Raw genomic sequence first — 57,671 nt, forward strand, 5'->3', positions numbered from 1 at the left:
CGGCCTTAACAAGGACTCCGAGTCGGGTGTGTACGCATGGGTTAAGACCTCGATGGGCGGCCGCTGGGCGTTTCTGACGGCATTTAGCTACTGGTTCGTTAACCTGTTCTACTTTGCGTCCGTCCTGCCCAACGTCATCATCTACGCGAGCTACGTGTTCTTTGGTGCCAATGCCGAGCTTTCGCAGCTGTGGATCACCATTATCGAGATCGTCGTCTTTGCTATCGCCACGTGGGTTTCGACCAAGGGCGCTAAGTGGATCGGCTCTATTTCCTCCTTCGGTTCGACCGCGGCTCTCGGCCTGACTGCCGTGTTCATCCTGCTGTCCCTGGCTGCTGCCTTTGGCGGCGTTGAGTTCGCTACGGCTCCCACGCCCGCCAACATGGCTCCCGACATGAGCAACTTCGCCACTATGTGGGGCTTCTTCGGTACGCTTGCCTGGATCATCCAGGGCGTTGGCGGCGCTGAGTCTGTCGGCGTGTTCCTTAACGACCTTAAGGGTGGCGTCAAGGCCTTCGTGCGCACCGTCGTTATCGCCGGCCTGACCATCGGCCTTCTGTATGCAGGCGCTTCGCTGCTGGTTAACCTGTTCATCCCCGAGGGCGGCGTTGCCATCTCCACCGGCATCTTCGACGTGTTCGGCGCTGTCTTTGCCCACTTTGGCATTCCCATGGAAGTGTCTACGCGCGTCATCGGCCTGATCCTTCTCGCCGCTACGCTGGGCTCCCTCATGATGTGGACCTCCGCTCCCATCAAGGTGTTCTTCACCGAGATCCCCAAGGGCGTCTTTGGTAGCGAGATCGTCGAGCTCAACGAGCATGGCATTCCTGCCCGCGCCGCTTGGCTGCAGTTCGCCATCGTCGTCCCCATCCTGATCATCCCGGCCCTGGGCTCTGGTAACCTCGACGACCTGCTCATGATTGTCACCAACATGACGGCTGCCACCGCTCTGCTCCCGCCGCTGCTGATCCTGCTTGCCTACTTTATGCTGCGTAAGAACTTCGACGCTGCTCCCCGTGGCTTCCGCATGGGTTCGCGTACCTTTGGCCTGGTCATTGCTGCATTCCTGCTTGTGGTCTTCTGCTTCGTGCTTATCTGCGGCACCATTCCGCTCGATCAGCCTCTGTGGCTGACGCTGGTCTACAACGTTGGCGGCGTGGTTGTCTTCCTGGGCCTTGCCGTGATGTGGTACAACCGCTACATTAACCGCCTGCGCGAGACCGATCCCGAGGCCGCCGAGAACGAGCTTCGCCCCTCCGTCCTCGACATGATGGAGTAGCGGCTAGGATTAATCTACGGCTGTGGAATAAATCGATTCCCTTTCCTAAGGAGGGGCCTTACGAGGCCCCTTCTTTTGTGTTTTGGGGCATGGTTTTGGACCCCGTGTTCAAAAAATGCCAAATATGAGTACTGTTGCAAAAGAGGTGTCATATTTTTTGGCCTGTTCTGAGCGAAAATGGGCTCATAATCAATTTATCTAACCCCCTTTAAAGGGCGTTTGACGGCATTTAACCTCTTCAAATCGCTCAAAGTAGGCAAATGGCTCTCGATTTTGCTGCTACTAAATTGGTGACAGTACTCATATTTGCCACTTTTTGCCCACGAGGTGTTCAGAGGAGCTCTCGACAAGCATCTAACGCTACAATAACTACCACGTGGCTGTGTTTGCCGGCCGAATGTGCGATGTCGTGGGAGGGGACATGGTCGAGTTTACAAAGACGATTAAAGATCCGTTGGGACTGCATGCCCGCCCGGTTGCGTTGCTCTATGACATTATTGCCAAGCATCGTAGCGGCGTGTCGGTCAGCATCGGCGACCGCCATACCGACGGTCGCGACGTTATAGGGCTCATGGCACTCTGTGGCGAATGTGGCGAGGACATCGTGTTCCGCGTTTCGGGTGTGGATGAGGCTTCCTGCGTTACATCGATCAGAAATCTCTCGCTCTAAGCATGATAGGGCGCGGTAAAGGATGGTCCTTTGCCGCGCCTTTTTGTTTCGTATAGGAAACTTTTTCGAAATCTGAATGGGGACCCTTTCCAAAAAGTTAACCACGTGCTAGTTTACTATAGCGAACATAGACGTGGTTAACTTTTTACGCGTCGATGTTGAGGACGAACTGACGTTAGGAGCAACTCATGTCTTGCGGACCGCAGATGCCGGCCATGCCGCTTTCGATGGTAAAAGCGGGCGAAACCGTGCGCGTGTCTCGTGTAAAGGGCAATGAGGACATGAAGCACCACCTCAAGGACCTCGGCTTTGTCGAGGGCAACGAAATCCACGTGGTGAGCTCGAGTGGCGCCAATATCATCGTCACGGTGCTGGGCGCACGCTTTGGCATCGATTCCAAGGTTGCCATGCACATCATGACTGTCGGTTAGTCGACGGCATTTCTGTACGCACTGAAAGGGGGACAAGTAAATGAAGACGTTGGGTGACGTTAAGGTGGGCGAGAGCTCCACCATCGTCAAGCTTCACGGTGAGGGTGCGCTTCGCCGCCACCTTATGGACCTGGGGCTCATCAAGGGCACTTCGTTCAAGGTCGTGAAGGTCGCGCCGCTCGGTGATCCGGTCGAGATCAACGTGCGCGGCTACGAGCTTTCCATCCGCAAGGAGGAGGCGGCCGTCGTCGAGGTCCAGTAAGGGCTTGCGACGTATATTTCTGCAGATAAAGTTAGGTTTTTCTAACTTAATGCAGCATCTTTGAAGCACATTATCCAGCCTGCGCGGAGAAAGCAGTGCAGGCACACAAGGAAGAAGGATTGAATGGCGGATTCTCAGATCCATGTCGCGCTGGCGGGTAACCCCAACTGCGGCAAGACCACGCTTTTCAACCTGATCACCGGCGCCAACGGCTACGTTGGCAACTGGCCCGGCGTCACGGTTGAGAAAAAGGAAGCCAAGCTCCTAAGCGACAAGAACGTTACCATCACGGACCTCCCTGGCATCTACTCGCTTTCCCCCTACAGCCCCGAGGAGCAATGCTCGCGCGATTACCTCATGAGCGGCGAGCCCGATGTTGTCGTCCAGGTGGTCGACGCCACCAACCTCGAGCGCAACCTGTACCTGGCGCTTCAGGTTATCGAGACCGGCCTGCCCGTGGTCGTTGCCCTCAACATGGCCGACCTGGTCGAGAAGAACGGCGATAAGATCGACACAGACAAGCTCTCCAAGAAGCTCGGTTGTCCGGTCATGATGATCTCGGCTCTTAAGAACAAGGGCATCAAGGAGCTCTTCGAGCAGGTCAAGAAGTCCGCTGCTTCTAAGGGCCAGGTGCCGGAGCACAAGTTCGATTCCTCCATCGAGGACGTTCTGGACCACATCGAGAACAACCTGCCGGCGAGCGTTCCCGCCAACAAGCGTCGCTACTACGCGGTCAAACTGTTTGAGCGCGACGCGGACGCCTGCAAGCTCATCAACCTCACTAAGGAGAAGGCCGCTCGCGTGGAGCAGCTGGTCGCCCAGTGCGAGCAGGACTGCGACGACGATGCCGAGTCCATCATCACCGGCGAGCGTTACGGCGTGATTGCCCACATCATTGACGAGTGCCTCGCCAAGGCTCCGGCAAAGATGAGCACCTCCGAGAAGATCGACCGCGTGGTTACCAACCGTATCCTGGGCCTGCCGATCTTTGTGGTCATCATGTTCTGCGTGTACTACATCGCCGTTTCTACCTTGGGCGGCACGGTGACCGACTTCACCAACGACCAGCTCTTCGGCACCGACGGTTGGTACGTGCTCGGTCAGGGCCGCGACGCCTACGACGCGGCCGTCGAGGCTGCGGGCGACAATGCCGACTCGGTCGACCCGGCACAGTACGGCCCCTATGTCCCGGGTATCACCACCGTGGTGCACGACGCCCTTGTGGCGGGCGGCACCGAGGACGGTGGCCTGGTCGATTCGCTGGTCTGCGACGGTATCGTTGGCGGCCTGGGTGCCATCTTTGGCTTTGTGCCGCAGATGTTCCTGCTGTTCGTGATGCTGTCTTTCTTGGAGGACTGCGGCTACATGGCCCGCGTCGCCTTCATCATGGACCGCGTGTTCCGCCGCTTTGGCCTGTCCGGTAAGTCCTTCATCCCCATGCTCGTGTCCTCGGGCTGCGGCGTCCCCGGCGTCATGGCCACCAAGACCATCGAGAACGAGAAGGACCGCCGTATGACGGTCATGACCACCACGTTCATTCCCTGTGGCGCTAAGCTGCCGATCATCGCCCTGCTCATGGGTTCCATCATCGGCGATTCTTCCACCACCGCGGCGTGGATCAGCCCGCTCTTCTACTTCCTGGGCGTCTTTGCCGTCATCGCCTCGGGCCTCATGCTCAAGAAGACGAAGCTCTTCGCCGGCCGCCCGACGCCGTTCGTTATGGAGCTTCCTGCCTACCACTTCCCGGCGATCCGCTCTTGGGCGCTGCACGTGTGGGAGCGCTGCTGGGCCTTTATCAAGAAGGCCGGCACGGTCATCTTCGCGTCCACCGTCGTGGTTTGGTTCCTCTCCAACTTTGGTAGCTACAACGGCTCCTTTGGCTTCCTGCCTGCGATGGACGGCATCCCCGAGGAGTTCATGGACTACTCCGTGCTCGCCATGCTGGGCAACCTGGTCGCTTGGATCTTCGCCCCGCTCGGCTTTAGCACCTGGCAGGCAACCGCACTGACCGTCTCTGGCCTCGTCGCCAAGGAGAACGTCGTCGCCACCGCCGGCTCGCTGCTGTCCGTCGCCGACGCGGGCGAGACCGACCCGAGCCTGTGGACCGCGTTTGCCGGCATGTTCCCCACCATGGGCGCTTGCGTTGCCTTTGGCGCGTTCAACCTGCTGTGCGCTCCGTGCTTTGCCGCCATTGGCACCATCCGCAACCAGATGGACTCCGGCAAGTGGACCGCTATTGCCATCGGCTACGAGTGCGCTTTCGCTTGGGTCATCGGCCTGTTCATCAACCAGTTCTATAACCTGCTTGTCCTTGGGCAGTTTGGTATCTGGACGGTTGTGGCCATCGTGCTGCTGGTTGCGATGCTCTTCCAGATCTTCCGTCCCATGCCCAAGCACGCTTGGACCGACGAGGACGAGACCAACACCGCTTCTGCTGCAGTTTCCGCTTAAGTCCGAATAAGGATTAACCCCTTTCCACGAGCCCGGGTGTCCCAGCGACACTCGGGCTTTTTGGTGGGGGAGATGTGGCGTTTCCGCAGATAAAACTGATCAAAATAAGCCCGTCCCTTTTTTGTGGGTGGAGAATGGGGTAAAGTAAGTGGTGGTTAACTAGAGGAGGCTTGCTATGGCACCTATCGATATTGTTGTACTGGCTGTTATCGGTATTACGTTTGTTGCCGTGTGCGTGCGCATCTACCGCAAGGGCACCTGCGCCGACTGCGCTCAGGGTGGCGTTTGCACGGGGCATTGCTCCAACAAAAAGACGTGCGCCGCACTTAAGGGCGTGGACAAAATCGCCGAAGACCTGGGCCGCGGTATTAAATAAGGTCTAGGCATCCAAGCGCCTCGCGAGCATCCGTTCGCGGGGCGCTTTGCACATTTGGGGGCGAGCGCGGCGAGTTGTAGAGTGATTTTGGGGTATCGTTACCTGTACTGTTAATTGGCAACTTATCTATAACGGAGTATCCCCATGAGCGCTCGCGTAACCATGAAGGACATAGCCGCCGAGCTTGGCGTTTCCATCAATACCGTGCACAAGGCCCTGACGGGTAAGGCCGGCGTGAGCGAATCCGTGCGCTCCAAGGTGAATGCTAAGGCCGAGGCCATGGGTTACCATCGCAATACGAGTGCCTCGAGCCTGCGCCGCAAGGATATCAACCTGGTGTTTTGCCTGCCCCGCGCATCGCGCGAGGGAGCGTACTTTTTCCGTTACCTGTGGGAAGGCTGCAACCGCTTTGAGCAGGAGGTCATCGACCGGGGCATTACGGTTGAGCGTGTTGAATTTGGCGTGGGTGGCTACGCTGATGCGCTCGAGCAAATCGACGAGCGTTTGCAGGTGGGCGAGAAGATCGATGGCTTGCTCGCCTATGCGCCGGGCGACGATCGTGCAACTGAGCTTTTGGGGCAGATTGCCGAGGCGGGCGTGACGATCGAGCTCGTCGACGGCGACCGTCCGCACCTCGACCGTCTGGGCGCCAGTCTGGCTGATTATTCAACGGCGGGCAGCCTGATGGCCGAGCAGGCGGTCAACTTGGTTCACGCCGCTGGTGTCGATGCCCGCGTGCTCCTGCTAGCGGGCGACCCCTATACCGATTCACACTATCTAACCGCCCGTGCCTTCCACAATTACCTGCGCGAACGAGATATTCCATGGCAGGTCGAGGACCTTGCCGGTGCCCATGCGCAAGTCAAACAGCTCAAGCATGAGCTCGAAAAGCGCTTGAGTGCGCCGGACGCCCCTGAGCTCATTTGTAGCGTTTTTGCCGTTGGTTCCGAAGTGGTTGCCGATGCGCTTGTCTCGAGCGGCAAGGCCGGTCAGGTTATGGTGATCGGCAACGACCTGTTTCCCGAAAGCGCCCTGGCCTTGCGCCGCGGTATCTTTACCAATATTGTCTATAAGGACCCGACGAGCCTGGCGTATCGCGGCGCTAAGACGCTGGGCGATTATCTGCTGTGGGGAAGGACCCCGACGGTGCCCGTCCAGAAGGGCGCCGTCGAGATGGTATTTGCCAGCAATGTCGATCGCTACTGCGAACTTGCGGGAATTTAGTCGATCGGGCAGGTGCCCCCTCTTGCGACGTGCATTTTTGGGAGTATTCAGCATTGGCATGCCCTGAATGAGGCGCAGAACGACTGTTTTAAGTGCCGCCGGTGGCGTATTTCGCCGTCGGCGGCACTTTTTATGCCGATCGGACGCAATATGCGCACCAAACGGGGCGCCGAGGACGGCGCGCGGCGCGCTTCGATGCTGAATACTCCCAAAAATGCACGTCGGAACATGACCCACCTGAGCAAAAGCGCTCAAGTTCGGTGTTCGGGGACGCCAACCGGTCCGCAATACATGCAAGTCACAGCTCCGGCAACCGTTGAACGGGCAAAACCTACCGTTCACCCCATGGTGGTTAGGTGAACGTTCACCTTTTGAGTTGCAATGGATTAGTATAGTGAACGTTCACCTAAAGGATAACGAGCGCGCCGTGCGCCCGCCTTGCCAGCAAAGGGGCTGTTTGATGAAAAACTTTATGGACGATCAGGATTTCCTGCTGAGCACCAAGACCGGCGAGGAGCTGTTCCACAACTTTGCCAAGGGCATGCCCATCGTCGACTACCACTGCCACATTTCGCCCAAGGAGATCTGGGAGGACAAGCGTTTCGAGAACATCACCGAGGTTTGGCTGGGCGGCGACCACTACAAGTGGCGCCTGATGCGCGCCAACGGCGTCGACGAGCGTTTTATCACTGGCGATGCCCCTGCTCGCGAGAAGTTCCAAAAGTGGGCCGAGACCCTGGGTCGCTGCGTTGGCAACCCCGTCTTTGAGTGGAGCCACCTGGAGCTTAAGCGCTACTTTGGCTACGAGGGCGTCCTCAACGGCAAGACCGCCCAGGAGGTCTGGGACCTTGCCAACGCCAAGCTCGCCGAGGCCAGCTTTACCTGCCGCAACCTAATCAAGCAGTCCAACGTCCGCATGATCTGCACTACCGACGACCCCGCCGACAGCTTTGAGTGGCACAAGAAGATTGCTGCCGATGACAGTTTTGACGTTCAGGTCGTTCCCGCCATGCGTCCCGACGCCGCTCTGCGTATCGAGCGCGGTCAGGAGTTTGCCGACTACTGCAAGCACCTCTCCGAGGTTGCCGGCGTTGAGGTCAGCGACTTCGAGGGCATGAAGTCTGCCATCTCCAAGCGCTACGACGTTGCTCACGAGCTGGGCTGCCGCGCCTCCGACCACGCACTCGATTACGTTATGTACGTCCCGGCTACCGCCGATGAGATCGAGGCCATCTTTGCCAAGGGTCTGGCTGCTGAGCCGCTTACCGAGGAAGAGATCCTCAAGTACAAGACTGCCTTTATGCAGTTCGTTGCCGGCGAGTATGTCCGTCTGGGCTGGGCCATGCAGCTGCACTTTGGCTGCAAGCGCGACAACAACCGCGCCATGTTTGCCAAGCTCGGCCCCGATACCGGTTACGACTGCATCTCCAACTACACGCCGTCTGACCAGCTCGCCGATTTCCTCAACTCCATCCAGGAGACCTGCGGCCTGCCCAAGACCATCCTGTACAGCCTGAACCCCATCGATAACACCATGATTGACACCGTCATGGGCTGCTTCCAGGAGGCCCCGACTGCCGGCAAGATCCAGAACGGTTCCGCTTGGTGGTTCAACGACAACGAGGTCGGCATGCGCGAGCAGCTCACGGCCCTGGCAAACGAGGGCGTGCTGGGCAACTTTGTGGGCATGCTTACCGACTCCCGCTCCTTCCTGTCCTACCCGCGTCACGAGTACTTCCGTCGCGTGCTGTGCAGCGTGATCGGCGAGTGGGTTGAGCAGGGCAAGTATCCGGCCGACATGGAGCTGCTGGGCACCATCGTGCGCGACATCAGCTACAACAACGCGGTCCGCTACTTTGGCTTTGACCTGGATACCGTCGAGGCTTAAACCCGCATCGAATCACACCGAACTCGGGAGCGCCGTTGCCACACGCGGCGCCCCCGTTTTGCCTGCACGCTAACAGCAATCTAAGGAGAGACATCGATGGAGAACATCAGCTACGAGACGCTCGAGAAGATCGGCTACAAGGGCTACCTGCTGCCCAAGGACGCGCCCGAGAAGGTTCTGCAGTTTGGCGAGGGCAATTTCCTGCGCGCCTTTGTCGACCGCTTCTTTGACATGGGCAACGAGGCAACCGGCTGGAACGGCAAGGTTGTCATGGTGCAGCCCATCAGCGGCGCTTTTGGCTTTGCCGACGGCATCAATGCCCAGGATGACCTGTACACCGTGCTGGTGCGCGGCAAGGAGAACGGCAACACGGTCGACGAGTCCCGTGTGATCAGCGCCTGCAGCCGCTGCCTCAATCCGTATCGTGAGGACGACTACCGCGCCATGATGGAGGTCGCCGTCTCCGACGATTTGGAGATTATCGTCTCCAACACCACCGAGGCTGGCATTGCCTACGATCCGTCCTGCAAGGCCGACGACATGCCGCCCGCGAGCTTCCCCGCTAAGCTTGCCCAGGTGCTCCACACCCGCTGGGCCGCCGGCAAGCCGGGCGTCATCGTGCTCGCCTGCGAACTCATCGATCACAACGGCGAGGAGCTGCTGCGCATCATGAACCAGTACGTGAGCGACTGGGGCTGGGAGGACGAGTTTGCGCAGTGGATGGCCAACGACTGCACTGTCTGCACCACGCTCGTCGACACTATCGTCCCCGGCCGCATCCGCGACCCCAAGGAGGCCGCTGCCGTGGCCGAGCGCCTGGGCTACGAGGATCCTTTCCTGGCCGTGCGCGAGCCCTTCCAGATGTGGGGCATCCAGGGCGATGAGTCGCTCAAGGAGCGTCTGCCCTTCGTGAAGGCCGGCCTGCCGGGCGTCTTTGTGACCCCCGATGTCACCCCGTACAAGAAGCGCAAGGTCCGCATCCTCAACGGCGCCCACACTGCCTTTGTTCCGGGCTCCTGGGTTGCCGGCTTTGACATCGTGCGCGATTGCATGCATGACGAGACCGTTCGCGGCTTCATGAACACCATGCTCTACGACGAGGTCATCCCGACGCTTGCCGCCGATCTTGATGTCGAGGACTGCAAGGCCTTTGCCGCCGCCGTCGAGAACCGCTTCGACAACCCGTTTATCGACCACGCGCTGCTCTCCATTTGCCTCAACTCAACCGCCAAATGGCGCGCTCGCGACCTGCCCACGCTCAAGGACTATGTTGCCGAGACCGGCAGCCTGCCCAAGTGCCTGGCGACGAGCCTCGCTACGCTCATTGCCTTCTATACGCAGGAGCTCGTTGCTCGCGAGGGCGATGGCCTGCACCTGCGCCGCGCCGACGGCACCGAGTACACCGCTCAGGACGATGCCTTCGTGCTCGACTTCTACGCCGCCCACGCCGGTGCAGACGATGCCGAGCTGGTGCACGACGTGCTCAGCAACGAGCAGATGTGGGGCGAGGACCTTACGCAGATCGCCGGCCTTGAGGAGTTTGTTGTCAACGCGCTTGCCGTTGTGCGCGCCGAGGGCGCCAAGCAGGCATTTGCCAACGCCCAGGCCTAAATCCTTCTGTGCGTCCGCCGGGCAACTGGCGGGCGCCCGCTGACTTCTGCTCAACCTGTAGGGTTAGGACCATTTGTAATGAACACTATCCAGATCAATCCGGCCGACAACGTGATCGTCGCGCTGTCGCCGCTTGCCAAGGGCACCGCCGTCGCGGTTCCCGGGGTGGGCGAGGTCGTTGCCGCGGAGGATATTCCGCAGGGCCACAAGATGGCCGTGCGTGCCATTGCGGCGGGGGAGGACGTCGTCAAGTACGGTCTTCCTATCGGTCACGTGACGGGCGACATCCAGCCCGGTCAGTGGCTTCATACGCATAACGTCAAGACCAACCTTTCGGGCGAGGTCGAGTACGCTTACAACCCGACGCATCCGGTCGTTGAGCCGGTTGAGCCCGAGACCTTTATGGGCTTCCGCCGCGCTGACGGTCGCGCCGCCACGCGCAACGAGCTGTGGATCATCCCCACGGTCGGCTGCGTCAACGAGGTCGCACGTGCCATGTGCGAGCAGGCTCAGGATCTGGTCGAGGGCTCGCTGGAGGGCGTTTACTACTTCCCGCATCCCTTTGGCTGCTCGCAGACCGGTGCCGACCATGCCCAGACGCGCCGTCTGCTGGTGGCGCTCTCGCGTCACGCAAACGCTGCGGGTGTGCTGTTCCTGTCCCTCGGTTGCGAAAACTGCACGCACCAGCAGGTACTCGACGAGCTCGGTGACTTCGATCGCGAGCGCGTTCGATTCCTCGCCTGCCAGGATGTAGCCGACGAGCAGGTCGAGGGTCACAAGATCCTGTCCGAGCTTGCCGACCTGGCCAAGCAGGCCAAGCGTGAGCCCATTCCTGCCTCCGAGCTGGTCATTGGCCTTAAGTGCGGCGGCTCTGACGGTCTTTCGGGCATTACCGCCAACCCCACGATCGGTCGCGTGAGCGATATGGTTGTCGCCCGCGGCGGCACGTCGGTGCTCACCGAGGTGCCCGAGATGTTTGGCGCGGAGAGCATTCTGCTCGATCGCTGTGAGAGCCAGGACGTCTTTAACGCAGCTGCCGACATGCTCAACGGCTTTAAGGACTACTTTATCAGCCACGGCGAGGTCGTCTACGAGAACCCGAGCCCCGGCAACAAGGACGGCGGCATTACCACGCTCGAGGACAAGAGCTGCGGCTGCGTGCAAAAGGGCGGATCTGCCCCCATCGTCGACGTGCTGCCGTACGCCGGTCAGGCTACCAAGCATGGTCTGAACATGCTGTGCGGTCCGGGCAACGACATGGTATCCACCACGGCCCTGACGGCTGCCGGCTGCCACGTGATCCTGTTCTCGACCGGCCGCGGCACGCCGTTTGGTGCGCCGGCGCCTACGCTCAAGGTGTTCACCAACCAGCGCCTGTGCGACCACAAGGCCAACTGGATGGACTTTAACGCCGGTGTGGTGGCTACGGGCGAGCGTACGCTCGATGAGGCTGCCGGCGATCTGTATCAGCTGGTGCTGGACACGGCGAGCGGCAAGCTTACCAGCGCCGAGCGTCGCGGCTGTCACGAGATCAGCATCTGGAAGGACGGCGTCTGCCTGTAGCGATGACACGTTGAGCGCGTGATTGAATAAGCTGCTGCAAAGACTGGGCGACCCCGCCGAGGACAATCTCGGCGGGGTCGTTTTTCGTTTCTCGTTGCGTTGTCGTGCACGGCTTTTTTGGGGAAGGGTGCCCGGCACCTCCCTCATCTCCAGAGAACAATGAACGTTCACCTAGTTGTTGCGTGGTGCTGAATCGACTTGATAATCAAAAATGCAGGGATTTTTTCATTTTCAGGCCCGTTCAACGGCAAAAAACGACCGTTCAAGGATAATATACAAGTGAACGTTCACCTATTATAAGCAATCGCGCATAATCTAGCTAAACGTTCACCCTGAACGGCATGCAGACAGACGTCGGTATGGACTCCAATGTCTTGTTCCAAGACAATCGAGAAAAGAGAGGGAGCTCGATGACTAACAAGATCGGTAAAAAGCGCAAGATCACATTCTGGACGCGCTTGGGCTTTGGTATGGGCGGCATGCTCAACTCTGGTGCCCTGACCTTTACGCACAGCTACATGGTGCTGTTCCTGTCCACGGAGTGCGGTCTGTCCGCAGGCGAGGCTGCGTTGATCAGCTCGTTCGCCATCTATCTCAACGCCATTCTGTGCCCGCTCATGGGCTTTGTGGCCGATAACTTTTACGCTACCAAGATCGGCCGTATCTTTGGCCGCCGCCGTTTCTGGATCTTGCTGGCAATCCCGATGATGGTCGCCGAGCCGCTCATCTTTGTGGCTACGCCGTTTGGTTTCCCGTACTACTTTGTGCTGTACCTGATCTACAACGTCGCGTATACGTTCTGCACCGCCAACCTGTCGCCGCTTACCATCGAGATGACCGACGACTTCAAGGAGCGTACGTACCTCACCGGCTACAAGCACCTCTTTGGTAACGCCGCCGGCTTCCTGATGGCAGCACTCGTCGGCTTTGGCTTTGGCACCTTCGGCGAGACCAACCCGTTCAGCTACTTCATCATCGCTACGGTCAACGCTTCGGTCATGGCAATCTCGCTGCTGTGCGTGTACCTGTCCACGTGGGAGCACACCCCCGAGGAGGTGGCTCAGGAGAAGATCGAGAGCGTCGGCGAGGGTATCAAGAAGTTCTTCATCGACGTTGTCTCTACCTTCCGCAATAAGTCCTTCCGCAAGGTCCTGTATGCACAGGTCTCCACGAAGCTCGCTGCTGCCTGCTGGTCTGCGTGCCTGTCCTTCTTCATCGTCTACTGCCTGCAGATTCCTAAGTCCTATGAGTCCGTGATGGAGATGCCCGGCAAGGTCGTCGCTATCGTCTGCACCGCCATCTGGGTTGCCCTCATGGCCAAGAAGGGCTTCCACAAGTCTTGGTACCTGGCCAACGTCGGTTGCGCTGCGTGCATCATCGCCTACAACTACTTCGCCTTTGGTCAGATTAACGGCACCTCCACGGTCGCCATCGCCATGATTGCCTACCCCATCATCTTCGCCATCTGGAAGTTCTTCTACGTTGGTTTCCAGTACCTGCCCGATGTTCTGCTCAACTACATCCCCGATGTCGATGAGCTCATCACCCTGCGTCGTCGCGAGGGCATCTACAGCTCCGCTCAGCAGCTCTGCCAGCAGATCGCCCAGGCTATCGCCGTCAACGCATGGGCTATCGTCCTTGCTGCCTCCGGCTTCATTCAGACCGCCGGCAACAGCGACGCCGTGACCCAGCCCGCCACCGTGCCTCTGTACATCTGCGGCTACATGCTTATCGGCTGCGCCGGCTTCTTCCTGCTCGCGGCTATCCTTGCCCGCGGCATCAAGATCGACAAGGAGCAGTGCGACATCCTCTGCGACGAGATCAAGCGCGTCAAGGAGGGCGGCAAGATGGCCGACGTCCAGCCCGAGGTCAAGGCTCTTTGCGAGGAACTCTCCGGCTTCAAGTACGAGGACTGCTTCGCTCACAACAACGTTGGCTTCCAGGACGGCAGCGTAATCCCCGCCGAGTAAGGCAAGCGCATCGTCCACATCACAGGGCCGTGCCACCGGAGATCAACCGGCGGGTGCGGCCCTTTTTTAAAAACGAGTAGTATGAACTTCTGATTACATTTGAGGGAGAGACCCATGGAGACGAACGTTATCTGGCGCAATGCCCGCGCGGCCGTTATCGAGCTCGACGACGGTGGCTACTTTACCTGTGCCGATACGTGGGAGATCTTTGTCAACGATGAGCCCGTCGGTACCACGAATACGGTCGAGACCTATGTTGACGGCCTGGTTCCCGGCAAGCGCAACCTCGTCCGCTTTGTCTGCGGCGAGCGCGAGCTGAGCGTGGGCGTCACCACGCCCGCGGAGCCCTTTACCATCAACGTTCGCGACTGCGGCGCCAAAGGCGATGCCGAGCACGATGACACCACCAATATCCAGGCTGCCATCATGGCTTGTCCCAAGGGCGGGCGCGTGCTGATTCCCGCTGGCAACTACCGCATCAAGTCCCTCTTCCTTAAGAGCAATATCAACATCGAGCTCGCCGAGGGCGCGGTGCTGCTGGCCCGTCACGACCGCGCGGCGCTTGCCTACATTCCGGGCACGGTCACGGGTGACAAGGGCACCGGGTATGCCGGCACCGATATGCTGCCCCTGGGCCGCTGGGAGGGCGAGAGCTTTTCGACCTACTGTTCGACCTTTACGGGTCTGAGCGTGCACGACGTGTGCATCTATGGCCGCGGCGCCATCGACGGCCAGACCGATTTTGCCGAGGATAACTGGTGGAACAAGGACTTTAAGAATATCTTCCGCCCCGAGGAGGGCCGCGAGATCGCCCGCCCGCGCATGATCTTCCTGTCCGAGTGCCAAAACGTGAGCCTTGCCGGCTTTACCGTCCGCAACAGCCCGGCATGGAACATCCATCCCGTTCTGTGTGAGCACGTTGATGCGCTTTGCCTGTCCATCGAGGGTCCCAAGAACTCCCACAACACCGACGGCTTCGATCCCGAGAGCTGTGGCTTTGTCCGCGTCCTTGGCTGCCAGTTCTCGGTGGGCGACGACTGCATCGCCATCAAGAGCGGCAAGCTGGGCATCGAGCCCGAGCTTCGTCCCGCTACGCACGATATGCTCGTCTCGCACTGCTACATGCACGATGGCCACGGCGCCGTGGTGCTGGGATCCGAGGCTGCCGGCGGCATCAAGGACCTCACCGTGAGCAAGTGCCTCTTTGAGCGCACCGACCGAGGCCTGCGCGTCAAGACCCGCCGCGGTCGCGGCAAGGACGCCGTCAACGAGGGCATCACATTTGAGCACATTCGCATGGACGAGGTGCTCACGCCTTTCGTGGTCAATTCGTTCTACTTCTGCGACAAGGACGGCAAGACCGATTATGTCCAGAACCGCGAGGCGCTGCCCGTCGACGACCGCACGCCCGGCTTTGGTGCCACGACGTTCCGCGATATCGAGGCCACCAACTGCCATGCCGCCGCGGCCTACATCACGGGCCTGCCCGAGAGCAAAGTGACGCGCCTGACGTTCCAGGATGTCCATGTGACCTTCGCGGAGGATGCCGAGCCCTTTGTCCCGGCCATGGCCTGCGGCGTTGAGCCCATGGTGCGCCAGGGCATCATCGCTCAAAACGTCAAGGTACTTGACCTGCAAAACGTGGTTGTTGAGGGCCAGGACGGCGAGGAGCTGCAACTCCAAAACGTTGACAAGATCGTCCGTTCCTAACCCGGATTGATGACCAGGGCTGCATTGTCGGATAGACCGGCAATGCAGCCCTTATGCGATGCGGCCGTGTGCGCTGCGCAACGCATTATGGCGAAAGGGAATTCATGCTCAATAAAACGATTCCTGTCGGGGTCGATGGCTCGTCTGCCACGATTACGTCTTATGTTTTTGCCCCGACCGAAGATGCTTATGCTTTAAAACCGCTGCCTGCAGTTGTGATCGTGCCTGGAGGCGGCTATGATCACGTTTCGCCGCGAGAGGGCGAGCCGGTGGCACTCCGTTTGTTGGCGATGGGCTACCAGGCATTTGTGCTGAACTATTCGGTTGCTCCGGCTGTCTATCCGCTGGCGTTGCAGGAGCTTGCGCGAGCGGTCGATACCGTCCGAGGCCATGCGGCGGAGTTCTGTGTCGACCCCGACCGGATTACGGTCATGGGTTTTTCGGCCGGCGGGCATTTGGTTGGCCTGCTTGGGGCGCTTTGGAACCAGCCCTGGCTCGCAGAGTCGATCGCGGCATCGCCTGAGTCGATTCGGCCTGATGCACTTTGCCTGGGTTATCCGGTCGTGAGTTCGGGGTCCTATGCCCATCGCGGTTCGTTTGTACACCTAACGGGGGGCGACGGCGCCTTGGCTCAAAAGTTGTCGGTCGAGAACATGGTGAGCGAGGGCTTTCCCCGAACGTTTTTATGGCATACCGCCGAGGACAAATCGGTGCCGGTCCAAAACAGTCTTTTGCTTGCGCAGGCGCTTGCCGACCACGGGATTGGCCTTAGTTTGCATGTCTTTCCCCATGGAAAGCATGGGGCAGCGCTTGCCACGGCCCAAACGGCTTTTAAGGGCTGTGCCGAGCATATTCAGCCGCAGGCTCAGGGCTGGCCTGAGCAGTTCGCTGCCTGGGAGCGTGATGGTCGATGAGTGAAAACATCTATACGCTGCGCGTTTCGAGGGTCGCAGCAGGAGCGTATCCAACGATTTCTGATGCCTTGGCGGCAGCCGATCAGCTCCGTCCGGATGCCGAGCAGCCGGTGAGGATCCATATCGATCCGGGCGAGTATCGCGAGCGGGTCGAGATTCGTCGGCCGCATGTGACGCTGGTGGGCGAGACGGCTGACAGCGTGCGCATCGTGGGCAGCCTGGGTGCCAAGATGCCCTCGAAGGATGGTTCGAGTGTCGACGGTACGCTCGGCACGTTTAGGACCTATACCGTTTTGGTCGATGCCGACGACGTGCGGCTCGAGAACCTCACGATCGTCAACGATGCCGGCGACGGTCGCGAGGTGGGGCAGGCGATTGCCCTGTACGCCGACGGCGACCGTTTAGTGGTCGACGCCTGTTGCATTACGGGACGCCAAGACACCCTGTTTTTGGGCCCGTTGCCCCCGCGCGAAGTCAAACCGGGCGGGTTCATTGGGCCCAAGCAGTTCGCACCGCGCCGGGTGGGTCGTCAGTATTTCCGACGTTGCCGGATCGAGGGCGACGTCGACTTTATCTTTGGCGGCGCGCGTGCCTATTTTGAGGGGTGCGAGATCCGCTCGCTCAACCGCAATATGGACGTGAACGGCTACGTGACGGCGGCATCGACACCCGAGGGTGAGCCGTACGGTTTTGTGTTCCACGGCTGCTCGTTTACGGCCGCGCAAGATGTGACGCCTGGTTCGGTTTACCTGGGACGTCCTTGGCGTGAGTGGGGCCAGACCGTGCTGATCGATTGCTGGCTGGGGCAGCATATCAAGTGCGAAGGCTGGTGGGATTGGAATAAGCCGGAGGCACACGAGAGGGCATGCTACGCCGGCGCAATCCTGCATGGCCCAGCAGGCGATGTTGCTGGCTGGGTGCCATGGGCCCGCGAGCTTGATGCTGCAGCCACTGCCCGGTATGCCCGCGAGCAGGTGCTTGCCGGTGCGGACGGTTGGGACCCCGAGGGCGGCTCGGGTGGCGCCGTGGAGACCGCCAGTCTTTCCGATAACGGTCGCACGGTGCATATCGACACCTATTACGAAGACGAGCCGGCGTTTCGCGACCGTCTTAAGCGAGAAGGCCGCTCCGCCGCGTTTAAGGGCGCGACGCCCGGTGACTTTGAGACATGGCAGATTGCGACGAGGGCTCGGCTGTTTGACCTGTTGGGCTTATCACTGATGGACCGCGTGCCGATTGAGGTACGCGAGCTCGATCGGGTGCAGATTGCCGGCGGTATCGTGCGCACCCATGCGATGCTGCAGGTGGAGCGCGACGTTTGGATGCCGTTCTACCTGCTCGAGCCGCAGGCGCCCAAGCTCGATGCGCACGGCCGCAAGCGCTGCTATATCTGCCCGCATGGTCACCAGGGCGCCGGCGCCGCAAGTGTTGCGGGCGTGACAGGTGTGCCGGCAGTCGACGACGCCGTACGCAAGTTCAACTACGACTACGGTCTGCGTCTGGCGCGCATGGGCTATGTGACCGTCTGCCCCGATGCCCGCGGCTGGGGATACCGTCGCGACTGGAAGGGCCAGGGCGACGACGAGAACAGCTTCCTGCGCGGGACCTGCCTAAACCAGGCGCGCATGGCCGAGCCGCTGGGCCTTACGGTTGCAGGCCTCAACGCCTGGGACAACATGCGTCTGATCGACTACCTGGAGGCGCGCGGCGACATTGCCATGGATGACCTGGGCTGCTTTGGCTTTTCGGGCGGCGGATACATGACGTTGTACCTGGCGGCGCTCGACCCGCGCGTGCGCAAGGCGTTTGTCTCGGGCTATCTGTACGGTGTCGACGATTCGCTGCTGCACCTCAACGGCAACTGCAGCTGCAACTATGTGCCGGGGCTGTGGCGCCTGCTCGATATGGGCGATATTGCCTCGCTCATCGCGCCGCGCCCGCTGTTGGTGCAGAGCTGCGAGGGCGATCATCTTAACGGTGCCCGTGGGCTTGCGAACGTGGACGAGCAGCTCGATATCGTTCGGGACGCCTATGAGCTTGTGGGACATGCCGGCGACTTGTCACACGAGGTCTGCCCGGGCGGGCACCATTTGGGCGTTGCTTACCTTGCCGAGGATATCGAGTGGCTTGACGAGCGTGCTGCCGGGGTTTGCTCGTAGGCCATGGGCAAAGCGCGAGCAAGCGGTAATGACTGACAAGACCAAAGACCGCCGTTTGGGCGGGGAGGAGTATAACCATGAAACCGATGAAGACATTGAGTGAATCGACCATCTGCTGCTTTGGCGATTCGACCACATGGGGTGACAACGGATGCGGCGCAGGCGGCAACGACATCTCCTGGACCACGCACCTGGGCGCGCTGCTGGGCGGTGCGACCGTTGAGAACTTTGGCATCAAGGGTTCGCGCATCGCCATTAAGGCTGACCGTACCGATTCGTTTGTCGAGCGTCTGGACGGCATCGATGACGCGGCCGATGTCTATGTCGTCTTTGGCGGCGTCAACGACTTTAGCCGCAACGTGCCGCTCGGCGAGCTGGGCAGCACCGATGTGCATGAGTTCTATGGTGCGGTCGATTATCTGATCCGTACCATCACGGCGCGCTCACCCCAGGCAAAGCTCGTGTTTATGACGCCGTGCAAGACGAGTGGCAAGCACGAGAAGGATATTCCGGCGAGCAATGAGCTCAACCATCTGGGCCTGACGCAGATCGCGTACGTGCGGGCGATGCTCGAGGTTTGCGACCGCTACTCGGTGCCGGTAATCGATCTGTACGCGCAGAGCGGCATCAGCCCGTTTTTGCCGGAGCATCGCGAGCTCTATATGCCGGATGGTTTGCATTACAGCCCGGCTGGTTATGAGCGTCTGGCGCATCGCATTGCCGCGGGCTTAGCTGCCGTTTGCCGCTAAAAGTCTGCCGTTCGCGGGGAATGTAGGGTTAACGTTCACCCTACATTCCCCGTTCGCGTTACACTAGGGTTAACGTTCACCCATCATTAACGTCAGAGGGGACAGCAATGGGTTGCAATCAGATTCTGGACCGTTACATCGAGCAGTTGATCGAGACCTCGACGCCGCAGGCGCCGGCCTGGAACATCGAAAAGCTCCGTGCCGGTAAGGAGAACACTTGGAACTACATCGATGGCTGCATGATCAAGGCGCTCATCGAGCTGTACGAGATCACGGATGAGCAGCGCTACCTGACCTTCGCCGACGACTATATCGACTTCTTTGTCCAGGACGACGGCACCATCAAGCATTACAACCCCGACGAGTACAACCTCGACAACGTCAATGCCGGCAAGACCCTCTATAAGCTCTACGATCTGGTGGGCAAGCCCAAATACCGTGCCGCCATGGACACCATTTACCGTCAGCTCGAGACCCAGCCGCGCACCAAAGAGGGCGTCTTCTGGCACAAGGCCGTCTACCCCAACCAGATTTGGCTCGATGGCATGTACATGGCGCAGCCGTTCTACATGCAGTACGAGCTGAGCTTCCACAACCGCCGTGCCTGCTCGGACAGCTTCCATATGTTCCAGGTCGTGCACGATCTGATGCGCAATCCGCTCAACGGCCTGTACTATCACGCCTACGACGCAAGCCGCAAGCAGTTCTGGTGCGATCCGGTCACCGGCCTTTCGGCCAATTTCTGGCTGCGCGCCGAGGGTTGGTTTGCCATGGCGCTCATCGATACCTGGGAGCTCATGCCGCCTTCGATGTCGGCCGAGAAGGACGAGATCCGCAAGATGTTCCACGACCTGATCGATGCCATGCTGCCGTATCAGGATGAGAAGACCGGCATGTGGCACCAGGTCATCAACCTGCCCAACATCGCCCCCAACTATCTGGAGGAGAGCGGTAGCGCCATCTTTGCCAATGCCATCATGAAGGGCGTGCGCTTGGGCGTGCTGGGCGAGCGTTATTACCAGTATGGTCGTCGTGCCTTCGACGGCATCTGCGAGACCTGCCTGTCCGAGCATGATGGACAGCTGGCGCTCGACAACATCTGCCTGGTTGCGGGCCTGGGCAACACCACGCACCGCGAGGGCACGTTTGGCTACTACATGAGCGAGCCCATCGTCAAAAACGACGCGAAGGGCGTGGCGCCGCTGGTGCTGGCCTATATCGAGACCATGCACCACGACAAGCTAGCCGGCAAGCGCGATCCGCTGGCCCCTTCGGGCGTGTGCTCCATCGAGGACCCGTTTGGCGGATACACCCCGGGCATCAACGCTTGCAAGGGATGTGAATAGCGTGGGAGCCATTACTCCGGGCGTGCGCCTGCACGACCTTCCGCAGGGAACGGTCGAGGAGCGCATTCGCATGGCGGGCGAGCTGGGCTTTTCGTGCATCCAGCTGCCGAGCAAGGTGCTCTATAAGTCGATGGGCATCAACCGTTTGGGCCTTACGCGCGAGCTTGCCGACCACCTTCGCGCGGTGCTCGACGAGGCGGGGGTTTCGGTTGCTGTGTTCGGTTGCTATAAAAACCTGGCGACCCCCGATCGCCAACAGCTTATGGACAACTTTGCCGAGTACGAGGCATGCCTGAATTTTGCCAAGATGCTCGGCGGTTGCCCGGTGGGTACCGAGACCGGTCGTCCCAATGTGCAGAACGCCGTGGCGGACGACCGCATGACCGACGAGGCGCTCGACGCATTTGTGGAGGGTCTCAAGCATATCTGCACTCGTGCCGAGGCCATGGGCGGCCAAATCTTGATCGAGCCCGGCTGGAACGAGACGGTTAACACACCCCAGCGTTGCCGCGAGGTGCTCGAGCGTGTGCCGAGCTCGGCGCTCGGCGTGATTTACGACCCGGTGTCGCTGCTGCACCCCAGCGTTGTCGGTGAGGCGCAGGAGATTACGTCGCACATGCTCTATCTGTGTGGCAGCAAGGTTCGCGTGCTGCATGCCAAGGACTACGAAGTCGTGGATAACGAGGATGAGGCCGGCTGGTGTGACGGCACGGGCTCGCGTCTGGTGTGCCATGGCGTGGGCGAGACGGGTCGCTACGACTTTGAGCCCGTCGTTGCCTGGGCCGCTGCCGCCTGCCCGGGCATTCCGTGTGTGGTCGAGAACAGCGTGCCGGCGACGGCAGCCGGCTGCTTGACGACGCTCGAGCGTATGTCTGCTCGTTGCGAAGGTGCACATCGAGAGATGTAGCGTGGCTGGCGGCCGCTACGGGCGGCCGTCTTGCCGGTACTGGGCAGCATCTGGAACTGCCCGTTATTGTGTTGATGCGAATCAGAGGGGAATCGCGTGGCTATCCACATTGTCGAGGAAGCAAATCGTTGTCTGGGTTGTAAAAGGGCGTTCTGCCAGATCAAGGGCTGCCCGGTGCAGACGCCTATCCCGCAGGTCATCGATCTGTTTAAGCAGCGTCGTCTAGAAGAAGCGGGCGAGTTGCTGTTCCAGAACAACCCCATGAGCGCGGTCTGCTCCATGGTGTGCAACCATTCGGGCCAGTGCGAGGGTTCGTGCATTCAGGGTCGCAAGGGCACGCCGGTGCACTTCTCGAGCATCGAGAACTATATCTCCACGGCGTATCTCGATCGCAAGGAGTGGAAGCCCGCCCCGTCGTGCGGCAAGCAGATTGCCGTGGTCGGCTCGGGTCCTGCCGGTATTACCGTGGCTATTAAGATGGCCCAGCTGGGCTGCGCCGTTACCGTGTTTGAGCAGCGCCCCGAGATCGGCGGCGTGTTGGAGTACGGCATCCCCGAGTTCCGTCTGCCGCGCTCGCTGGTGCAAAAGTACCGCCACGTGATGTGCTCGCTCGGCGTGCGCGTGCGTCCCTCGACCACCATCGGCGGCGCGCTGCATATCGACGATCTGCTGCGCGACGGTTATGACGCGGTCTTTGTGGGCACGGGCACCTGGCGTGCTCGCAAGCTGGGGATTCCTGGCGAGTCGCGCGGTAACGTGCTGTTTGGCATCGACTACCTGGTCGATCCCACGAGTGTGGCGATCGGGCAGAATGTGGCAGTTATCGGTGCCGGCAATGTTGCCATGGATGTGGCCCGCACGGCTCTGCGCTCGGGCGCTCGCAAGGTTACCGTGTATGCCCGCTCGCGCCACATCTCGGCAATTGACGACGAGGTCGAGCTGACCGAGCTCGACGGCGCCGAGATCGTGTGCGGCAAGGCTATCTGCGCCATCGACGACAACGGCCCCGTGTTCGAGACGGCCATCTTCGACGAGGACAACAACGTGGTGGGCTACGAGGAAGAGCTCGACCATGCCGCGGCCGATACCATCGTCATCGCGGCCTCGCAGGTGCCCAAGGACAAGCTCGTGCTTACGACGGGCGGCTTGGAGACCGACCATCGCGGCCTGCTTTCGGTCGATGAGCACGGCATGACTACCGTGCCCGGCGTCTTTGCCGCCGGCGACGTGGTCAATGGCCCGCTCACGGTCGTCCATGCCGTAGCCGGCGCCAAGCTCGCCGTCGAAGGCATGACATCCTACCTGGGTCTCTAATCCATCCCATCCTTATCAGTTGCGGTGAAATACGGACTGTTTTGGCTGTCAAAGGCCTTATCTAATCCGTATTCCACCGCAACTTTTTGTGGGGTGGGCTAGAGACGCTGCATGCGGTACCCGACACCCATGTGCGTCTGAATCATCTTGGGATGAGAGGGGTCTGCCTCGATCTTCTTGCGCAGGGTGCGCATGAACACGCGCAGGCTCGCCAGATCGCTGTCCCAGCTCGTGCCCCATATCTCGCGGGTGATGAAGGTGTGGGTGAGCACCTTGTCGACGTTTTTCGCCAGAAGGACGAGCAATTTGTACTCGGTTGGGGTGAGCGAGAGCTCGCGTCCGTCTTTCGTCGCGTATCCCGCGGCGTAGTCGATATGCAGCGGACCGTTGTCGAACGTGCTCGCTTCTGTCGACTCGCTCGACGCCATCGAGGAGCGCCTCAAATTCGCGCGGACGCGCGCGAGCAACTCATCCACAGAAAAGGGCTTGGTGAGGTAGTCGTCTGCCCCTGCGTCAAGTGCTGCAATCTTGTCGGAATCTTCGGTGCGCGCCGAAATGACGATAATGGGGACTGCCGACCAGCTTCGGATCTTCGTGATGACCTCGATACCGTCAATGTCGGGAAGGCCGAGGTCGAGCATGATGAGGCTGGGGCCGTGCGACACCGCATCCATGATGGCGGCCTGGCCGTTGCAAACCTTGCTCACGACATAGCCGTGGAGGTCAAGCGCGGTCGAAACGAGGTTTTGAACGGTCAGGTCATCTTCGACCAGGAGGATGCGTGGCTTAGCGACATTATTCATGAATCTCGATCTCCTCAGCGGGCAGGGTAAAACGGAAGACGGCCCCATGGGGGTGGTTGTCGCGAACTTCGATGACGCCGCCATGCGCCTCCACGATGGAGCGGCAGAGCGACAGCCCAAGGCCGATGCTTCGACGCGAATCCACGGGCCGCGTATTGCCTGAGGTAAAGAAGCGCTCAAAGATATGAGGCTTGTCGCAGTCTGCCACACCCGGCCCATCGTCTGCGACGTCCACCACGACGAACGCACCCTCGCGACGCGCGCTGATGGTGACAGTCGAGTCCTCGGGCGTGTACTTGAAGGCGTTCATGATGAGATTCGTAAGCACCTGCATGATGAGATGGACGTCGATGCGTACCAGCAGGATGTCGTCAGTGTGCTCGATGGTGACGGCACGTCCATGCGATGCTTGGGCGACATGGCTGAGGGCGGCCTCGATGACTTCGTCGATGAGCTCGGATGTTAAGTTGAGGCGAATGGTGCCGTCCTCGACGCGTGTGATGGCGAGGAGGTTCTCCACGGTATCGATAAGCCAGAGGGAGTCGTCGTAGATGGCATCGGCAAGATCGCAGCGTTGTTCGAGGCTGAGCTTCTCGTCGCTCTTCCGAAGGATTGCCGCAGATCCGGATATAGCCGTGAGGGGTGTCCTCAAATCGTGGCCGATGGAGCGCAAAAGGTTGGCGCGCAGCTGCTCGTTTTTCGCCAAGACCGCAGCCTCTTCGCGCTCTTGCGCCGCCCGGTCGCTTTCGAGCGCCAAGGCGCATTCACCTACGATAGATAGGACGATCGAATGCTCGAAGGCTTCGATTTCGCGCCCCTCCAGGTCGATGCCGATGACACCGAATACCTTGTCGCCGGTACGAACCGCGAGGTAGAGACAGCGCGCCTCAGGCAGGGTCCGCGTGCTTGCGCCCGCGCGCTTGTTGTTGGTGTAGGTCCAGGTTGCAACGGCGCGCTCGTAGTCGGTGAACAGCGACGCGGATCGGTTTTCGGTGCCAGCGGACTCATAGAGGGTCTTGCCGAGCGTGCCGTGCTCGGCGGTGTAGAAGACCACGTCGAGTTTTAGCAGTTTGACGAGTTGGTTCATGGCGACGCGGGCACACTCCTTCGCGCTATGGGCTTGCTGCAAGAGCTGGTTCGTTTCGAGGAGTACGCGCGTTTTGAATGCGTTCTCGGCGGAGGTACGGGCGTTGTCGGCGATGCGCGCAGTTAACTCGCCGGCGACCATAGCGGTAGCGAACATGATGCCGAACGTGACCAGATAGCTTCGGTCGTAGCTGGCGAGCGAAAACAGAGGCGTGACGAAGCAGAAGTTGTAAAGCACTACAGAGAGCACGCTCGATACGATCGTGCAGATACGCCCCGTCGTGGTGACGGCGGTCAGCAGGGCCGTGAGGATATAGAGGGATATGATGCTGGAATCGGCAAATCCCAGATGGCGGAAAGCCGTGCCGATCGCCGTGGCGACAAGAGAGAGGGCCAGCGTGCGAAGCACGTTTCGGCTGTTGGGCGGCTGCAGGGCGACCGCGCGGCGGCGTCCTTTGGGCCGGGAGGGCGGAGTCGACTGGTCTGGAATGATGTAAATGTCGAGGTTCGGGGCGAATGTTATGAGCTGTTCTACGAGAGATTTGCGGCCGAAGAGGGCCTGACGGACGCTGCTGCGCTCGCCCGTGCGCCCCATGACGATCTTCGAAATACCCGACAGGCGCGCGAACTCGGAGATCTGAAACGCGATGTCGTCACCATAGACGGTTTCCATATGTGCTCCGAGCTGCTCGGCTAGGGCGATATTGGCTGCAAGCTTGGCGCGCTCATCATCGCTCATGGCCTGCGTGCGCGGGCTCTCTACGAACAGGGCGACGAGCTCGCTGCGAAACGCTTTCGCCATGCGTGCGGCGGCACGGACGATGCGGGGATTGGTCGGCGCCGGGGAGACACAGACTAAGATACGCTCCCTGGTGTAGTAGTCACGGTTTCCCAGCACGCGTGCGGCATCTGTGAGGTGGCCGGTGCGATCGGCGCAGCGGCGCAGCGCGATTTCTCGGAGTGCGGTGAGGTTCTCGACGGTAAAAAAATGCTGTTGCGCTCGGTCGGCTTGTGCGGGACGGTAGACGAGGCCGGCGCGAAGGCGCTCAAGTAGGTCTTCGGGCTCTATGTCGACGAGCTCGACCTGGTCGGCATCATCGAAGATACGGTCGGGGATTCGTTCGCTCACGACAACGCCGGTGATGGATGCAACCATGTCGTTTAGGCTCTCGATGTGCTGAACGTTCACGGTCGTATAGACGTCGATTCCCGCATGTAGAAGTTCCTCGACGTCTTGATAGCGTTTGTCGTGGCGAGACCCCGGCGCATTCGTATGGGCAAGCTCGTCGACAAGGATGAGCTGAGGGGCGCGTTCGATAGCCGTATCTAGATCGAACTCGCTGAGCGCAATGCCGTTGTGCTCGATGAGTTTACAGGGCACGTTCTCAAGCCCTTGTGCAAGATGGGCAGTTGCCGGACGTTCGTGCGGCTCGATGTATCCCGCGACGACGTCGACACCTCGCCGCTTGGCGGCGTGGGCGGCTTGAAGCATCGCATAGGTTTTGCCTGCGCCAGCAGCGTAGCCAAAGAAAATCTTGAGGTGTCCCCGGCTGGTTCGAGCGTCATCGGCGGCCTCGTCTTTCTCAATTGCCTTGAGGATGAGGTCTGGGTTGACGCGAGTGTCCGATGCGTCGCGCTGCATAGCGTAGCCTTTCTGAAACGTTGTCCATGCGTGCATACGCGGTGAGGACGCCACTGTATGCTCGCGAGGTCGAGTATAGGCGCACTGCAGCCGCAATAGTGCTTTCTACCTGCATCTTTACGGCATCTTAAGGACGTGAGCCCCGGCCCTCACGCCTCTTTAATCCCTAGAAGCGTTTACTGTCCCCAGACGCTTGCGAGAGCAGGCGTCCGAGACATCGGACCGCGCGTGAAAGGGGCGGTAAATGGACATCCTCATTCCCATCATCGGAGTCGTCTGCATTGGACTCCTTATCTATTACATCTACATTCTGATGAGGAGTGATTCGTAAACTATGGACGCTGCGATTCAGTACATCTTGTACTTTGCCGTGCTCGTCGTCCTGGCCGTTCCGCTCGGTCGGTTCATGGCCCATATCATGGATGGTGAGCATACGTTCCTGTCGCCTGTGATTGCTCCTGTGGAGCGTGGCGTCTATCGTCTGCTTCGCATCGACGCGGCAGAGCAGATGGGGTGTAGGCGCTATCTGGCGAGCGTGCTGGTCTTTTCGGGGATCGGCCTCGTGGCTCTTGTGGCACTCCAGGCGTTTCAGTCCTTCTTGCCAGGCAATCCCCAGCACCTGCCGGGTGTGTCATGGGACCTGTCGTTCAATACGGCTGCTTCCTTCATAACCAACACCAACTGGCAGTCCTACTCCGGTGAGACCACCCTGTCCTACCTTGTGCAGTTCATGGGTCTCACCGTGCAGAACTTCGTTTCCGCCGGCACCGGTATCGCGGTCATGTTCGCGCTGATCCGCGGCTTCCGTCAGGTCAAGGAGCAGGGTCTGGGTTCCTTCTGGGTCGACCTCACCCGCACCGTCCTGTATGTGCTCATCCCGCTGAACCTCGTGTTCGGCATCTGCCTGGCTGCCGGTGGCGTCATCTCCAACTTCCAGCCGGCTCAGAAGGCTGAGCTCGTAGAGCCCGTCGCTGTCCAGCCTAATGCAGACGGCGGCTGGAGCGTCATCGACGGCGCCGAGATCGAGGGCGACACGGTCAAGGTCGACGGCAAGGTTGTCGAGGGCGCGCGCGTGGTCACCGAGCAGTTCCTGCCCCAGGGTCCCGCGGCTCCTCAGGTCGCCATCAAGCAGTCCGGCACCAACGGCGGAGGCTTCTTCGGAGTGAACTCCGCTCATCCGTATGAGAACCCCAGTGCCTTCACCAACATCATCGAGATGACCAGCCTGCTGCTGATCCCGGCCGCCTGTTGCTTCACCTTCGGTATCGGCGTCAAAAACACCAAGCAGGGCAAGGCCATCTTTGCCGCCATGTTCATCCTGCTGGTGATCTTCGCCGGCATCATCGCCCTCAACGAGCATGCGGGCACCCCGCAGCTGGCAGATGGCGGCGCGGTCAACATCGAGATGACCGATGGCCAGGCTGGCGGCAACATGGAGGGCAAGGAGAGCCGCTTCGGTATCGCCTCCTCTTCCACCTGGTCCGCTTTCACGACGGCTGCTTCCAACGGCTCGGTTAACTCCATGCACGACTCCTACACCCCGCTGGGCGGTTTTGTCCAGATGCTCCAGATGGCTCTGGGCGAGGTCGTCTTCGGCGGCGTGGGCTGCGGCCTGTACGGCATGATCGGCTTCGCCATCCTCACAGTGTTCATCGCCGGCCTCATGGTCGGACGCACGCCTGAGTTCCTGGGCAAGAAGATCGAGCCGGGCGAGATGCGCTGGGCAGTTGTCCTGTGCCTGGCAACTCCGTTTGCCATTCTGGTGTGTTCGGCCATCGCCTGCATGGTGCCCGGTCTTGCCGACCAGCTCAACAATGGTGGCGCGCACGGCTTCTCCGAGGTGCTGTATGCCTTCACCTCATGCGGCGGCAACAACGGCTCGGCGTTTGCAGGCATGAACTGCAACATTCCCTGGATCAACGTCATGCTCGGCCTCGAGATGCTGTTCGCCCGCTTCATGCCCATCATCGGTACGCTGGCTATCGCCGGCTCGCTGGCCAAGAAAGGTAAGGTCGCCGAGAGCGCCGGTACCCTGTCTACCACCAACGGCATGTTCGTATTCCTGCTCGTGTTCATCGTTCTGCTGATCGGTGCCCTGAGCTTCTTCCCGGCCCTGGCGCTTGGCCCCGTTGCCGAGTTCTTCCAGATGATTGCGTAAAGGAGGGCGCAGATTTATGGCTATGCAAAAAGACATGATGGGCCGCGCGGTCCGCGACTCGTTTGCCAAGTTGGATCCTCGCGTCCAGATTCAAAACCCGGTCATGTTCCTGGTGTGGCTTTCCGCCGGCATGACCTCCGTCCTGGCCGTCGCTTCCATCTTCGGTGTGCAGGACGCGGGTGTGCCCACCTACTATGTGGTCGCCATCGCGGTCATCCTGTGGCTCACAGACCTGTTCTCGAACTTCGCCGAGGCGCTTGCCGAGGGCCGCGGTAAGGCTCAGGCCGATTCCCTGCGTGCGGCCAAGAAGGATGTCGAGGCCCATCGCATCGAGTCCGTTGAGGACAAGGAGCACTTCACCGTCGTTTCCGGCACCGAGCTTACGCGCGGCGACCTGGTGATCGTACGCGCCGGCGAGCAGATTCCCGGCGATGGCGACGTCATCGAGGGCGCTGCCTCCGTTGACGAGTCCGCCATCACCGGCGAGTCCGCCCCCGTGGTCCGCGAGGCCGGCGGCGACCGCTCTGCCGTTACCGGCGGTACCACGGTGCTATCCGACTGGATCATCGTCAAGATCTCCAGCGAACCCGGCCAGAGCTTCCTGGACAAGATGATCGCGATGGTCGAGGGTGCCGCGCGCAAGAAGACCCCTAACGAGATCGCTCTGGAGATCTTCCTGGTGGCCCTCTCTATCGTCTTTATCCTGGTCACGCTGGCCCTGTATTGTTACTCCTGCTTCTCGGCCGGTCTTAACGACATGGTCAACCCCACGGCCGTGACCACGCTCGTGGCACTGCTCGTGTGCCTGGCTCCCACTACCATCGGCGCCCTTCTGTCCGCCATCGGTATCGCCGGCATGAGCCGTCTGAACGAGGCCAACGTGCTGGCCATGTCCGGCCGCGCCATCGAGGCCGCCGGCGACGTCGACATCCTCATGCTCGACAAGACCGGCACCATCACCCTGGGTAACCGCCAAGCCGCCGAGTTCATCCCGGTCGACGGCGTCGATCCCGCGGAGCTGGCCGATGCCGCCCAGCTTTCCTCGCTGGCCGACGAGACCCCCGAGGGTCGTTCCATCGTCGTGCTCGCCAAGGAGCAGTTCGGTCTGCGCGGTCGCACGCTCGAGGATAAGGGTATGGAGTTCATCCCGTTCACCGCGGCAACGCGTATGTCCGGCGTGAACTACGAGGGCAATGAGATCCGCAAGGGCGCTGCCGATTCCGTGCGCACTTATGTGGAGGCAGCCGGCGGCGTGTTCTCCCAGGAGTGCGACGAGGCCGTCGAGCGCATCGCCAAGGCCGGCGGCACCCCGCTGGTCGTGACCAAGAACTGCCGTGTGCTGGGCGTTGTGTACCTTAAGGACATCATCAAGTCCGGCGTTAAGGAGAAGTTCGCCGACCTGCGCCGCATGGGTATCAAGACCATAATGGTGACGGGCGACAACCCGCTCACCGCCGCGGCAATCGCCGCCGAGGCCGGCGTTGACGACTTCCTGGCCGAGGCCACCCCTGAAGGCAAGCTCGAGAAGATCCGCGAGTTCCAGCGTGAGGGGCACCTGGTCGCCATGACCGGTGACGGCACCAACGACGCGCCCGCTCTGGCCCAGGCCGACGTCGCCGTGGCCATGAACACGGGCACCCAGGCTGCCAAGGAGGCCGGCAACATGGTCGACCTCGACTCCAGCCCTACCAAGCTCATCGAGGTCGTGCGTATCGGCAAGCAGCTGCTCATGACCCGCGGTTCGCTCACGACCTTCTCGGTGGCCAACGACATGGCGAAGTACTTCGCTATCATCCCGGCCCTGTTTTCGCCGATCTACCCGGGCCTTGGCGCGCTCAACATCCTTGGTCTGGCAAGCCCGCTGTCCGCGGTTCTTTCGGCCATCATCTATAACGCGCTCGTTATCGTCGCGCTGATCCCGGCCGCGCTGAAGGGCGTTAAGTACCGCGAGGTCCCGTCCGGACAGCTGCTGACCCACAACCTGCTCGTGTGGGGTCTGGGCGGCATCGTTGCCCCGTTCGTATTCATCAAGCTCATCGACATGCTGCTCGCGTTCTGCGGCATTATGTAAGTGGAGGTTTGTATGTTCAAAGGTGTTGCATCGCGCGCACTGGGCGTGTTCGCGCTGTTTACCGTTGTCTGCGGCCTGGGCTATACGCTCGTCGTGACCGGCATCTCCCAGGTTGCGTTCCCGTATCAGGCGAACGGTTCGCTCATTACGGTCGACGGCAAGGTTGTGGGTTCCGAGCTCATCGGCCAGAACTTCGATGACGAAGCCCACATGTGGGGTCGTATCCAGAACGTGTCAATTGTCGAAGGCGAAGATGGCGGGCTCATGGCGTATGGTGCCCCGTCCAATTTGTCCCCGGCGAGTGATGAGTATCGGCAGCTTGTGGATGCGCGCGTGAAGAAGATCCGCGCCGCCAACCCCGATGCCGATATGGACGCTGTGCCCGTCGACCTGGTGACGTGTTCGGGGTCCGGCCTCGACCCGGAGATCTCTCCGGATGCCGCCGAGTACCAGGTCCCGCGCCTTGCCAAGGCCACGGGCAAGAGCGAAGGCGAGGTGCGCGAGATCATCGCCCGGTGCACCAAGGGCCGATTCCTGGGCGTCTTCGGCGAGCCCACGGTCAACGTGCTCAAGGTGAACCTTATGCTGGACGGCGCGCTGTAGGTGAGGGAGTGGCGGATGAGGGCATGACTGACTACCTGAGCCCTCAATTCCACTCCGCCCATCAGTTGCGGTGAAATACGGACTGTTTTGCCTGTCAAAAGCCTCATCTACTCCGTATTCCACCGCAACTTTTTTGTGAGGGTCGGGATTGAAGGTGGGGAGTGCGAGCGAGTGCGAATGCGGCGGATACTGATACGATAGGTACGTTAGCAACTGCCGCCGAGCGGCTCAAACGAAAGGAAGCCTGTATGGAGTCCTCTGCCTATCCGATGCTCTTTAGCCCCATCAAGGTTGGTACGACCGAGGTTAAGAACCGTGTCTTTATGCCGCCGGTATCCACTAACCTGGCCGACCATGGCTATGTGACCGACGACCTGGTCGACCACTACCGCGCTCGCGCCAAGGGCGGCGTGGGCCTCATCATTACCGAGGTTGTGACGGTCGAGCCCACCTATACCTACCTGCCGGGCGACATGTGCTGCTACGACGACACGTTCATTCCCGGTTGGGAAAAGCTCGCCGCCGCCGTGCACGAGTATGGCTGCAAGATCATGCCGCAGCTCTTCCACCCCGCCTACATGGCCTTTAATATCCCGGGTACGCCGCGCCTGATCGCTCCGTCCTTCGTGGGCCCGTCCTATGCCCGCGAGGCACCGCGCCCCATTACGGTTGACGAGATCCATGAGCTCACGCACCAGTTTGGCGACGCTGCCGTGCGCATGCAGAAGGCCGGCGTCGATGGCGTCGAGGTCCATGCGGCGCATGCCCACGGCATGCTCGGCGGCTTCTTGACACCGCTCTACAACAAGCGTACCGACGAGTACGGCGGCTCGCTCGATGCTCGCATGCGCTTCCTGCTCGAGGTCATCGCCGAGATTCGCGAGCGCTGCGGCAAGGACTTCATCATCGACGTCCGCATCTCGGGCGATGAGTACACCGATGGCGGCCTGACCCTCAACGACATGATCTATGTCTCGCGTCGCCTGGAGAAGGCCGGCGTCGACATGATCCACGTGTCGGGCGGCACCACCATCAAACGCGGCTCCGCGATTCCCGCCGCCGGTACCCAGCAGGCCTCGCACGCCGCCTGCTCGCGTGAGATCAAAAAGCACGTGAACATTCCCGTCGCCACGGTCGGCCGCATCAACGAGGCATGGATTGCCGAGGAGCTGATCGAGGACGGTGCCGCCGACATCTGCATGATGGGTCGCGCCAACCTGTGCGATGCCGAGTTCTGCAACAAGGCGGCTGCCGGCAACGCCGACGAGATTCGCCCCTGCATCGGCTGCCTGCGCTGCCTGAACGGCATCATGTTTGGCAAGCGCATCTCCTGCACCGTTAACCCCGATGTCGAGCGCGACGAGGCCGGTTACGAGCCTACCGCCGAGGCCAAGAACGTGCTCGTTGTGGGCGCCGGTCCCGCTGGCATGGAGGCGGCATTCATTGCCGCCAAGCGCGGACACAACGTGGTGCTCGTGGACAAGCAGGACGAGCCGGGTGGTGAGATGCGCATCGCGGCCGTCCCGCCGGCAAAGCAGGAGCTCACCCGCGTGATTAAGTACCAGTATCGTCGTCTGGCCGGGGCCGGCGTGAAGTGCGTCTTTGGTACCGAGCTTTCGGCCGAGGACATCCAGCGTGACTACGCCGGGTACGAGGTTGTCCTGGCCTATGGCGCCGAGCCCATCGCTCCGGCCTTTATGCAGGGCTTTAAGCAGGTCATGACGGCTGACGACCTGCTGGGCGGCAATGCCTTCCCGGGCAAGAAGATCGTCATCGTGGGCGGCGGCACCGTCGGCTGCGAGACGGCAGACTACCTGGCCCCGCTGGTCAACGACCTGTCGCCGGCCAACCGCGACGTCACCGTCATCGAGATGACCAAGACCCTTGCCGCCAACGAAGGTGGCGCCGGTCGCGCGGTGCTCATCACGCGCATGCTCTCCAAGGGCGTCCACGTGCTGACCGAGGCCAAGGTGACCGAGATCACCGAGGACACCATCAGCTACGAGAAGGACGGCGAGATCCACACCATCACCGGTGCCGATACGCTGGTGCTCGCTATGGGTTATCGTCCCAACACCAAGCTTGCCGACGACCTGGCAGCTGCTGGCGTTACCACCCACGTGCTGGGCGACGCCAACAAGTGCGGCAACATCCGCGACGCCATCGGCGACGGCTACAAAGTGGCCTGCGCCCTCTAGTCAACCCCTTGGTGCATGGGGGTCAGGTTACTTTGCACCAACCTGGCGCATACAAACCTGGCACCTTTGCACCAATCGACAGATAGGAAATAGCGGCGGCTGCCTTGCGTGTTGGGGCAGCCGCCGCTTGCGTATGCCGGAGTCGATGACCGTTCGCCCGTGAAAAGCTGCCGTTCACGGAGTGCAACAAAATGGGCAGCGTATTGGCTTCGCCCTTGCAGATGAAGCAGACATGCACCATGACCTGCGAAGATGTTCCAAACCACATCGAATTGCTCAATCGTTTAAAAACGATGAGGCAATAAACGCGTTCCCTTGCGGTTAACTGATAGTCGAAAGGAGGCGCCATGAGGCCAACGAAGCGACAGATCGATACCCTGCGTTATCTCAACGATTGCGGCGAGGTCGAGCTCAAGCAGCTTTGCTCGGTGCTGGGCGTCACCTCGGGCACGGTTCGCACCGAGCTCCATGCGCTCGAGGACATCACGGTCCCAGCCGGCGTGTCGGTCCACCTGACCCCCGGTAATGTCGTGACGGTCGAGGGCGCGCATAACCTTCTCAACCTTTTGACCGAGCTCGCGAGCGATGCTGCGATCGGCACCGACGAGCTTATCAGCCTTTATCTCATCTTTGCGGATGGCTTTGTGACCATGCAAGAGATTGCCAACGCGCTGCATGTGAGCAAGTCGCTTGTCGAGAAGCGCATCGCCCGTCTCAAGACCGATGGCGCCATGCCTATCAAATCCGAGCGCCGTCTGGGCGTCGCCTTCGGCGGCACGCCGTACGAGCGCGTCACGACCTGCGTCGACCTGCTGCTGCCCTATGTGCCCGGCGTCGACTTCCTCATGGAGCTGGCGGTTGTCGAGGGCGAGGGCATCCCCGTCTTCGAGGGCCTGTCCCGCAAGCGCATCGAGGCGGGGGTCGCGTTTGCCCGCGTGCTTCGCAGCGATGCCAACGAGAGCCTGACCGACGACGCCTACCGCCGCCTGCTGCTTTCCGCGGTGTTCCTGCTGAGCGACGGCGCTCCCGGCACCGACGATTCCGCGATGTTCGAGATCGGCGTGGACGCCGCCACGCCCCAGCCGTTCGACCTGGACGGCTCGCTGGTCCAGCTCGCGTCGCTGCCCGACGCGCTGCCGTATCGCCGCCGCGTGGAGAAGGCCGCGCGCGACAACCGCGCGAGCTTCACCGAGTCCCAGCTGCGTTTTCTCGCCGGCCTCATGGCTTCGGTCCGCAAATCCCGCAAGCTCGATCTCGACGAGGTCGCCCAGGAGATGGACGCCTTCGTTCTTGAGCTGCTCGGCGACATCGCCGACACGCTCGCCGTCGACCTGCGTTCCGACCGCAAGCTCCGCCAAGGTTTTTCGCTCCATATCTACACGACGGTCATCCGCCGCGACAACGTTCCCACGGTGCTCGATCCGTATCAAGAGGAGGAGATCAAGCACCGCTACCCGCTCGGCTTCGAGATGGCGACGGTCGCCGCCAACAAGATCGACGCGGCGTTCGGCTATCGCCTGAGCGAGACCGAGATCGTCTACCTTGCCCTGCACTTCCAGGTCGCGCTCGAGCGCCAGCTCTCGGACCGCCGCGAGATGACGGCCGCCGTGGTCTGCCATTACGGGCAGGCCGCCGCCAACCTCATCGCCGAGAAGGTGGGACGCCTGTTTCCCGCGCTCCATATCAAGGCCATCCTGTCGCTGCAGGACTACCTCGATTGCGAAGAATCCTTCGACATGGTGCTTGCCACCGAGCGCATCCCGCCCACCAAGGCCGAGGTCATCTATGTCTCGCCGGCCCTGCGCGGCAACGAGATCGATCGCATCCGCCAGTGCGTCAACGACCGCATCGATACCGACATGATCGTCAAACGTATCGAGGAGGCCGACGTGATCGACCTGCCCGAGGGCATCGACCGCGATGGCGTGCTGCGCCTGATGGTCGACCACCTCGTCGCCCTCGGCGCCGTCGGTGAGGACTTCTACGATTCCGTCCGTGCGCGCGAGGAGCTGAGCCCCACGAGCCTCAACTGCATCGCGGTGCCGCACGGCAACCCCGAGATCATTCGCGAGTCGCACCTGGTGATCGGCCGTGCGCCGGCTGGCGTGGACTGGGGTGACACGGAGGTCTCGTGCGTCTTTCTCTTCGCATGCTCGACCGATATCCTGCGCGAGCACGCGAGCGTCTTTTCCAAGTTTTACCGCAGGCTCGCGAGCCTCGATAAACAGGGTGCCATCAGCGACCTCAACGGGGTGCCCGCCGATATGTTTCGGCAGAAGCTGATCCAGGTCATGTCCCAAGAATCCGAATAGGAGGAACAAATGCTCGAAACCATGATGTCCCCGGGCGACGTCCATATCGGCGTGCGCCCCGTGGAGCCCACCAAGGAGGCGGCCATCAAGGCGGTCTCGGGTCTGTGTCTGGATTCCGGCGCGTCGTTCGAGGAGCTGTGCGACGCGTTCAACAAGAGAGAGGAGGAGGGGTCTACGGGGTGCGGCGGCGGTATCGCCATCCCGCATGCCAAGATCGCCGGGGAGGTGACCCCCAAGGTCGTGGTGGTTCGCTTTGCCGAGCCCATCGAATGGGAGGCCATCGATGACGAGCCGGTCAACGTGGCCGTCTGCCTGGTGATGCCCATGGTCGACGAGGGCAACACCCATCTGGCCGTGGTTTCGCGCTTTGCAAGGAAGCTCGCGTCGAGGGACTTCATCGAGAAGCTCAAGACGATTCCGACCGAGGCCGAGCTGTATCAGTATCTGATCGAGAACGTGGAGGACTGACAATGAAAGTCGTCGGTGTAACCAAATGCCCAACGGGCATCGCGCACACCTATCTCGCAGCCCAAAAGCTGGAGGAGGCGGGCAAGGATCTTGGCTATGAGGTTAAGATCGAGACCCAGGGTTCCCAGGGAACCGAGAACCGTCTGACGTCGGCCGAGATCGCCGATGCCGATTACGTGATCATCGCCGCCGATGTGGCGATCGATGAGAAGGAGCGCTTCGCCGGCAAGCAGCTCACCGAGATGGAGATCAAGCCGGTCATCAAGGATGCCGCGGCCGTGCTCAAGGCCCTGCCCGAGACGTCCAAGCAGATGGGTGGTACCGCCGTCGCTGCCGCAAGCGATGACGCCGCCAAGGTGAGCCCCGTCAAGGCACTGATGAACGGCGCCTCGCACATGATTCCGTTCGTCGTGGTCGGCGGCCTGTTCATCGCCCTGTCGATCGCGCTGGGCGGTACCGCCACCAAGGACGGCATGGCCGTCGCCGAGGGCTTCTGGGGCACCATGAACGCCATCGGTGGTGCAGCGTTCGGCCTCATGTACCCGATCCTCGCGGGCTACATCGCCTATTCGATTGCAGGTCGAGCGGCGCTCGCCCCGGCTATGATCGGCGCTCAGGTTGCAGTGACGCCGGCCATTCTGGGAACCGAGGCGGGTACCGGATTCCTGGGTTGCATCGTCATGGGTTTCGCTGCCGGATACCTCGTCAAATGGTTCAACAGCTGGCCCGTTCCGCAAGCCATTAAACCCATTATGCCCATTTTCGTCATCCCGTTGGTCGGCACCGGGCTTATTTCCGCCGTCTTCATCCTTGTTCTTGCCCAGCCCGTCGCTTGGCTCATGACGTCGCTCAACGCCCTGCTCGCGAGCCTCGCCGCCGATACGTCGACCTCGATCCTGCTCGGCCTGGTGCTCGGCGGCATGGTCGCCGTCGACATGGGTGGCCCGGTCAACAAGGTCGCCTTCCTCTTCGGTACCGCCGCCATCGCCGAGGGCAACCCCGAGATCATGGGCATGGTCGCCGCCGCGATCCCCGTGCCGCCGCTGGCCTGCGGTCTCGCCACGCTCATCTACAAGAAGGGCTTCAATGACGAGCAGAAGAGCTCCGGCGTGTCCGCCCTGCTCATGGGCCTGATCGGCATCACCGAGGGCGCTATTCCCTTTGCCGCCGAGGATCCCGGCCGTGTGCTGCCGAGCATCATCGCCGGCTCCGCCGTCGCCGGTGCCGTCGCGGGCGTCTTCGGCATCACCGACGTCGTGCCTCACGGCGGTCCTATCGTCGGCGTGCTTGGCGCTACGAACAACCTGCTGCTGTTCCTGGTTGCCATCCTCGCCGGCACGCTGGTCGCTGCTGCTCTGATCGCTGCCTTCAAGAAGGCTGCAGACTCCAAGAAGGCTGCCGCCTAGTAGAGTCTTTCTCGATTACTCGAATCGAATTCCTTCTTCAGCCCCGTCTGCGTTCTACGGCAGGCGGGGCTTTCAGTTGTCGCATATGTTCGTCTGGTTTAACGTATGATATTGTATGAGTAGTGTCATACAGGAGGTTGAGATGAGCGCATCGGTTTTGAGTGTCCGGGTCGACGCTTCGGTCAAGGAATCCTTTGCCCAACTTTGCGAGGAGCTCGGCATGACGTCCTCGGTGGCAGTCAACATGTTCATGCGCCAAATGCTCCGCGAGCGTTCGCTTCCCTTTACTCCCTCGCTTTCATCCGATAAAGACCGGAAGAAAGCTGGTATTTTGACGATTGACGAAATCAAAGATGCCGTTTCTTGTGCTGCGAATGCGCGGAAAGCGATTCGGTCAGTCACGCTGTTCGGCTCGTATGCCAGACGAGAAGCGAATGCCGATAGCGATATCGACCTGCGTATAGAGGTCGACCCCGATGCGGCATTCGGGTTGTTCGCCCTTTCCTCGTTCGCGGAGGAGATCAAAGAAGCCACGGGCAAGCAGGTTGACGTCCTTTCGAGTGAACGCTTGCGAGAAGACATTGCGCAGGCCATCGAGAGGGAGGGTGTGGTGCTGTATGTTCGCCCGTAAATCAGATGCGTTGCGCGCCCAGGAGATTCTCGAGGCGATTGATGAGACGACCGAGGGAATCAAAGCGTTCGGTGTGACGGAAGACGAGTTCCTCCACGCGGATGACATCAAGGCCAGGACGCTCGCCGATTCTCTCCTTATGTGTGCCCTTAGGGTGACGGAGGAGGCGGGTAAGCTGTCCGAGAAGGCGCAGCGACTGCATCTCGAGATTGAGTGGCGCGGTATCATCGGGATGCGTAACTATCTTGCCCATGATTACGGCAACGTTGATCGCGCCGTGGTTTGGGACGCGGTGACATCGGAGTTTCCCGCTCTTGCGGCGGCCTGCCGGCAGATTATCGAGGAATCTTAAACGGGCTGCCCTTGCGGTTTTGGTGCATGCAAACCTGACCCCTTTGCACCAGTCGATAGATAGCAAAAAGCGGCGGCCGTCCCGTGTTGGGGCGGCCGCCGCTTGCGTTCGCTGCGATGGGTCGTGCGATTAGAGCCCCAGGAGCTCCTTGACCTTGGCGATGATTGCCTCGTCGGTGGCGTTGGCGAAGAAGTACTCCTGGAAGTGCTCGCCAGCCAGGGCGCCCTTGACCAGATCCTGGTCGATCTCGCCCAGGACGTCGACGAGCGGACGCATGGTCACAGCGCGGACGCCGTCGAGGATCTTCTTGTTGCGCTGCTCGGGCTCAACACGCTCGGCAGGATAGCCGTTGCCGGAACCGAAGCCAAAGAGCTTCTCGAAGGTGTACTCGAGGTTGAGCTCCTGGCCCCAGCCGTTCTTGAGGGCGAAGGGCATGGCGACGGCGTTACCGTCGTTGACCTGGGCGAAGGTGTAGGCATCAAGCGGGTCGGCGACATGGCCGCAGAGCACGCCGGGGAAGGAGTTGCAGGCGAGCATGGCGCCCTCGCCGGTGCCGCAGCCGGTCACGACATAGTCGGCAGCGCCGGAGTTGAGCAGCACGGCGGCAAGGATGCCGTTCTGAACGTAGGTGAGCGGCTTGGAGTCGGCATCGGCATACATACCGTAGTTAAAGACGGTGTGGCCCATGGGCTCGACGACCTTCTTAAGGGCAGCCTCGATCATGGGGTTCTTGGAGTTCTGAGAATTCTCGTTGATGAGAGCGATCTTCATTGCGAAATACCTTTCCTATTTCTAACTTGCGGTGGGATACAGACTGTTTTGCCTGAAAGAAGCCAAAATTAATCCCTATTTCACCGCAACTTTTGAACGAACGATTGGGCGAGACCCAATGTGGGCAGTTGTGGCGAGGGCGCGTGAGGTGCGTCAGCTCGCCGCGAAAGAGGAGGGCATAGGCCTTTTGGCCATGCCCGACGAATGAGCCGCGAGATGGCGTGGCTCACGCGGCCGCAGCCTACTGGGGCTGCTTGCCGATGTATGCGAGGATGCCGCCGTCGACGTAGAGGATGTGGCCGTTGACGAAGTTCGAAGCGTCGGAAGCCAGGAACACGGCGGGGCCCTTCAGGTCCTCGGGCGTGCCCCAACGGGAGGCCGGGGTCTTGGCGATGATGAACTGGTCAAACGGGTGACGGCTGCCGTCGGGCTGCGTCTCGCGCAGCGGCGCGGTCTGCGGCGTGGCGATATAGCCAGGCCCAATGCCGTTGCACTGGATGTTGGCCTCGCCAAACTCGGAGCAGATGTTCTTGGTGAGCATCTTCAGACCGCCCTTGGCGGCGGCGTAGCCGGCGATGGTCTCGCGGCCGAGCTCGCTCATCATCGAGCAGATGTTGATGATCTTGCCGTGACCCTTGGCGATCATGCCGGGCAGGCAGGCCTTGGACACGATGAACGGGGCGTTAAGGTCGATGTCGACGACGCGACGGAAGTCCTCGGCGCTCATGTCGAGCATGGGGGTGCGCTGGATAACACCAGCGTTGTTGACCAGGATGTCGGGCGTGGTGCCAAAATCGGCCTCGATCTTGGCGACGAGCTCGGCGACAACGGCCTCGTCGGTGACGTCGGCCACGTAGCCGTGAGCCTCAAAGCCCAGCTCGCGGTAGTGCTTCTCGGCCTCGGCGACCTTGTCGGCGTGGCGTGCGTTAAAGGCGATCTTGGCGCCGGCCTCGCCGAGCGCCTCGGTAATGGCCATGCCAATGCCATAGGTGGCGCCGGTTACGAGCGCGACCTTGCCATCCAGGCGGAAGCTGTCCATAAGATCAGACATAGCGATCCTTTCAAAAGAAACGTTCATCTATATAAGTCTTGCTTCTAATACAAGCTCAGTATAGGAGAAGTGAAGGAATTAACGCCCCTATTCTCCTAAAAATAGGTGAACGTTCACTTTTAAAAGGTGAACGGTTGAAATTGGTTGTTGCGATGCCCTCTACTCGCTTTTCGCCTGCGCGCCTTCCGCGATCATGTTGCGGTTGTAGACCAGGTGCAGATACATGGCATCGTGCGCGGCGGTGGGGTTGCGCGCCTCGATGGCGTCGGCCACGCCGCGGTGCGTGCGGATGGTCTCCTCGACGAGCTTTTTGCCCGTAACGTCGATAAAGAGGGGGACGGATGCCTTGAGCACGCCCATCAGACGGGGAACGACGAGGTTTCCGCCATTCAGGGTGGCTACATGGAGTAGCGCCCGTACGCATCGAATTTTCCCTCTCATAGATGCGTGGCACAAAGAGCCCCGAGTTCATACGAGCTCGGGGCTCTTTTCGTCTGGATTGCAGACGTATCGCCAGACGAAAGTGTGTTACGTCTGGCGCAAAACCGTACGAAAACGCAATTTGCGTCTTAAATCAGGACGCAAATCAAGACGAAAACCGTTTACGTCTGGCTTAAATCCGTACGCAAACGGTTTTCGTCTTGCAGGGCAGTTGCCGCTTCTACAGTTCAACTTCCAGTTCGGCTTTGTGTTCGTTGAGGTAGTCGCGCATGTAGGGGATGGCAAATGAGACCTTGCCGTACGAGGGAGCCTCAATGATTGACTCTCTCAGCAGGCGACTGCGGATGGAACTTACCTGTTGAGGTGTCTTGTTTAAGTCATCGGCAACCATGCTGGTCGAGCTCGTCTGCCCCAAAGATGCCATGCTCAGCAGATAAGCGATGCACGTGGGTGGAATGCGCTGCAGCGCGGGCTCGATTACCATGGCGCAGAAGCGTTCGCGCGCTGTTGCGATGCCTCGCTTTGCCTCTTCCTCTCCAATAACAGTTGTATGGGCGCGTCTTGCTAGCTGCCATGCGTAATATCCAACGAGTTGGATCATGAAAGGATAGCCTTGCGTTGCCTCGGCAAGTTGCCCGGCAATACCCGGCTGCAACTCCATGCCTGATGCTTCGATAGTCTCTTCGAGTGAGTACGACACTTCGGTTACCGCCACAGCCTTCAGGTCAAAGGGGAGGGCGCGGCGCAAAAACGTAAGCGTCTTTCCGTTGATGACGCTTTCTATCATCGAGGGCAGCCCTGCAAAAACGAAGGCGATATCAAGATCCTCGCCGATAACCTGCTGAATCGCAATGGAGAGCGTTCGGACCTCATCGAGTTCTGCGTCTTGAACCTCGTCGAGGGTGATGAGCAGGCCATTTCCATTCTTGGATATAGCCTGCCTCATGGCGTCGCGTAGCGATGGGCCGATTCGCTCAATGTCTATGCTGCCGATGGATACGCCAGCTACGGTGGGCTCAAATCTGGCGTGTTTTGCCTGGAGTTTGGGCTGCAGCTGTTCGAGAATACGCTGGCAAAGCCCCTCGGTTGCGACCTCTTTTATGACCGTCCAACCATGGCTTTGCGCCAAACGTGAGCACTCGTCAAGGAGGACCGTCTTGCCCGTTCCACGGACGCCGGCTATGCGCATTAGGCGCCCCGGGGCACCAGGCCCGTTGACGAGGCCTTCATTGAATTCCTCGAGTACATCTTCGCGGCCGATAATCGTAGGAGGTGTTTTACCTGCCGTGGGCTTAAAAGGGTTTGTTTGCATGTGAGCCACCTTTGCTCAAGATATAGCAAGATATAGCAAAGTATAGCAAGATATAGCAAAGTATAGTGAGATATAGCAAAGTATAGTGAGATATAGCAACATATAGTGCTGCTCGCGGGTCCTTGCGGTGGCGCTATTTTCCGAATGCTGCGCGGATAAAGCGCTGGGCGAACAGCTTGTTGGCGACGTTGATGACGTGGCCCAGGAACAGTGCCGAGATGGCGGTCGTGACGCCAAAGCCGCCCAGGTTGTGCATAAAGACCAGCGACAGCGCGAGCGAGGCGGCGACGTGCGAGCAATCGAATACGACCTTCACATCGCCAAAGCGGCGTTTGAGCTTTTCGGCAATGACCTGCACCAAGCCGTCGGGCGCATTGGGAACGACGCCCATGTTGACGACGAGGCTTACACCAAACGCGGTGATGGCAAGCGAGAGCAGCATGGTTACGACTTGTGCCGGCAGCGCGGTGGGGTGCAGGGGGTTAACGGTCATAAAGAAGTCGGTAAAGCCACCGATCAGTGTTGAGAAAAAGAGCTCGAGCAAAATGCGCGGCTGAAACTCGCGGCGCAAGATAGCTGCCTGTGCGGCGATGTAGGCGACGTAGGTCGCGGTGATCCAAAAGCCAAGCGTCTTGCCGGTGAGCATGGACAGTGTCGTGGCAAAACAGGTGAGTGCGGCAACGCCCAGGCCCGATGCGGTTTGGATACTCATGCCGAGGGCGAGCGTCGCGACACCTGCTAAATACATCAGCATTCTGATGACGGTATGGCACCAATCGATCTTCTCGCCATTCATGATGATGAGCGGTCGCATGCTGCTGCCCGTCCTTTCGGTTGTGAAGAAAAAGGCTGACCTGGGCCGGCAGAAGAGGGTTATCGGAGGCACTGCTGTATAAGCAGAAAAGCCGGCCCCAAGGTCAGTCGTCTAGGAAATGTCTCGCTGTGCCGGAATGGGACTGAAGGGCCAACGAGACGGGAGGAAAGCAAATGACATAGCGTGGGCAATAGGATGCCAAGATGGTAGGGTGCGTCTTAGCATCCTATTGCCCACGCTTAACGAAATCGGTTTCGTTTGAGCCTTAGTATACGCACGGGATTCTATTTGCAAGAGAAAAATAATAAAAAGGTGAACGTTCACCTAATTGCAACAACTCCTTGGCGGTATCATGACAAAGACATGCTCGAAACCGATTTCGCAACGGTTGGAGAGCGCATTGTTCGTTCGTCGTAGATTGCCGGGCAGCTTGGTCGCGCTCGCCAGTCGCATTGCGGCGAACGTCTTCACCCAGATCGAAAGGATCACCATGGAACAGCACACCGATTGCTCGTACTGCATGTGCGGGACCGACAACACGCTCGTCGATGCCTTTGGCATCCCCATGCTCGACCTGCCCGCCAGCAAGCTTATCCTGTTTAAGGAGCAGAGCCACAAGGGCCGCGTGATTGTGGCCTCCAAGCAGCACGTCGACGACATCTCCTGCATGTCCGAGGAGGACGCCGCTGCCTTTATGGCCGATGTCCGCCATGTCGCCGCCGCGCTGCACAAGGCGTTCAACCCCGACAAGATCAACTTTGGTGCCTACGGCGACACCATGCATCACCTGCACGTGCACATCGTCCCCAAGTACAAGGACGACACGTTTGAGTTTGGCGACGTGTTCGCCATGAACCCCGGCCGCGTCACGCTCGAGCCGGCTCAGTACGACGAGATCGCCCAGGCAATCATCGCCAACCTGTAAAGCCACTTCGTCCCCCATAAGTTGCGGTGAAATACGGACTGTTTTGCGGCTTAGCTGGCTGCAATAGTCCGTATTTCACCGCAACTTATGGGGGAGCGGGGGATGCGATAGTATTACGTGTTGGTATTCGACTAACCGAGGACATATCCGAGGGCTTTATGGAACAGCACCAGCATTATCAGAGTCTGCAAGACCAGGCATACAACGCATTGCGCTCCAAGATCATCTATGCCGAGCTCAAGCCCGGCACGCGCCTTTCGGCGATTGGTCTGGAAAAAGAGACGGGGATCGGGCGCACGCCCATCCGCGAGTCCTTTGTGCGCCTGCGCGAGCAAGAGCTGGTGGAAACGCGTCCCAAGAGCGGTACCTATGTCTCAAAGATCAGCATGGAGCGTGCCGAGAACGCCTGCTTTTTGCGCGAGAAGCTCGAGAGAAGCGTGCTGATCAAATGCTGCTCGGCTGCCACGCCCGAGCAAAAGCGCCGGCTTGAGCAGATTCTCGCCGAGTCCGAGTCGCTCGACCACAGCGAGACGCGTCGCTTCTTTGATCTGGACAACCTATTCCACGAGACGTGCTTTGAGATTGCCGGCCGCCATATGCTGTGGGATTGGATGAAGAGCATCAACACGCATTTTGAGCGGTATAACTGGCTGCGCGCGGTGTCTCAGGATCTGGACTGGGAACCGATTCGTCGGCAGCATCGTCGAATTCTTGAGGCCATTAAAGAGGGCGATACCGATGCAGCGAGCTATCTGGCGCAGACGCATCTGCATCTGATGCCCGAAGAGCAGGGTCCGGTTATCGCCCTGCATCCAGATTACTTTGAGCTGCCCAAAGGCTCGTCCATTTAATCTATCCCCTCATAAGTTGCGGTGAAATAGGGATTGTTTTGCGGCCCAGGTGGCGCAAACAGTCCCTATTTCACCGCAACTGCGTTGGGGCATGGCCGGGGCACAAAGATGCGGTGTCGTTTGGAGGAACAGACCGGAAGCAAGGGGTCGATTCCTCCAGACGGCACCGCATTTGTTTTGGCGCTCTGGGCTATGTTGAAGAGGTTAATCGGTCAAGAAAAAGCGGCTCGGGGGCGTGTCGCTTCCGTCACGTTCTATCAGCATACAAGACGGTTTCGGTTCTTGTCCGTGACGGAAACGGCACGCTTCCGAGCCGCTTCAAAAATGGGGGGTGCGGTCTAGGCCGCACCCCTAACGATAGAGAGCTAGGTCTAGGCGCGGACCTTCTTGACGACGTCCATGGCCTCGCGGGCGATCTGCTCGACCTTGGAGAAGTCGCCGTCGGCGAACAGGGCCGGCTTGACCATCCAAGTGCCACCGCAGGCGATGATGGCGGAGGAGCTCAGGTACTCCTCGACGTTTGCGGTGCTCACGCCGCCGGTGGGCATAAAGCGGTGACCGACAAACGGAGCAGCGAGGGCCTTGATGGTATTGAGGCCGCCGTACTGGGCTGCCGGGAAGAACTTGGTGACCTTGAGGCCCAGGTTGACGGCAGCGGTGACCTCGGAGGGGGTCACCGTGCCGGGCAGCACGGGCAGGTCGATGTCGATGCAGTGCTTGACGACGTCCTCGTTGTAGCCCGGGGAGACGATGAACTTGGCACCGGCGGCACGGGCCTGCTCAACCTGCTCGACGGTCAGGACGGTGCCGGCGCCCACGCACATCTCGGGCTCGGCCTCGGCCATAGCGGCGATGCACTCGGCAGCGCAAGCGGTGCGGAAGGTGACCTCGGCGGACTTCATGCCAGCGGCCATCAGGGCGTGAGCGAGCGGAGCGGCGTCCTCGACCTTGTCGAGCACGACGACCGGCACGATGCCCAGGGACTCAAGCGTGGTGTAGAACTGATCGAACATGATGTTCCTTTCGATGTGCGGCGCGCGAGTGCGCGTAATTGCTAAAAGGGCTGGTCATGAGCCGGTTTCGGACTGGTTATCGGAGGCACTGCTTGGGGTCACAAGCAATTCCAAAACCGGCTGCGCGACCAGTCGTGTAGGAAATGCCAGGCAAAACCGGAATGGGACTGGTGGTTTTGCCCGACCGGAAGAATCGGGGAGCGGGCTGCAGAGGTATGGGTATGGGAAACTGCAGCCCGCGGAATGGGGAACGAATTAACGGGCGACGCGGGTGCCACCGTCGGCAGCGTTGGCCACAGCGGCGATCTCATCGGCGGTCACCAGGTTGGAATCGCCCTTGATGGTGAGCTTGAGGATCGAGGCCGCGATGGCGTAGTTGACGGCGTCCTGCGGGTCGAAGTCGTTGATGAGGGCATGGACGAGGCCGGCGTTGAAAGCGTCGCCGGCGGCAACGCCCTCGAGCACGTGCACATCGTGAGCAGGGGAGAACCAGTGCTCGCCGCTCTCGGCGTCATAGAGCATGCCCATCCAGATGGAGCGCTCGACGCAGGAGATGTTGCGGACGACCGAGGCGACCTTCTTGCAGCCGTACTCGGCGCAGATCTGACGGGCCATCTCGACGTAGGTGTCGCGCTCCTCGATGCCGTGGGCAAGGGAGCCGGAGACGCAGGTCATACCGAGGCCGGCAGGTGCGTCCTCGTCGTTGGCGATGCAGATGTCGACGAGCGGCAGGAGCTCCTTCATGGTTGCCTGCGACTTCTCGGGCGACCACATCTTGCCGCGGTAGTTAACGTCGCACACGGTGGTGATGCCCTTGGCGCGGCAAGCGGTGAGAGCGTCCTTGCAGGCGGCAGCCATCTCGTCGGAGACGGCGGGCGTCACGCCAGAGAAGTAGAAGACGTCGATGCCCTTGAGGATCTCGTCCCAGTCAAAGACGTCGCGCTTGGCCATGTTGATGGCGGAGTACTTGCGGTCGTAGACGCAGCCGTTGCCGCGCTGCGAGGCACCGACCTCAAACACATAGGAGCCAAGACGGTCGCCCTGACGCACGACGCGCGTGGTGTCGACGTCGTAGACCTTCAGCGAGCGCAGGGCGCACTCGCCCAGGCGGTTGGCCGGAACGACGGAAACGTAAGCGGCCTTGTCGCCCTGATAGGCCAGGGAAAGCGCGGTGTTGGCCTCGGCGCCGCCGTAGCGGACGTCGAACTCGGTGGCCTGCTCAATACGCAGGTGATCTTTGGGCGAGAGCCTCATCATAATCTCGCCGAAGGTAAGAACCGTTTTACCCATGGTCGCGTAGCTCCTTCTTGACTGTGCGTACACCTTTGATATGGCGTTGGCACGGAGGTGCCAAGACGGTAGGGTGCATCTTTGCACCTCCGTGCCAACGCTTACCGAAATCGGTTTACGAAATCGGTTTCGTTTCGAGTTGTAGTATACTCACCTACAACGTATTGCAAGCGAGATTTTTAAAAAAATGCCTAAAATGGCTAAGATTGCCGACACATGGGAAACGGGGTGCGCCATGGCGCAGATGAGAATCAAAGACATTGCCGCCGAGGCGGGGGTGAGCCCGGCCACCGTTTCGCGCTATCTCAACAACCGCCCCGGGCAGATGACCGAGGATACCCGTGCCCGCATCGCCGAGGTCATCGAGCGCACGGGCTATCGTCCCCGTGCCGCCGCGCGCAACCTGCGCAGCTCGCGCACCAACCTCATCGGCGTCATCCTCGCCGACATCGCCAACCCGTTCTCGAGCGCCATGCTCGAGGGCCTTTCCGCCAGCGCCGCCGCGCGCGGCTGCTCGCTCATGACGGCCATCAGCGGCAACGACCCCGCCAAAGAGGCCGAGTCGCTCACTAGGCTCATCGATGCGGGCGTGGATGGCTTGGTCGTCAACACCTGCGGCGGCAACGACGCGGCGATCGCCACGGCTGCGGGGCGCCTGCCGGTCGTGCTGCTCGACCGCGACATCGAGGACGGCGGCATCGACCTGGTGACGTCTAACAACCGCGAGCTCGTCGCCGGCCTGGTCGACGCCCTGGCTGCCGCGGGTAGCGAGCGTCTGTGCCTGCTCACCGAGGCAAGCGACGACAGCCCCGTCCGTCGCGAGCGTGCCGAGGCCTTTACCGATGAGCTCTCGCGTCGCGGTCTTGCCGGCGAGGTCGTCACGCTGGCCGACGGCGGCGCTGAGGGCATCAGCCGTCTGGACGAGGCCATTCGCGATTATGCGGGTAAAAAGCTCGGCCTTATCGCCGTAAACGGCTTGGTCTTCTTGCGCCTGACCGAGGCGCTGGCCCAGCTTGGCCCCTCGCTGCCGGCGGGCCTCAAGATCGCGACGTTCGACGACTATCCCTGGAACCACGTGCTCTTTGGCGGCGTGACCACGGCCGCGCAGGACACCCTGGCGATTGCCGAGCGCGTTGTCGAGCGCCTGTCCGAGCGCATCGATGTCGTCACCACCACGGTGGGCGAGGCCGCAAGGCTCGCGCCCAAGCACATCGAGATCCCCGGCCACATCGAGTCCCGAGCCTCCACGTCGCGCTAGGCCACCGACCAGCACTCGCCTGCTCGCGCACGTTTTTTGAGCGCCGGACACGCTTTAACCCTGCGGAAACATTTTTCTGCGATAGTATCTGCGATATAGAACAGTCGAAACCCGCCCGAAAGAAAGGGGAGCGACATGAACCAGCAGAACATCGATTACGTACTCCGCTCTGTAGAGCAGCGTGACATCCGCTTTGTGCGTCTGTGGTTTGTCGACATTCTCGGTCGCCTCAAGAACTTTGCCATCAGCCCCGAGGACCTCGAGGTCGCTTTTGAGGAGGGCATTGGCTTTGACGGCTCGGCTATCGAGGGCTTTGCCACGCCCGAGGAAGCCGACATGCTCGCGTTCCCCGATGCCTCGACCTTCCAGATTCTGCCGTGGCGCCCGAGCCATAACGGCGTCGCCCGCGTGTTCTGCGACGTGTGCACTCCCGATCGCAAGCCTTTCGCCGGCGATCCGCGCGATGCCCTGCGCCGTATGTTCCACAAGGCCGAGAAGGCCGGCTACCTGCTCAACGTGGGCGCCGAGCTGGAGTATTACTACTTCCCCGACGAGCGCACGCCCGAGCCGCTCGACAACGTTGGCTACTTTGACCTTTCGGTGAGCGACGCCGCCCGCGACCTGCGCCGCAACACGGTCCTTACGCTCGAGAAGATGTCCGTGCCCGTGGAGTACACCTTCCACGCCGCCGGCCGCTCGCAGCACGGCATGAGCCTGCGCCATGCCGAGGCCCTGAGCATGTCCGACGCCATCACCACGGCCAAGCTCATCATTAAGCAGCAGGCCTACGAGAGCGGCTGCCACGCTTCCTTTATGCCCAAGCCGCTGGCGGGCGAGGACGGCAGCGCCATGTTCCTGTGCCAGTCGCTGTTCGACCACGACGGCAACAACGTCTTTTGGGGCGAGGACGACGAGAGGTACCATCTCTCCGACGTCGCCAAGCACTACATGGCCGGCATCCTGGCGCACGCGCGCGAGATCAGCGCCATCACCAACCCCACCGTCAACTCGTATAAGCGCATCACCACCGGTGGCGACTCCGTGCCGCAGTACGCCACGTGGGGCCTGCGCAACCGCGCGAGCATGGTCCGCATCCCGGTCTACAAGCCCGGCAAGCAGCTGTCCACGCGCATCGAGCTTCGCAGCCCCGACCCCATGGCCAACCCGTACCTGGTCAACACCGTCACGCTGGCGGCTGGTCTCGATGGCATCGAGCGCAAGCTGGAGCTTCCGCCCGAGGCCACGGCCGAGACGCTCAAGCTCAACGGTCGCCAGATGCTCGAGGCAGGCTACACGCCGCTGCCGCGCTCGCTCAAAGAGGCACTTGACGTGTTTGAGGACTCGCAGTTTATGAAGGATGCCCTCGGCGAGCACATCCACAGCTTCTTCCTTAAAAAGAAGCGCGACGAGTGGCATAAGTTCGAGTCCACGATCACCGAGTGGGAGATCAAGCACTACCTGGCGAACTCCTAATCGCGCTGGCTTGTCCCAGTACGATTGAGCTCATTTCTTTGGAGGCCGATATGTCCGAAAAGAGTGCCCTGTTCATGGCGCGCACGACGCGCTTCCACGAGTTTGCCCGCAGCCTGACGACCACCCTGGGTGTCGAGGTGAGCCTGGCCACTCCCGATTCGCCGACTGCGGCGCACGACTTTGACCTGCTGATCCTCGATTCCGACGGCATCCGCAGCGACCGTATCGATCAGATTGCCAAGTGGCTCGACGATCGCGGCGGCGTTCCCATGCTGGTGATTGTCGACGACGAGGCGCTCGGCACCCTGCGCCTGCCGAATCACGCGCATGCCGACTTCGTATGCCCCACGGCGACGCCCAACGAGCTCAAAGCTCGTGCGCAGCGCCTGATGGGCGAGGAGGAGACCGTCACCGCCGACGATGTGCTCAACATCGATAACCTCGAGATCAACCTGGCCACCTACCAGGTGACGCTCGACGATGAGCCCATCGACCTGACGCTGATGGAGTACTCGCTGCTGAGCTTTTTGGCGACGCATCCTAACCGCGCCTACAGCCGCGAAGTGCTGCTGCACCGCGTATGGGGCTTCGAGTACTGCGGCGGCACGCGTACCGTCGACGTGCACATCCGACGCATCCGCTCCAAGGTGGGCCCGCAGATCGCGGCGCACATCACCACCGTCCGCGGCGTGGGCTATCTGTTTAAGGACTAGATTTCCACCATAAAGGGGACAGGCACCTTTTGTGGTGGTTTTACCGCAGGTACGGGTCCCTTTCGGGTTTGCAACAGTACTTAAGCCTTCCTAAAAGATTGCGTTCTCATACACGTGCACCCGCATATTGGGGTACAACTCAACGTGAACAATGATGGCCCGCCACATGTTTGGCGGGCCTTTGGTTATTAGACGAAAGGATCGCAGCTATGAGCGAGTACGATTCCCAGCGTCCCCAGGATGCGGGCAACGCCGGCGAGACTCAACAGCAGCCGCGCGTGCAGGTGGAGTCGACGCCTGCCGGCGGCAACAACATTCCCTATGTGCAGGCCTACGACACGCAGACCGGCCAGCCGCTGGGTGGCCAGCAGGTCGTGAACAAGCACACGGTGGTCAAGACCAAGACCAAAAAGCTGCCGATCTTTATTACGGCGCTCGCCGGCTGCGCGTGCGGCGCCCTGCTGGTCATCGCACTTATCATGAGCGGCACGCTCGATATCGGCGGCGGCAAGAATGCCGTGACGGCGGGTGCTTCGGGTTCGTCGACGCAAAAGATCACGATCGACTCCGAGGACACCACGCTGGCCGAGGCCGTCTCTGCCAAGGCACTGCCCTCCGTGGTCTCCATTACCGCTACTTCGAGCGGCAGCCAGAGTGGTTCGCTTTCGCAGTCCGCTGACGAGTCGGACAGCTCGGGTAGCGTCGGCTCGGGCGTGGTGCTCGATACCGAGGGCCACATCCTCACTAACAACCACGTGGTCGACGGCTACGACCAGTACGTGGTGACCATGGACGACGGCGCCACCCACGAGGCCGAGTTCGTGGGCAACGATGCCTCGAGCGACCTCGCCGTCATCAAGCTCAAGGACGCCGACGCCTCCAAGCTCACCCCGATCGAGATCGGTGACTCCTCCAAGCTCAACGTTGGCGAGTGGGTCATGGCGATCGGCTCGCCGTTCGGCAACGAGCAGTCTGTCTCCACGGGTATTGTGTCAGCGCTCTATCGCTCCACGGCCATGAGCTCTACCAGCGGCAACACCATCTATGCCAACATGATTCAGACCGATGCCGCCATCAACCCGGGCAACTCCGGCGGCGCGCTCGTCAACGATAACGGCGAGCTCGTGGGTATCAATTCGCTCATCGAGAGCTATTCGGGCTCTAGCTCGGGCGTGGGCTTTGCCATTCCGGTCAACTACGCCAAGAACATTGCCGACCAGATTATCGACGGCAAGACGCCGGTTCATCCGTACCTGGGTGCCACGCTCTCGAGCGTCAACGCGCTCAACGCCCGCACCAACAAGCTGAGCACCGATAGCGGCGCGTATGTGGCGAGCGTTGTCGAGGACGGCCCCGCTGCCAAGGCCGGCATCCAGGAGGGCGACGTCATCACCAAGCTGGGTGACGACGAGATCACGAGTGCTGACGGCCTGATCATTGCGCTGCGTAGCCACGAGGTGGGCGAGAAGGTCGAGATCACACTCGTGCGCGGCAAGGAAGAGAAGAAGGTCACCGTCGAGCTGGGTTCCGACGAGGAGCTGCAGAACCAGCAGCAGGACGACAGCTCGACTGACACCGGCAACGGCGGCATCACCGACGAGCAGCTGCGCCAGTACCTGGAGGAGCTGCTGGGCCAGCAGGGTCAGGGTCAAGGCCAGGGTCAGGGTTACGGCCAGGGATTCTAGCGAGCCGTTTCGCACACATTAAAGCCAGAGGGGCTGTCCCGCCATGCGCGAGACAGCCCCTCTTTCCATAATGATCCCCCGGGGACGGAGGAAAACGGATCATTTTGAGCTGGCGAGCAGCTTTGTTTGGAAGGGCCTGGACAGTTAGTTCAGATACGTATAAATCTGGGGCAGTCTGGGATGTGTTTTGAGCTGTTTTGGGATTGAGATAGAGCTTGAATGGGTGTTTCAAAGGGAGAGCGGGACGTTTACATGGTCTCTAGAAGTCCAAATTAGCTGAAATAGGGCTATTCGTGTCCGATCTGGCTCGCAGATTTATACGTATCTGAACTAACTGTCCACCCCGATCCGACGGCTGCCGATTCGGTGCGGTTTGAGACCGCTATTCGGCCCCATCGCGACCGGTGGTACTCTTGTATCCGTTTGAAATCGAGCGAAGGAGTGCCGCTATGGAGCAATCGAGCCTGTTTGGTGACGGCGTGGACATCGATACCGAAACGCCCACGAGCGCGGATGCCACCGCACCGACCGATGCCCGCGCCAAGGCAGCAGCGCGCGCGGCCGAGTTGCGCCACGAGCTCGACTACCATGCCTACCGCTACTACATGCTCGATGCTCCCGAGATTACGGACGCCGCCTTCGACAAAATGCTCGTTGAGCTGCAGGAAATCGAGGCGGCCTATCCCGATCTGGTGACGCCCGACAGCTATACCCAGCGCGTGGGCGGCTACGTGAGCGAACAGTTTACGCCGGTCACGCACATGGCACGCATGTATTCCATGGACGATGCCATGGATCTGGACGAGCTCGACGCATGGCTCCAGCGCACCGAGGATGCGCTCGGCGCCGGCAGCGTCACCTATACCTGTGAGCTCAAGATCGACGGCCTGGGCGTGGCGCTTACCTACCAGAACGGCACCTTTGTGCGCGCGGCTACGCGCGGCGACGGCACCACGGGCGAGGACGTTTCGCTCAACGTGCGCACCATCAAGGACGTGCCCATGCACCTGTCCGAGCCGGCACTCGCCCACATGGGCGCCGATCGCGAGCGTACCATCGAGGTGCGCGGTGAGGTCTACATGCCCAAGGGCAGCTTTGTACGCCTGAACGATGAGGCCGATGCCGAGGGCCGCGACCCCTTCGCCAACCCGCGCAACGCCGCCGCCGGATCCCTGCGCCAAAAGGATCCCAAGATCACGGCGCGTCGCGACCTCGCTACCTTTATCTACGCCATCGCCGATACCGATCCGCTGCACGTCCATAGCCAGCGCGAGTTCCTTGACTGGCTGCGCAGCGCCGGCTTTAGCGTCAACCCCAACGTGGCCCGCTGTGCCACGCCGGCCGAGGTCCACGAGTTCTGCGCCCAGGCGCTTGAGCATCGCGGCGACCTGGACTACGACATCGACGGCGTGGTCGTAAAGGTCGACGCCTTCCAGCAGCAGCTCGACCTGGGCTTTACCGCCCGTGCGCCGCGCTGGGCCATCGCCTTTAAGTTCCCGCCCGAGGAAAAGCAGACCGTCCTGCGCGAGATCCGCATCCAGGTTGGCCGCACCGGCGTGCTCACGCCGGTCGCGGAGTTCGATCCGGTGACGGTCGCCGGCTCCACCATCGCGCGCGCCACGCTGCACAACATCGACGAGATCCGCCGCAAAAACGTGCGCGAGGGCGACACCATCATCGTGCACAAGGCGGGCGACGTGATCCCCGAGGTCGTGGGTCCGGTGCTCGACAAGCGCCCGGTCGATTCGGTCGACTGGCACATGCCCGAGGTCTGCCCTGTCTGCGGCAGCCCGGTCGTGCACGAGGACGGCGAGGTCGCCTACCGCTGCGTCTCCATCGACTGCCCCGCGCAGCTCAAGGAGCGCTTGCTCCACTGGGTGAGCCGCGGCTGCATGGACGTCGACGGCCTGGGCGACGAGATCGTCGACAAGATGATCGCCGCCGGCCTGATCCACGATGTCGCCGATTTCTATCAGCTTACGGTCGACGACATCGCCAGCCTGGACACGGGCCGCGTGTACGCGAGCTCCAACAGCAAAAAGGGCGTGAAGAGGGGCGATCCCATTCCGGTTGGTCTCAAGACGGCCGAGAAGATCGTCGCCGAGCTCAACAAGTCCAAGACTCAGCCGCTCGGTCGTGTGCTGTTTGCCCTGGGTATCCGCCACGTGGGTAAGAGCGTGGGCGAGGTCATCGCCGAGCGATTCCTGTCGATCGACAAGCTCATCCTGGCGAGCGAAGAGGACATTGCCGAGTGCGAGGGCATCGGTCCCAAGATCGCGGCGAGCGTCAAGCAGTTCCTGGCCGTGCCCGAGAACCTCGCCGTGCTGGAACGCCTGCGTCAGGCGGGCCTGTCGCTCGAGGTTGACTTGGGCGCCGCACATGCGCAGGCCGCAGCCGATGCCGGCGTAGCGGGCGAGCTCGCCGATGCGCAGCCGCTCGCGGGCCTGACGTTTGTGCTGACCGGTACGCTCGTAAACCGCACGCGCGACGAGGCGGGTGCCGCGCTCAAGGTGCTTGGCGCCAAGGTCTCGGGCAGCGTGTCGAAGAAGACGAGCTACCTGGTCGCAGGTCCCAAGGCGGGCTCCAAGCTCACCAAGGCCGAGCAGCTCGGCGTGCCCGTGCTGGATGAGGACGCGCTCGAACAGATTCTCGCTACCGGTCAGGTGCCAGAGGCGTAATGGATATCGAGAACCACAATTACTCGCAGGCGGAAGGGCACACGAGGCGCTCCCAAACGCAGGCAAAAGAGCACCTGATGGCGCGAATTCGCGTTGCCGAGCGCGAGCGCGCGGCAGGCACATCTCGCGATGCATTTGAGGCGTTGGCCGAGCTAGAAGCGAAGCTCGGTCTAGCCTAGCGACACAGGCACCGTGATCTGCGTCACGTAGGTCGCCGGATCGTCGCTGATGATGTCGTCGATGAGGGCGATTTCGCGCGAGGGGCCGGCGGGGGACAGGTTGTGCTCGCGCATGTAATCGAGTAAGCGCTCGTAGCGCGGAGCCGCCTGCCCGTGCGTGCCACGGAAGCTGACCGTCAGGCAGCGCGCGGCGGGCCGAACTTCGACGTCCCCTAGGTAGTCGTCCGTGTCATCCAACAGCAGAAAGACCTCGTCATAGCCATCAAAGTCGCCGGCGGCAAGGCGTTCGGGTGAGATGCCCACGCCCAGATTGCCTAGATACGCAAACGTTTCGTGCTGCCCCTGCTGCAGTTGGCGGATATGCCACCCAAGCGCATAAGCGTCGGTGGGGTTGACGCGCTCATGCAGCACGGCGCAGCGAAGTTCGGGCGCCTCGATTTCGCGGATGGTATCGAGCTCGGCATGCAAAGCGTCGTGCAACAAGGCAAGCCGCTGGTCGATCTTGCGCGACATGCGCTCCAGCTCGCGTCGTTTATGCTCAATTAACTCCTGCTGCCGGGTCAGCTGCCGCTGCATTAAATCCATGTCGCGCGTAGTGACAAACTCGCGAATCTGCGCCAGCGGCAAGTCGAGAACGCGCAGGTTGCCGATGGTGTTGAGGGTGGAGAGCTGCCGCGATCCGTAGTAGCGGTACCCACTCGCCGGATCGACATATGCTGGCTCTAACAGCCCCATCTGCTCGTAATGACGCAGTGTGCCCACGCTCAAATTGAGCAGGCGCGCCACCTCGCCAATGCGGAGCAGGCCCTCGGTGTGTTCGCTTGGCATGTCGGTCACAGGACCGCTCCTTTCGGTAAAAACAGGGGAGAGGTGCTAGGCATGCGTCGCCCCGCTACGCTACCAGTTTGTCAAAAGCCCCACGGCGGTTGAGCACGGTAAATGCAATCACGCAGATGACCGCCGACAAAATCGATCCGCATGGCGAGGCGATGCCCATGGGAAACAGCGTGTCGGAATAGGCGTTCGACAGCAGCCACGCACCGGGCACGCGAATGAGCGCCACCGCCAGCACGTTGTGAGCAAAGCCGATGTAGCTCTTGCCATACGCAGCGAAAAAGCCGCTAAAGCAAATGTGAATGCCGGCAAAGATTGCGTCGAAAATATAGCTGCGCATATAGCCGGTACCGGCGGTGACTACTGCAGCGTCCTTGGCAAAAAAGCCGATAAACGCCGGCGCCACCAGCCACATCAGTACCGTGATCAGGCAGCCGTATACTACCGAGATTGTCATGGCATCCTTGAGCACCTGACGCGCGCGGTCGCCCTTGCCCGCGCCGGCGTTTTGCGCCGTGAGCGCGCTGACGGTGGCACCCATGGAACTCGGCACAATGAACAAAAAGCTGATCATCTTTTCGACCAGGCCCACGGCGGCGGCGTCGACCAGACCGCGGTGGTTGGCGATGACGGTGATAAACATAAACGCCACCTGGATGCAGCCGTCCTGCACGGCCACGGGCACGCCGATCTTAAGAATGCTGCCGAGCACCTCGGACTGGGGGCGCAGGTCGCTGCGCTTAACGTGGATGTTTGTGCGACGGCTCTTGAGCCACACGAGCGCGAGGGCAACGCTGGCTGTCTGCGCGGTCACCGTGCCGAGCGCCGCGCCCACGGGGCCGAGCCCCATGTGGCCGATAAACAGAAAATCAAGCGCGATATTAATGATGCACGCCACGCCGATCACGTACATGGGCGAGCGCGAATCGCCCAGCCCGCGAAAGATGGCCGAAAGAATGTTGTACGCGGCGATAAAGGGAATGCCGATAAAGCAGATACGCAGGTAGGCGGCAGTGCCTTCGACCGCTTCGGCCGGCGTGCCAATGAGTGCCACGATCTGCGGACACAGTGCGAGCAGGGCAGCGGCCAGCACCACCGAGACACCCATAAAGAGCGTGATGGTGTTGCCGATGGCGGTCTCGGCGCGGTCGAAGCGGCGCGAGCCCACGGCGTGGCCGACGATGACCGTCGTGCCCATGGCCAGGCCCACGAGCGTCACGGTAATGATATAGAGCGTCTGTGCGCCATTGCCTACGGCGGTGATGCCGGCGGCGCCGCTAAACTGCCCCATCATGTACAGGTCGGCCATGCCGTAGAGCATCTGCAAAAAGTACGAGAGCATATAAGGTAGGGCAAAGACCGCGATGGTCTTAAGGACATTGCCGTGTGTGAGGTCGTGTTCCATGGGCGGGGCGCTTTCTGGCTTAGTTCGTTTACGTACCAGTGTAGTGAAAACCCTACAACGATTGTAGAGTCAAGATTTGTGTTGGCAGCGGGGCGAAAAAGTCACGCTCGCGTTTATTTCTAATTGAATACGGACGTGCGCCCTGCGAGCATAAAGCCTGCGCCAACCTTACAGAAATCGATTTCGGAGCACTTGACACCGCTGCACGGCGCGCCATAATACGTAGGTTTGCGAACAATGTTTGATGGGGGATGAACCTGCGTGCGCAATCTCAAGATTCTGTTTTCCTATCTGGGGGCATATCGCCGCGATGCCATACTCGGCGTGTTCTTTGTGACGGCCGAGACGGCGCTCGAGCTGTTTATCCCGGTCATCATGGCAAATATCATCGATGTGGGCGTGCCCGCGGGCGACATCAACTACA

Annotated in this window: 47 protein-coding genes (2 of these 47 cut by a window edge); 36 read left to right on the top strand and 11 right to left on the bottom strand. The window is 60.8% G+C overall.

Annotation, left to right across the window (positions count from 1 at the left end):
• The 18 genes from OIL88_03360 to OIL88_03445 all read left to right on the top strand — a co-directional run.
• On the top strand, positions 1–1,279 hold the 3' portion of the coding sequence (locus OIL88_03360; protein HJI71408.1) for an amino acid permease. 185 nt of this gene lie to the left of the window's left edge; only the last 1,279 of its 1,464 coding nucleotides appear in the window; its start codon lies beyond the left edge, outside the window; its stop codon occupies positions 1,277–1,279.
• A gap of 421 nt (positions 1,280–1,700) precedes the next feature.
• Entirely contained in the window at positions 1,701–1,949 is a 249-nt protein-coding gene (locus OIL88_03365) for an HPr family phosphocarrier protein (GenBank protein HJI71409.1), read from the top strand.
• Positions 1,950–2,137: 188 nt separating this feature from the next.
• Positions 2,138–2,380, top strand: coding sequence for a ferrous iron transport protein A (locus tag OIL88_03370; GenBank protein ID HJI71410.1), 243 nt, complete (start codon positions 2,138–2,140; stop codon positions 2,378–2,380).
• A gap of 40 nt (positions 2,381–2,420) precedes the next feature.
• The gene (locus OIL88_03375; GenBank protein HJI71411.1) at positions 2,421–2,642 is read left to right on the top strand and encodes a ferrous iron transport protein A; all 222 of its coding nucleotides are present in this window, start codon (positions 2,421–2,423) and stop codon (positions 2,640–2,642) included.
• A 123-nt stretch (positions 2,643–2,765) separates the two neighbouring features.
• Complete coding sequence (locus tag OIL88_03380; GenBank protein ID HJI71412.1) at positions 2,766–5,093, top strand: ferrous iron transporter B; 2,328 nt, start codon at positions 2,766–2,768, stop codon at positions 5,091–5,093.
• A gap of 175 nt (positions 5,094–5,268) precedes the next feature.
• Entirely contained in the window at positions 5,269–5,469 is a 201-nt protein-coding gene (locus OIL88_03385) for a hypothetical protein (GenBank protein HJI71413.1), read from the top strand.
• Between the two features lie 144 nt (positions 5,470–5,613).
• Entirely contained in the window at positions 5,614–6,693 is a 1,080-nt protein-coding gene (locus OIL88_03390; GenBank protein ID HJI71414.1) for a substrate-binding domain-containing protein, read from the top strand.
• Between the two features lie 460 nt (positions 6,694–7,153).
• A complete protein-coding gene (uxaC, locus tag OIL88_03395; GenBank protein ID HJI71415.1) occupies positions 7,154–8,581 on the top strand; it encodes a glucuronate isomerase in 1,428 nt (475 codons plus the stop codon).
• Positions 8,582–8,677: 96 nt separating this feature from the next.
• A complete protein-coding gene (locus OIL88_03400) occupies positions 8,678–10,192 on the top strand; it encodes a tagaturonate reductase (GenBank protein ID HJI71416.1) in 1,515 nt (504 codons plus the stop codon).
• 78 nt (positions 10,193–10,270) lie between these two features.
• Positions 10,271–11,755, top strand: coding sequence for an altronate dehydratase family protein (locus OIL88_03405; GenBank protein ID HJI71417.1), 1,485 nt, complete (start codon positions 10,271–10,273; stop codon positions 11,753–11,755).
• A 410-nt stretch (positions 11,756–12,165) separates the two neighbouring features.
• Positions 12,166–13,725 carry an MFS transporter gene (locus OIL88_03410; GenBank protein ID HJI71418.1) on the top strand — a complete coding sequence of 520 codons (1,560 nt, stop codon included), beginning with the start codon at positions 12,166–12,168 and terminating at the stop codon, positions 13,723–13,725.
• A gap of 114 nt (positions 13,726–13,839) precedes the next feature.
• Positions 13,840–15,435, top strand: a complete 1,596-nt coding sequence (locus OIL88_03415; GenBank protein ID HJI71419.1) for a glycoside hydrolase family 28 protein — start codon at positions 13,840–13,842, stop codon at positions 15,433–15,435.
• Positions 15,436–15,503: 68 nt separating this feature from the next.
• Positions 15,504–16,349: an alpha/beta hydrolase gene (locus OIL88_03420; GenBank protein HJI71420.1), complete on the top strand. Its 846-nt coding sequence runs from the start codon at positions 15,504–15,506 to the stop codon at positions 16,347–16,349.
• Entirely contained in the window at positions 16,346–18,508 is a 2,163-nt protein-coding gene (locus tag OIL88_03425) for a pectinesterase family protein (GenBank protein ID HJI71421.1), read from the top strand. The genes OIL88_03420 and OIL88_03425 overlap by 4 nt, the downstream gene beginning before the upstream one ends.
• Positions 18,509–18,585: 77 nt before the next feature.
• Positions 18,586–19,257 carry an SGNH/GDSL hydrolase family protein gene (locus tag OIL88_03430; GenBank protein HJI71422.1) on the top strand — a complete coding sequence of 224 codons (672 nt, stop codon included), beginning with the start codon at positions 18,586–18,588 and terminating at the stop codon, positions 19,255–19,257.
• Between the two features lie 107 nt (positions 19,258–19,364).
• Positions 19,365–20,603 carry a glycoside hydrolase family 88 protein gene (locus OIL88_03435; protein ID HJI71423.1) on the top strand — a complete coding sequence of 413 codons (1,239 nt, stop codon included), beginning with the start codon at positions 19,365–19,367 and terminating at the stop codon, positions 20,601–20,603.
• 1 nt (position 20,604) lies between these two features.
• Positions 20,605–21,510 carry a sugar phosphate isomerase/epimerase gene (locus OIL88_03440; GenBank protein HJI71424.1) on the top strand — a complete coding sequence of 302 codons (906 nt, stop codon included), beginning with the start codon at positions 20,605–20,607 and terminating at the stop codon, positions 21,508–21,510.
• Positions 21,511–21,606: 96 nt separating this feature from the next.
• Complete coding sequence (locus tag OIL88_03445; protein ID HJI71425.1) at positions 21,607–22,824, top strand: FAD-dependent oxidoreductase; 1,218 nt, start codon at positions 21,607–21,609, stop codon at positions 22,822–22,824.
• A gap of 98 nt (positions 22,825–22,922) precedes the next feature.
• Here OIL88_03445 and OIL88_03450 read toward each other — a convergent pair whose 3' ends face one another.
• Entirely contained in the window at positions 22,923–23,627 is a 705-nt protein-coding gene (locus OIL88_03450; protein ID HJI71426.1) for a response regulator transcription factor, read from the bottom strand.
• On the bottom strand, positions 23,620–26,355 hold the full coding sequence (locus OIL88_03455; protein ID HJI71427.1) for a sensor histidine kinase KdpD: 2,736 nt from the start codon (positions 26,353–26,355) through the stop codon (positions 23,620–23,622). Before OIL88_03455 ends, OIL88_03450 begins: the two co-directional genes overlap by 8 nt.
• A 334-nt stretch (positions 26,356–26,689) precedes the next feature.
• On the opposite strand from OIL88_03455, the gene kdpA reads away from it, so the two are divergent.
• The 9 genes from kdpA (at position 26,690) to OIL88_03500 (ending at position 38,554) form a co-directional block, all read left to right on the top strand.
• Positions 26,690–28,513 (top strand): potassium-transporting ATPase subunit KdpA, encoded by a 1,824-nt coding sequence (gene kdpA, locus OIL88_03460; GenBank protein ID HJI71428.1) that lies wholly within the window; start codon positions 26,690–26,692, stop codon positions 28,511–28,513.
• Positions 28,514–28,529: 16 nt separating this feature from the next.
• Entirely contained in the window at positions 28,530–30,584 is a 2,055-nt protein-coding gene (gene kdpB / locus OIL88_03465) for a potassium-transporting ATPase subunit KdpB (GenBank protein HJI71429.1), read from the top strand.
• Positions 30,585–30,596: 12 nt separating this feature from the next.
• A complete protein-coding gene (gene kdpC, locus OIL88_03470) occupies positions 30,597–31,187 on the top strand; it encodes a potassium-transporting ATPase subunit KdpC (GenBank protein ID HJI71430.1) in 591 nt (196 codons plus the stop codon).
• 248 nt (positions 31,188–31,435) lie between these two features.
• The gene (locus OIL88_03475) at positions 31,436–33,385 is read left to right on the top strand and encodes an NAD(P)/FAD-dependent oxidoreductase (protein ID HJI71431.1); all 1,950 of its coding nucleotides are present in this window, start codon (positions 31,436–31,438) and stop codon (positions 33,383–33,385) included.
• Positions 33,386–33,732: 347 nt separating this feature from the next.
• A complete protein-coding gene (locus OIL88_03480) occupies positions 33,733–35,697 on the top strand; it encodes a PTS sugar transporter subunit IIA (GenBank protein HJI71432.1) in 1,965 nt (654 codons plus the stop codon).
• A gap of 9 nt (positions 35,698–35,706) precedes the next feature.
• Positions 35,707–36,165 carry a PTS sugar transporter subunit IIA gene (locus OIL88_03485; GenBank protein HJI71433.1) on the top strand — a complete coding sequence of 153 codons (459 nt, stop codon included), beginning with the start codon at positions 35,707–35,709 and terminating at the stop codon, positions 36,163–36,165.
• Positions 36,166–36,167: 2 nt separating this feature from the next.
• Positions 36,168–37,571, top strand: a complete 1,404-nt coding sequence (locus OIL88_03490) for a PTS fructose transporter subunit IIBC (protein HJI71434.1) — start codon at positions 36,168–36,170, stop codon at positions 37,569–37,571.
• A 142-nt stretch (positions 37,572–37,713) separates the two neighbouring features.
• Positions 37,714–38,202, top strand: a complete 489-nt coding sequence (locus tag OIL88_03495; GenBank protein HJI71435.1) for a type II toxin-antitoxin system RelB/DinJ family antitoxin — start codon at positions 37,714–37,716, stop codon at positions 38,200–38,202.
• Complete coding sequence (locus tag OIL88_03500; GenBank protein ID HJI71436.1) at positions 38,189–38,554, top strand: DUF86 domain-containing protein; 366 nt, start codon at positions 38,189–38,191, stop codon at positions 38,552–38,554. The genes OIL88_03495 and OIL88_03500 overlap by 14 nt, the downstream gene beginning before the upstream one ends.
• A gap of 129 nt (positions 38,555–38,683) precedes the next feature.
• On the opposite strand, the gene OIL88_03505 is transcribed toward OIL88_03500, so the two are convergent.
• The 5 genes from OIL88_03505 to OIL88_03525 form a co-directional block, all read right to left on the bottom strand.
• Positions 38,684–39,325, bottom strand: a complete 642-nt coding sequence (locus OIL88_03505) for an RpiB/LacA/LacB family sugar-phosphate isomerase (GenBank protein ID HJI71437.1) — start codon at positions 39,323–39,325, stop codon at positions 38,684–38,686.
• Positions 39,326–39,566: 241 nt separating this feature from the next.
• A complete protein-coding gene (locus OIL88_03510; protein HJI71438.1) occupies positions 39,567–40,376 on the bottom strand; it encodes a gluconate 5-dehydrogenase in 810 nt (269 codons plus the stop codon).
• 159 nt (positions 40,377–40,535) lie between these two features.
• A complete protein-coding gene (locus OIL88_03515) occupies positions 40,536–40,817 on the bottom strand; it encodes an FCD domain-containing protein (GenBank protein HJI71439.1) in 282 nt (93 codons plus the stop codon).
• A gap of 220 nt (positions 40,818–41,037) precedes the next feature.
• A complete protein-coding gene (locus tag OIL88_03520) occupies positions 41,038–42,129 on the bottom strand; it encodes an ATP-binding protein (GenBank protein HJI71440.1) in 1,092 nt (363 codons plus the stop codon).
• Positions 42,130–42,262: 133 nt separating this feature from the next.
• On the bottom strand, positions 42,263–42,943 hold the full coding sequence (locus tag OIL88_03525; GenBank protein HJI71441.1) for a DUF6198 family protein: 681 nt from the start codon (positions 42,941–42,943) through the stop codon (positions 42,263–42,265).
• A gap of 490 nt (positions 42,944–43,433) precedes the next feature.
• Between OIL88_03525 and OIL88_03530 the strand changes: the two genes are divergently transcribed.
• Positions 43,434–43,868 carry an HIT family protein gene (locus tag OIL88_03530; protein HJI71442.1) on the top strand — a complete coding sequence of 145 codons (435 nt, stop codon included), beginning with the start codon at positions 43,434–43,436 and terminating at the stop codon, positions 43,866–43,868.
• Between the two features lie 158 nt (positions 43,869–44,026).
• The gene (locus OIL88_03535) at positions 44,027–44,719 is read left to right on the top strand and encodes a GntR family transcriptional regulator (GenBank protein HJI71443.1); all 693 of its coding nucleotides are present in this window, start codon (positions 44,027–44,029) and stop codon (positions 44,717–44,719) included.
• A 371-nt stretch (positions 44,720–45,090) separates the two neighbouring features.
• Here OIL88_03535 and eda read toward each other — a convergent pair whose 3' ends face one another.
• Together eda and OIL88_03545 are read right to left on the bottom strand one after the other, a co-directional pair.
• The gene (gene eda, locus OIL88_03540; GenBank protein HJI71444.1) at positions 45,091–45,732 is read right to left on the bottom strand and encodes a bifunctional 4-hydroxy-2-oxoglutarate aldolase/2-dehydro-3-deoxy-phosphogluconate aldolase; all 642 of its coding nucleotides are present in this window, start codon (positions 45,730–45,732) and stop codon (positions 45,091–45,093) included.
• A 255-nt stretch (positions 45,733–45,987) separates the two neighbouring features.
• Positions 45,988–47,022: a sugar kinase gene (locus tag OIL88_03545; protein HJI71445.1), complete on the bottom strand. Its 1,035-nt coding sequence runs from the start codon at positions 47,020–47,022 to the stop codon at positions 45,988–45,990.
• Positions 47,023–47,257: 235 nt separating this feature from the next.
• Between OIL88_03545 and OIL88_03550 the strand changes: the two genes are divergently transcribed.
• The 6 genes from OIL88_03550 to OIL88_03575 all read left to right on the top strand — a co-directional run bounded on the left by OIL88_03550 (position 47,258) and on the right by OIL88_03575 (position 55,008).
• Positions 47,258–48,280 carry a LacI family DNA-binding transcriptional regulator gene (locus OIL88_03550; GenBank protein ID HJI71446.1) on the top strand — a complete coding sequence of 341 codons (1,023 nt, stop codon included), beginning with the start codon at positions 47,258–47,260 and terminating at the stop codon, positions 48,278–48,280.
• 135 nt (positions 48,281–48,415) lie between these two features.
• Positions 48,416–49,753, top strand: coding sequence for a glutamine synthetase family protein (locus OIL88_03555; GenBank protein ID HJI71447.1), 1,338 nt, complete (start codon positions 48,416–48,418; stop codon positions 49,751–49,753).
• Positions 49,754–49,803: 50 nt separating this feature from the next.
• The gene (locus OIL88_03560) at positions 49,804–50,466 is read left to right on the top strand and encodes a response regulator transcription factor (protein ID HJI71448.1); all 663 of its coding nucleotides are present in this window, start codon (positions 49,804–49,806) and stop codon (positions 50,464–50,466) included.
• A 209-nt stretch (positions 50,467–50,675) separates the two neighbouring features.
• Positions 50,676–52,151 carry a trypsin-like peptidase domain-containing protein gene (locus OIL88_03565; protein ID HJI71449.1) on the top strand — a complete coding sequence of 492 codons (1,476 nt, stop codon included), beginning with the start codon at positions 50,676–50,678 and terminating at the stop codon, positions 52,149–52,151.
• A 449-nt stretch (positions 52,152–52,600) separates the two neighbouring features.
• On the top strand, positions 52,601–54,829 hold the full coding sequence (gene ligA, locus OIL88_03570; protein ID HJI71450.1) for an NAD-dependent DNA ligase LigA: 2,229 nt from the start codon (positions 52,601–52,603) through the stop codon (positions 54,827–54,829).
• The gene (locus OIL88_03575; protein ID HJI71451.1) at positions 54,829–55,008 is read left to right on the top strand and encodes a hypothetical protein; all 180 of its coding nucleotides are present in this window, start codon (positions 54,829–54,831) and stop codon (positions 55,006–55,008) included. Before ligA ends, OIL88_03575 begins: the two co-directional genes overlap by 1 nt.
• On the opposite strand, the gene OIL88_03580 is transcribed toward OIL88_03575, so the two are convergent.
• A complete protein-coding gene (locus OIL88_03580) occupies positions 55,000–55,836 on the bottom strand; it encodes a MerR family transcriptional regulator (GenBank protein ID HJI71452.1) in 837 nt (278 codons plus the stop codon). The genes OIL88_03575 and OIL88_03580 overlap by 9 nt on opposite strands.
• 64 nt (positions 55,837–55,900) lie before the next feature.
• Positions 55,901–57,247, bottom strand: coding sequence for an MATE family efflux transporter (locus OIL88_03585; GenBank protein ID HJI71453.1), 1,347 nt, complete (start codon positions 57,245–57,247; stop codon positions 55,901–55,903).
• Between the two features lie 261 nt (positions 57,248–57,508).
• Between OIL88_03585 and OIL88_03590 the strand changes: the two genes are divergently transcribed.
• Positions 57,509–57,671, top strand: partial view of an ABC transporter ATP-binding protein/permease gene (locus OIL88_03590; GenBank protein HJI71454.1) — the 5' portion only. It continues 1,667 nt past the right edge of the window; the window shows 163 of its 1,830 coding nt (coding positions 1–163); it begins with the start codon at positions 57,509–57,511; its stop codon lies beyond the right edge, outside the window.

It is taken from the genome of Coriobacteriaceae bacterium (assembly GCA_025992855.1).
Classification (GTDB): Bacteria; Actinomycetota; Coriobacteriia; order Coriobacteriales; family Coriobacteriaceae; genus Collinsella.

What these genes read in the sequence shown, in the direction of transcription:
- OIL88_03365 (HJI71409.1), top strand. Translation starts at nt 1,701, where the DNA reads ATGGTCGAGTTTACAAAGACGATTAAAGATCCGTTGGGACTGCATGCC.
- OIL88_03370 (HJI71410.1), top strand. Translation starts at nt 2,138, where the DNA reads ATGTCTTGCGGACCGCAGATGCCGGCCATGCCGCTTTCGATGGTAAAA.
- OIL88_03375 (HJI71411.1), top strand. Translation starts at nt 2,421, where the DNA reads ATGAAGACGTTGGGTGACGTTAAGGTGGGCGAGAGCTCCACCATCGTC.
- OIL88_03380 (HJI71412.1), top strand. Translation starts at nt 2,766, where the DNA reads ATGGCGGATTCTCAGATCCATGTCGCGCTGGCGGGTAACCCCAACTGC.
- OIL88_03385 (HJI71413.1), top strand. Translation starts at nt 5,269, where the DNA reads ATGGCACCTATCGATATTGTTGTACTGGCTGTTATCGGTATTACGTTT.
- OIL88_03390 (HJI71414.1), top strand. Translation starts at nt 5,614, where the DNA reads ATGAGCGCTCGCGTAACCATGAAGGACATAGCCGCCGAGCTTGGCGTT.
- uxaC (HJI71415.1), top strand. Translation starts at nt 7,154, where the DNA reads ATGAAAAACTTTATGGACGATCAGGATTTCCTGCTGAGCACCAAGACC.
- OIL88_03400 (HJI71416.1), top strand. Translation starts at nt 8,678, where the DNA reads ATGGAGAACATCAGCTACGAGACGCTCGAGAAGATCGGCTACAAGGGC.
- OIL88_03405 (HJI71417.1), top strand. Translation starts at nt 10,271, where the DNA reads ATGAACACTATCCAGATCAATCCGGCCGACAACGTGATCGTCGCGCTG.
- OIL88_03410 (HJI71418.1), top strand. Translation starts at nt 12,166, where the DNA reads ATGACTAACAAGATCGGTAAAAAGCGCAAGATCACATTCTGGACGCGC.
- OIL88_03415 (HJI71419.1), top strand. Translation starts at nt 13,840, where the DNA reads ATGGAGACGAACGTTATCTGGCGCAATGCCCGCGCGGCCGTTATCGAG.
- OIL88_03425 (HJI71421.1), top strand. Translation starts at nt 16,346, where the DNA reads ATGAGTGAAAACATCTATACGCTGCGCGTTTCGAGGGTCGCAGCAGGA.
- OIL88_03430 (HJI71422.1), top strand. Translation starts at nt 18,586, where the DNA reads ATGAAACCGATGAAGACATTGAGTGAATCGACCATCTGCTGCTTTGGC.
- OIL88_03435 (HJI71423.1), top strand. Translation starts at nt 19,365, where the DNA reads ATGGGTTGCAATCAGATTCTGGACCGTTACATCGAGCAGTTGATCGAG.
- OIL88_03450 (HJI71426.1), bottom strand. Translation starts at nt 23,627, where the DNA reads ATGAATAATGTCGCTAAGCCACGCATCCTCCTGGTCGAAGATGACCTG.
- OIL88_03455 (HJI71427.1), bottom strand. Translation starts at nt 26,355, where the DNA reads ATGCAGCGCGACGCATCGGACACTCGCGTCAACCCAGACCTCATCCTC.
- kdpA (HJI71428.1), top strand. Translation starts at nt 26,690, where the DNA reads ATGGACGCTGCGATTCAGTACATCTTGTACTTTGCCGTGCTCGTCGTC.
- kdpB (HJI71429.1), top strand. Translation starts at nt 28,530, where the DNA reads ATGGCTATGCAAAAAGACATGATGGGCCGCGCGGTCCGCGACTCGTTT.
- kdpC (HJI71430.1), top strand. Translation starts at nt 30,597, where the DNA reads ATGTTCAAAGGTGTTGCATCGCGCGCACTGGGCGTGTTCGCGCTGTTT.
- OIL88_03475 (HJI71431.1), top strand. Translation starts at nt 31,436, where the DNA reads ATGGAGTCCTCTGCCTATCCGATGCTCTTTAGCCCCATCAAGGTTGGT.
- OIL88_03480 (HJI71432.1), top strand. Translation starts at nt 33,733, where the DNA reads ATGAGGCCAACGAAGCGACAGATCGATACCCTGCGTTATCTCAACGAT.
- OIL88_03485 (HJI71433.1), top strand. Translation starts at nt 35,707, where the DNA reads ATGCTCGAAACCATGATGTCCCCGGGCGACGTCCATATCGGCGTGCGC.
- OIL88_03490 (HJI71434.1), top strand. Translation starts at nt 36,168, where the DNA reads ATGAAAGTCGTCGGTGTAACCAAATGCCCAACGGGCATCGCGCACACC.
- OIL88_03495 (HJI71435.1), top strand. Translation starts at nt 37,714, where the DNA reads ATGAGCGCATCGGTTTTGAGTGTCCGGGTCGACGCTTCGGTCAAGGAA.
- OIL88_03500 (HJI71436.1), top strand. Translation starts at nt 38,189, where the DNA reads ATGTTCGCCCGTAAATCAGATGCGTTGCGCGCCCAGGAGATTCTCGAG.
- OIL88_03505 (HJI71437.1), bottom strand. Translation starts at nt 39,325, where the DNA reads ATGAAGATCGCTCTCATCAACGAGAATTCTCAGAACTCCAAGAACCCC.
- OIL88_03510 (HJI71438.1), bottom strand. Translation starts at nt 40,376, where the DNA reads ATGTCTGATCTTATGGACAGCTTCCGCCTGGATGGCAAGGTCGCGCTC.
- OIL88_03515 (HJI71439.1), bottom strand. Translation starts at nt 40,817, where the DNA reads ATGAGAGGGAAAATTCGATGCGTACGGGCGCTACTCCATGTAGCCACC.
- OIL88_03520 (HJI71440.1), bottom strand. Translation starts at nt 42,129, where the DNA reads ATGCAAACAAACCCTTTTAAGCCCACGGCAGGTAAAACACCTCCTACG.
- OIL88_03525 (HJI71441.1), bottom strand. Translation starts at nt 42,943, where the DNA reads ATGCGACCGCTCATCATCATGAATGGCGAGAAGATCGATTGGTGCCAT.
- OIL88_03530 (HJI71442.1), top strand. Translation starts at nt 43,434, where the DNA reads ATGGAACAGCACACCGATTGCTCGTACTGCATGTGCGGGACCGACAAC.
- OIL88_03535 (HJI71443.1), top strand. Translation starts at nt 44,027, where the DNA reads ATGGAACAGCACCAGCATTATCAGAGTCTGCAAGACCAGGCATACAAC.
- eda (HJI71444.1), bottom strand. Translation starts at nt 45,732, where the DNA reads ATGTTCGATCAGTTCTACACCACGCTTGAGTCCCTGGGCATCGTGCCG.
- OIL88_03545 (HJI71445.1), bottom strand. Translation starts at nt 47,022, where the DNA reads ATGGGTAAAACGGTTCTTACCTTCGGCGAGATTATGATGAGGCTCTCG.
- OIL88_03550 (HJI71446.1), top strand. Translation starts at nt 47,258, where the DNA reads ATGGCGCAGATGAGAATCAAAGACATTGCCGCCGAGGCGGGGGTGAGC.
- OIL88_03555 (HJI71447.1), top strand. Translation starts at nt 48,416, where the DNA reads ATGAACCAGCAGAACATCGATTACGTACTCCGCTCTGTAGAGCAGCGT.
- OIL88_03560 (HJI71448.1), top strand. Translation starts at nt 49,804, where the DNA reads ATGTCCGAAAAGAGTGCCCTGTTCATGGCGCGCACGACGCGCTTCCAC.
- OIL88_03565 (HJI71449.1), top strand. Translation starts at nt 50,676, where the DNA reads ATGAGCGAGTACGATTCCCAGCGTCCCCAGGATGCGGGCAACGCCGGC.
- ligA (HJI71450.1), top strand. Translation starts at nt 52,601, where the DNA reads ATGGAGCAATCGAGCCTGTTTGGTGACGGCGTGGACATCGATACCGAA.
- OIL88_03575 (HJI71451.1), top strand. Translation starts at nt 54,829, where the DNA reads ATGGATATCGAGAACCACAATTACTCGCAGGCGGAAGGGCACACGAGG.
- OIL88_03580 (HJI71452.1), bottom strand. Translation starts at nt 55,836, where the DNA reads ATGCCAAGCGAACACACCGAGGGCCTGCTCCGCATTGGCGAGGTGGCG.
- OIL88_03585 (HJI71453.1), bottom strand. Translation starts at nt 57,247, where the DNA reads ATGGAACACGACCTCACACACGGCAATGTCCTTAAGACCATCGCGGTC.